The organism is Microcoleus sp. S36a_B3, assembly GCF_036700745.1.
Classification (GTDB): Bacteria; Cyanobacteriota; Cyanobacteriia; order Cyanobacteriales; family Microcoleaceae; genus Microcoleus.
Map to the genome: position 1 here is coordinate 57672 of NZ_JAUBPN010000021.1, position 46314 is coordinate 103985.

The following is a 46314-nucleotide window of genomic DNA, read 5'->3' on the forward strand; positions in this document are numbered from 1 at the left end:
ACGATCGCTCCTACGATCGCCCTGACGATCGCGATCGTTCATACGATCGTCAGGGCGATCGTAGAACCAGCACCAATCGCCCCACTCGCCCCTATCAAAATCAAAGCGACGACTGGGATGATGATGACGATTGGCTGTAATTAGTGGTTAGTCATTAGTCCCCAGTCATTAGTCCCTAGTTTGAAGCGGGGAAGCAGGATGACTAATGACTAATGACTAATAATTAATAACTAATGACTAATAACTAATGACTGATGACTAACTATGCAAAATTTTCGTAATTACTATCAAATACTCGGAGTTCCCAGAGACGCTACGGCTGATGAGATCAAAAAAGCCTATCGCCGACTGGCGAGACAGTTACACCCAGACGTGAATCCGGGTGACAAATTTGCTGAAGATAACTTTAAGGATATTAATGAAGCTTACGATATTCTTTCCGACATCGAAAAGCGAGCTCAATACGATCAGTTTAGTAAATTCTGGAAACAAAAAGGATTTCAAGGGAAACAAGGCGTAAAACTTCCCAACTTCAAAACTTGGGGAAATAACAAAGCTAGCCGCCAAAAACCAGCCGAAGATATCGATTTTAGCGATTACTCGGATTTTAATAAATTTCTCGATCAAGTGCTTGGAAGGCGACGGGAAGTGAGGATGGCGACGGCGAATGATGCACCGCGAGTTCCCGCCTCGGAACCCTGGAGTACGGCTTCTAAGAAAACAAGTTATGTTGCTAATTATCGGGAAGATAGAAGGGATTTTGACGATCGCGAAATGCGACGCGAAACTAGAGAAATAGAAGATCGCGAAATCAGAAGAGACATCGAGGCCAGGCTGACTCTGCCTTTGGAAAGAGCTTATTCCGGCGGTACCGAGCGCATTCGTTTGGATGACGGGCGGTGGATCGAGGTAAATATGCCTGGGGCGATGGTATCGGGCCAGCAAATTCGCCTGCGAAATCAAGGTATTGGCGGCGGCGATTTGTACTTGAAAATCACAGTTTCTCCCCATCCTTTTTTTAGCTTGGAAATGTCGGATATTTGCTGCCAATTGCTGCTGACACCCTGCGAAGCGGTGCTTGGTGGAGATGTGGAAGTGCCGACGCTGGATGGCCCTGTGAAGATGAAACTACCGCCGGGAGTAACGTCTGGAAAGCGGTTGCGGATGGCAAATAAAGGCTATCCGACTGGAAATGGCGATCGGGGCGATCAGCTAGTAGAAATTCAGGTGTTAATTCCCAAGGAAATTAGTGAAGAGGAACGGGAATTATACGAAAAATTGCGGCAGATTGAAACTTTTAAACCGCGTCAAGATTTGTCGGTTTAATTCTGTAGTGCGCGCAATGCGTACCTTAAAAATGACAATGGCTCGTTACCAGGCTCTGCCTGGTAATGCTTCTGGGGCGAGGAAGAGCCTCTGTTGACCTCGCTGCTTAGGGAAACAGAGGAGTGTGCGAGATGTTTAATTTATTTAATTTTTGTTCCTTGTACCATTTTTCTAAAGATGTGCTATGGATGAAGTCTTAGCCCCCCCGAACTCGCGGGGGGGGTTGGGGGGTAATATCTAGCGCTACTCGATCAAATTGGTATTACTACTAATTCTATTAAGCAATCCTCGATAACCTAAGTAAAATTACTGTTGCAATTATTTCTGAATTAGTCGAAAATTAACAACAAGTAATCCTAGATCCACTCCGACCAAGAAACCGGAATTTTTACTCAATCTGTCGGCTAAAACTGAATATTTAACCAAAAAATCCGGTTTCTGAACCCCCGTGCGTCCAGGATTAACTAAAGTAATTTTTCGACAATCAGGAGAAGTCTGCCGCCATGACTCAAATGCCGCCCCAATGCAACAATCTACAAGAGCAAGTTGACACTTTACTGCAACTACTGCGTCAAGAACCATCTTTGCGACAACAAGATATTACGGCGGTACAAGCGTCTCTAAAAAAGGCAATTTCTCCTGAATTTAAAATTGTGTTTGCGGGCGCTTTTAGTGCAGGAAAATCGATGTTGATTAATGCTTTGTTGGAGCGAGAATTGCTCTACAGTGCTGAAGGACACGCAACTGGTACTGAGTGTTACATCGCCTATGCTGAATCGGCCCAAAAAGAGCGCGTTGTTCTCACTTTTTTGAGCGAAGTTGAGATTAGGACTCAAGTTTATGCTCTGTGCGAGCAGTTGAATTTAACTACTGAAATCAATATTAATCACATAGATGTAGTAAAGATTTTATCTCAGGGATGTTTGATAATTATCGAAAAGGAAGGCGGAGAAAATAAATCGGAGCTAGCCAAACAAGCTAAGGCTTTGATACTGTTGCTAGAAGGTTTTGAAGCTAATCGCGAGCGCATCCAAACTGTCGATAACGCTACTTATTCGATGGAACAGTTTAACTTTTCCAATCTCAAGGAAGCTGCTAGTTATGCGCGGCGCGGTAGCAACAGTGCTGTGCTGAAGCGAGTTGAATATTATTGTTACCATCCGCTGCTGAAAGATGGTAATATTATTATCGATACGCCGGGAATTGATGCGCCTGTCAAACAGGATGCGGAATTGACCTACGATAAGATTGAAAGCCCGGATACTTCGGCGGTTGTTTGTGTCTTGAAGGCTGCGTCGTCTGGGGAAATGACGACGGAAGAGACGGAGTTGATGGAGAAAACGCGATCGAATCCGGGAATTCGCGATCGGCTGTTTTACATTTTCAACCGCATTGACGAAACTTGGTACAACACGCAACTGCGACAGCGCTTAGAAAATCTGATTAATTCCGACTTTCGCGACACTACCAGAGTCTATAAAACCAGCGGGTTGCTGGGATTTTACGGGAGTTTGATTAGAGGGACAACCGGGCGCGATCGCTTTGGTTTGGATACAATATTTGCCGAAAGTCGCGATCGCCTTGATGCAGACACAAATTCGGGTAACAACAGCGAAAATAGTCAAGACACACCGCAATTTGTCAACGAATTTAACCGCTACTGCGCCAATTCTGGTAAACTATCTGCTAGCCAATTTCGGATTTCAGTTAACAGCTACGAAACCCCAAATCAAAACTATGTGCGGATTCTTGCAGAACAAGGTCAACCGTTAATCCAGCAATTAATTCAAGATAGCGGCATCGAAGATTTTCGCACAGCCATCACCGATTATCTCACCAAAGAAAAGCGCCCGCAACTGTTCAAAAATCTCGCTGACGATTTAGAAGATTTGTGCATTCAACTGCGGAAACAATACCAAACAATCCAGCGGAGTTTGGACAGCCAGCCCCGCGAAATTGAAGCGATGAAAGCCCAAGAACTTTTGCGGTTAAATCAAGAATTGCAGCAAGTTGGACAAGATTTTCGGGAACATATCGCCAAAGAAATCAATGAAATGATTATGAACAAATGCGATATCTTTGACATTGATTTTCGACAACTGCAATCTAGGATGATCCGCCGCTTGGATGAATTGTTAGACGGATTTTCGGTAGAGGCGGCTTACGGACGCACTTTGATGACTCATCCCCGCAATGCTACAGCACCTTTAATTGCTGTTTTAGTGGAAGCGCTTTATTATTTAGCGAATCAGTTGGAAGATATTTTAGTAGAGGCTACTAAGTCACTGATTGATAATTATTTCCAGTATCTGAAAGACAGCGTTCGCAAGTCGGAATACTATCGATTGCTTTATCGGTTGTTGGGGAACGATGGGGGAATTGAACAGCAGTTAGAGGAGTTGTCGCAGCGGGTTTCTAATGCTTTGGTGAATGCGGCGGGCGTGGAGTGCGATCGCTACGTGCGAGAAAGTCCCCGTTTTTACGACGAAGGAACGTTTTCGATTTACCAATTCCGGGAAACATTACAGCAAACATCTCAAGGTTACGATTGCGAAAACATGGTGGACGCGCAACCGGCAATTCGGCAATTGTTGCGGCTAGATTTTGAGCCAAAAGTATCTAGAACTATTCGGCAAACTTTCCGCCAAACTGTCAACCAAACGCTGAAAGAGCATTTGTTACCGATGGCGGAACAGCAAGCTGATGATATTTTGCAGAAATACAGTCAAGCCCGCGATTATTTGGAACAAACTTTAGCACAGGAAGCTGAGGAGAAAATTGCCAAGAATCGGCGGCTGCAAGATGAGAATGAAGAGAAAATTCAAGAGTACGATCGGGCGGTTTCTGGGATTAATGATTGTTTGCGGGCGATGAAGTTGCACGAGCATTTGTTGCCTGTAATTGTAGAAAACAATAGCGTTGCGGTGGATTTTGAGTAATGTGCTATAATAGCCAGCAAAGAGCGACTTTAATTATATGAACATTCGCCAAAAACTTCTAACAATAATCGAGCAACTTCCAGATGATAAGTTGGCAATACTTCTCAACCTCGCGCTGTTTTTGACAACAGGGAAAGAATCTTTTCAACCGATGCTTGAATCTCAAGGTTATCAAGATTGGCTGAGTGCGGAAAATGACATTTATGACGAAATATTTGCCGATGAACTTACGGCGCGGTGATGTAGCGATCGGAATTACGGCGATTGGAAATCGCGGCTACACAGACAAAACCCGCCTGCGCGGGTTGAAAACATTTTTAGTCCGCGCAGGCGGACATTGTTTGTGTAGACGCGAATTCTATTCGCCCGGTTCTTGCCAAAAATAAGGCGATACCCGATAATCGTTAATAGAGTCTTTTGAAAAAATCAACCATCAATATGCAAGAACATATTTTTTTAGAAAATTACGGAAATGATGATGTTTATTCCTTTGGTTCTACGATGCTCAAAGTAGGTAAGTTTAGGTAAGTAATGGAATCAGCAACTAATTATCACCTAGAAGGTGCACTTACGGAGTTATTTAAAACTCAAGGATTACAAATAAATACCCGTAAATATAATCCGCAGCTTAGATGTAACGAGGAACAAAAATGGTTTGGTGACGGGATAGACTGTGAAGCCTTAAAAATAGGGGCTAAAGGTTGGCAAAAAGGTAAAGTTAAAATCAGAGTCACTATAGAGTTTTGTCCAGATGAACCAAAAGTTGAAGAAACACCAGAAAACAATCAATTAGAAATTAGCCCTCCAGAATCACCCCTTGACGATTTGCGCCGCCAACTACTAAACCCGGAAAATCAACCGCACAATTCATGACTAAAACCCCTAGAATTCGTATTCCACCCGAAGTCAGAAAATACGTATTTACTCGCAACAAATACCAGTGCCAAAGCTGCGGCCAAACCAAACTAGAAGCAGAACTGACGATCGATCATATCATCCCCCTAGGGCGCGGCGGCAGCAACGACATCAGCAACCTGCAAACCCTCTGCCGCCCCTGTAACCAAAGGAAAACCGACAAACTAGACCCGCGCTTTAAGCGACACTTTGACCTGTGATATCCTCCATAACATCCGCGTTAATCTGTGGTTAAAAACTCCTACCATCGATAATATCGATAAGGATCGTCCCCATTCTCAAAATCCGCCTTATAATCCCAGTGATAAAACTCCCGACTCGAACCGTTAAACACAGATCCATCCGCCTTAAAAGTCGCCCCTAAATTAGCCAAAATCTGAGCATTTGCCCGAGTTTGCCGCCAGCGAGTAAAACGCAAATAAGTCTTATCATCCGCATTCAAACTGTCCGGGTCAATCTGAGAAAAAATCGCCACACCCTTGCCAACTTTTACCCGACTTAACAAACCGTCAGCACCGATTTCTCCCCCAGACTTAATCAACCAAGTATCATAAAAAGAGCGCGATCGCAAATCTGAACTGCTAAGCCCCTTCACCTCATCCCAACCCGGAACCGCCAGCGAACCACCGAAATCCTTCGCCTGCTGCAAACCCACGCCCAACGCCGCCACAGGCACTTGACGCGGCAAGAAAAACGCCTTCCCGCCAGCATTCAAATAACCGCCCAAATCGGCATCTTTCAGATTCGCTTCGGCCCCCACAATTGCCAAACCCACATCCTCAGAAAGCGCATTAGCCCGCTGATAAAATACCCCCAAACTGTCCAGCTTTTGGGCATCCTTGTCTCCCCCAATTAAAACCACTTTATCCGGCTTTCCAAGCACCGGAGAAGTCATCCCGTAACTCATAATTTGTTGCACTAACTGCGCCGCCCCACCATCTACAGAATAATGATCTTCCAAATCCAACTCGTTTAAAATCAACCGCCCTTTTCCATAATCCAATTCCATCAGCGGCGAATAAGCTAAATCAAACTCAGATTCCAAAATTGGGCGCCAACCGCTGCGGTGTGGCTTCTCAATAGCAGCGCTGCTGACACCGCCGCGATTTCCCCAATGCCAGCCGTACCAAGGCATACGTGCCGGACTAATTTTTACGCCTGTTTCCATCATATCTGGATAGGCTTCAAGCAGCGTGCTTTCCCCAGTCCAATCGCGCAAATCTTCACCGTCTAAACCGATAACTGCAGGATGGTTGCTATCAACTGGATAAGCGCGGCGGCTGACGTGGGGGGCAACCCGGAAACCCATGTTTTCCAGCCATTCTGGCCCTTGGGGAAATACAATTGCTTTGCCGCCATTGCGTACAAAATTTTCTAAACTTCCAGGCAATTTTTCCCCGCTAGAAAACGCTTCCCTACCGATAATTAGTAGGGGCAATCCCCCCGTGGTTGCCTCTGCATTACCGTTCCACGGCACAAGCTGATGACCTAGCTGTTTTAACATTGCCGATGTTTTGCCGACTGGATCGAAAATTGCAACCTCATCTTTGATTTTGCTTCCATTGGTAAACACCCGGAAAGCGAATTTATCGGAATGCGGGCGATCGCCCACTCGCGCAGTCAAGCGAATTTCGCCGTCAGTCTTGCTGTAAACGGTATTTGGTAATTTTACATCAATTGGGAAGAATAGCGTGGCTGCTGGCTGAATAACTCCTTTCTTCTCGCCTTCTTTTACTTCGTTCCCTCCCACCAAAACCCGCCAATCAAATGCAAATTCTTGCGGTGTCCTGGTATCGTTAATTAACACTACTTGCTTGGCCATTTTCCCGCCCACAAAAAAGTTATGGTCTTTGGCAGTAAATACCGGATTAGCACCAGCTATCCAAGCCAAAGTCGAGCTATTATTATTCATAATTGCCTCGCCGCCCGGATGAATAGTGTAAGCTTCTGGCTGCAAGTAATTCAAATAATTATTCGAGACTTGCTTCAAATAAACTCCTCGCTGCCCCGCTTGAAATGCCCCCATATCCACCTTATTTCTGCCAGCATCAGAAAGTTCCCAACCGTGTCCGTCATTCCAAGGAATCATCCCTCCAGACATTCCAAAAGTCCGCCAACTCCGCCAAGTATTTGTGCTGAATAACTCCTGCAACTTTTGAAAAGCTGGTGCAAAATCTAAATCCTTGTTAAAGTGCCAGCTTTTATACTTTTGACCTTTGACAAATTGCTCGGGAATTTTAGCTTTATAAGCCGTACTTTCCAACTCATAAGCCTGGTTGCCCAAATAAATTGCCGCAAACTCAGTCATCCAAGGTTCGCTGAGAATGGCCTGACTAAAACCTTGGCGGTTTCGCATCATGGTGACGTGCAACGGTGTCCCAAATTCCACTACCATGTAGGGCATTTCTCCGGTTTTACTCCATTCGGAAATCCACTCTTCTCTCTCTTGCAGCGGAATCATATTTAAATAAGAATTCAGTGCATAAACATCGCCAAAGTTTGCTCCTTGGTGTACCATCACGGGTCTGGTAGGGTCGGCTGATTTAATAGCAGCTAAAGCATCATTGCCGAAGAGAGTCTTGATGGGCATGGGATCTCTGTCCCATTTCCTGAGAGTTCCTTCTATTTTGCTTTTGCCGATTTGGCGGGGATTTTGGTCTTCACTATTGCCAAAATAATTAGGACTTGTTGCCCACATTAATACTGATGGATGATTGCGGTAACGGCGCATTTCTGTCATCATTCGCGCTTTCCAGCGGTCTCTATATAGGGAGTTTTTCCACTTGCCGTTCCAAGCGATCGGACTAATATCTAAGGCCGGCACCATAATTGGAAAACCTTTGAGATCAGCTCTTTCTGATAACAGTTCTCGAAAGTGCCACCGACCCCGTTCGTCGTGATTCCAAGGCCAGGTTTCTACTATGTTAAAACCTGCTTTCATGTAGTTTTCAATTAATTTATCAGCAACTTCTACTATGCCGCTTTCCCAAGAACCATCTGAGTGCAAGATTGGGCGGAGGCGAAACTCTGTGCCGTTGAAGAAAAATTTGCGCCCTTCTATCCAAAATTCGCGGAAGCCGAAAGGTTGGTTGTATTGGGTGTCGATGCCGCTGCCTTTTACTTCTAATTGCAGGGTGTAAAGGTTGGGTTTTTCTAGATCCCAAATGCGGGGATTTTGCCAGTCCCACTGCACTTTTACTGTTTGAATTGGTTTGGCTTTGACGGTGGCGGTGCCTATAAATTTTTGTTCTACTTTGCCTTGTTCATCGAGCATTTGCGCGATTAGTTGAACTTGCCCATTTTGGGAAACGTCTTTGAGTTCTATATCTAATTTAACTTGCTTTTTTCGGGTGGATGTTTGGACGAATACGTCGCTGACTAGCGGGCCTGGGGGAACGCTGAGGAGTCGCACTTCGCCGATGATTCCCCGCGATTGTAGCTTAGATTTTGTTGTATAAATTTCTGTGGGACTCATAATCACGGCTTTGTCTTTTTCTTCGGAGACTGCCGCGACTAAAATAGATAGGGTGTTGTCACCTGGTTTGACTGCTTTGGTAATTTCAACAGTACCGTAAGGCCATTCGATTTGACCGCAGTTAATGCCGTTGACAAAGATTACTGCATCGGTGCTGACTCTGGCTAAGTCAATAAAAATTCGGCGGTTTTTCCAGTTGTCGGGAATGTTGGCTGTTTGTTGGTACCAAGCTTTTGATAGTTGTTCGCGGTTGAAGTTTTCCCAATCTTTGCCGCTGCCGCGAGTGATGATTCCGGGTACGGATTGGTTGTTTTCTTTTTGCCAGTCTCCAGGCACCCAGATAGAACCCCAACTTGGGGAGACGGGGGGGTTTTGGGTGTTGCCAACTGCGGGGACAAATTGCCACTTTCCGTTGAGATAGATTTGGGATCGTTTGTTGTCGATCGCCCGAATGGCCGCGATGGTAAGATTGGGAAAGCCGATCGACGATATCGCACTGTTACTGACCGAATTGGCATTTTGAAGCGCGTAACCCATGAATCCGAAGACGGTGGCGGCTGCGAAGAATAATCCGATAATTTTTGCCAGCTTGTGATTCACCTTAAGTTTCTCCCAGACATGGGTGGAGCAAATTTGTCCCTTCATTTATCATAAGCTGCAGCCTCCATAAATTGCTCGGTTCCGGCGACTGGGGAGAGGGAGAGGGGAGAGGGAGAGGGGAGAGGGGAGAGTGGGAGATGGGGAGATGGGGAGAGGGGGAGAGTGGGAGAGGGGGAGATGGGGAGAGTGGGAAAAAGATTCTATTTTGCTTCTGACTGTTAACTGTTGACTGATGACTGATGACTAATGACTGTTGACTGTTGACTGATGACTTCCATAAATCTGTCTCTGGGAAGATGGCACGGCGCGGACAAATCTGGTTTGGTATAGAAAAAACCCATAGTTAGTTTTAACACTCTTGTTTCACCCGCAGAAGAAATAGCACGATCGCGCGATCGCCACAGGTCAACAAAAAATGAGTTGGTTTCAGGTCTTGCCCTTGCCCATTAAATCCTACAGCCTTGCTACATTTAGCGCCGCCACGGCCTTACTGCTGACAACTCTGTTAGTCTTTGCATTTCAGGCAACTCCTGCAATATTACTTTTGGCCGTTGCAATGGTTAGCGCTTGGTATGTTGGCTTAAAGTCCTCTGAACAAGAACTTGAAATAGAACGCCAGATTATTAAAAAAGTAATTGACACTTCGGCTTGCTTGATTGTAGTTCTTGACAGCCAAGGACGGATTGTCCGGTTCAACCAAGCTTGTGAAAAAGCCACAGGCTACTCGGCAGCAGAAGTTGTGGATCAATATGTTTGGGATCTATTTTTAATTCTCGAAGAAATAGAACCTGTTCAAACAGTTTTTGCTAAACTCAACGCGGAAAATTATTACAGCGAATATCAAAATTATTGGCGGACTAAAAACGGCGACAGGCGCTTCATTTCTTGGTCTAATACAGTGATGGTCGATGGCGATGGTGTGGTAGAATATGCGATCGCCACTGGCATCGATATTACCGATCGCAAAACAGCAGAAATAGCCCTAGCTTCATCCTACACCCAGCTAGAAACCCGCGTCAAACAGCGGACGGCAGAACTGACAGTAGCTAAAGAAGCACTGCAAGCTCAAGAAGAACGATTTCGCTGCTTGAGTTCCTGTTCGCCGATGGGGATTTTCATGGCGGATTTTGAGGGGCGCTACACCTATGCAAACCCGCGCGCTCAGGCGATTTTTGGCTTGAGTTTGGCAGAACTTTTAGGAAACGGTTGGGAGAATTGCATTCACCCGGAAGACTGCGATCGCGTATTGGGCCGATGGCTGGATTATACTCGCAAAGGTGGGGAATATGCGATCGAATATCGCCTGGAAACAGCAGAGAAAATTGTCCGCTGGATTAACGTTTGTTCCTCGCCGATGTTCTCCGACTCCGGCGAACTCATCGGATACGTGGGCACGGTGCGAGATGTCACCGAAAGACAACAAGCGCAAGCAGCTTTGTCTAACAGCGAACAGCAACTGAGAACGCTGCTAGAAAATACGCCAGATATGATTATCCGCACGGACAAAGAACTGCGCTATATTTATGTTAATCAAGCAGTTGCCAGAAGCCAAGGAAAACCCGTTTCATTCTTCCTCGGCAAAACCAGTCAAGACTTAGGAATGCCGCCAGAACTGTGCCAGATGTGGGACGAAACCCTGCACAAAGTGTTAGAAACAGGCAGAGAAGAAATCATCGAATTTAAGGCGCACTCAACCGACGGTATCAGAAGCTATCAATCTCGCGTAGTTCCAGAATTTAACAAAGAGGGCGCAGCAGAATCAGTATTAATTGTCGCCCGCGATATCACAGAACTCAAACTTGCAGAAACTCAAAGATTGCAGTTAAAAATCGAGCTAGCAGCCAGGGAAAAAGCGGAAAAAGAACAGCAGCGGTCGGCATTTTTAGCAGAAGCTAGCAAAATGCTGACTGCGGCATTTGACGGGGAAACGGTGCTGCAAAATGTCGCAGAATTAGCAGTAAATTTGATCGCTGACGGGTGCTGCATTTATTTGACCGAAATCGGCTCAAAAGTGCGCCGCGCGGCTGTAGCTCACGCAGAGTCCTCTGCGGTTGATATTCTGAATAACTTGAAAATCCGCAGCCCGATCGCCTCTGATGCTGTTAACGGCTATCCGCTGGTAATTCGCACCGGAAAATCGGAACTAATTGTCGAAGTGGATGAAGAGATTTTAGCAGCAGCAGCCGAAGATACAGCAGAAATGAAAACATTGCGCTCGCTCAATATCGGCTCCCACGCTTGCGTACCGCTCTTAGCGCGCGGGCGGGTAATAGGTGCTATTACCTGCTTTACATCTAAATCTGGCAGTCGCTACAATTCCCAAGACATGGCAATGTTAGAAGATTTAGCATACCATGTCGCTTTTGCCCTAGACAATGCCAGACTTTATGCAGAAGCGCAACAAGCACTATCTCAAACAGCGCAATCGTTTGCCTTAATTGACTCGCTCCTAGAAGCATCTCCCCTGGCGATTTGCTTTGTCGATCGCGAAATGCGCTTCATCCACATCAATCAAGTTTTAGCAGAACTCAACGGTTTGTCCGCCGAACAGCATCTAGGTCAAGACTTCCGCCAATTGTTCCCAGAATCGGCGCACAAATTTGCACCAATAATTCAGCAAGTTCTCGACTCCGGCGAATCGGTTTTAAACGTAGAAATTAGCGGCGAAAATCTTGGAAAACTCGGAGAGTTTGGCTATTTGCTCGGCAACTACTACCCAGTCAAAAATGAAAGGGGAGAAATCATCGGTGCCGGCATAATTTTCGCAGATATTACCGCAGCAAAACAAACCGAAATAGCTTTAACAGAAAGCGAAACGCGGTTCCGCAGCGTGGTAGAATCTACCATGCTCGGCATCGGTTTCTGGGATGCGGAGGGTGAAGTTACAGACGCTAACGATGCCTTGCTGGAAATGATCGGATATACAAGGGAAGAGTTGGTTTCGGGACAGATCCGCTGGCTGGATATCACGCCTGCGGAATACACAGAACTCGATCGCGCTGCTGTAGCGCAAGTCGCAGCATCAGGAAGTTGCGAGCCTTATGAAAAAGAATTTATCCGCTCAGACGGCACGCGCCTCCCAATTTTAATCGGGGGCGGAAACTTGGAAGGATGCACAAACAAAGGATCGTTCTTCGTACTCGATATCACCGATCGCAAACAAGCTCAAAACCAGCTCCGAGAAAACGAAACACGCCTTCGCAACCAACTAGCAGAACTCGACTTAGTTTACAACACTACACCGGTCGGGATGTCCTTTGTCGATACCAATTTGCGCTACATCCGCATCAACAAATGCCTCGCTCAGATCAACGGCAGATCGATCGCCGATCACATCGGGCGCACCATCAGAGAAGCGATTCCCGAAATCGCCGATAAACTAGAGCCGATTTACCTGCAAGTGCTGGCGACGCAAACCCCCGTGCTCGACTTAGAAATTAAGGCCGAAACGCTGCAACAGCCGGGATTAGTGCGGGATTGGCTAGTCAGCTTTTATCCTGTAAGCGACGAATCGGGAACCCTGTTGGGAGTCAGCAGCGCGATCGCCGAAATCACCGATCGCAACCAAGCAAAACGGGTAATCCAGCAAAGCGAAGCTTTATTCCGGCGGCTGTTAAATTCCAATATTTTCGGAGTCGCGATCGGAGATTTTAGCGGCCGCATCGCCTACGCCAACGACTGCCTGCTCAACATGGTCGGCTACACCCGATCGGACGTGCTCTCAGGTCAAATGCGGTGGGACAGGATGACACCCCCCGAATACCTGCACCTCGACGCCTTGGCGGCCGGGGAACTGCGGGATTCGGGAGTCGCAACTCCTTTCAAGAAAGAGTACATCCGCAAAGACGGCAGCCGCGTGCCGATGCTGATGGGCGGGACGACTTTGTGCCCGGACAAGGGCGAACCAGAGACGATCGTCGCATTTTACATCGACTTGACCGAAACCTCCAGGGTGGAAGCGGAACTCAAAAACAATCAAGAACGGCTGCAAATCGCTCAGCAAGCAGGCAAAATCGGAACTTTTGAATGGAACGTCGAAACAGGGGAACTCGCGTGTACGCCGGAATTAGAGGCTTTGTACGGACTGCCGGTCGGCGGTTTCGACAGCAGCTATCAGAATTTGCTGGCAATGGTGCATCCAGACGATCGCGCTTTCACTCAACAGCAGTTGCAGGCGGCGGTGGCATCCGGGGAGGAATTAAACATTGAGTTCCGCATTTGCCGTCCCGACAGCAGCATCGGCTGGATTGCTTGCAGGGCTAAGGTGTTTCAGAACGAGATCGGTTTGTCCCAGCGGGCGATCGGGGTAAACGTCGATATCACCGATCGCAAACAAGCAGAAGCAGCGCGATCGCAAACCAACCAAACTTTGGAAGCCTTGATTCAAGCTTGTCCCCTAGGAATTACCGTTGTTAGCGCCGACGACGGCATTGTGAAAATGTGGAACCCAGCGGCAGAGAGGATTTTTGGCTGGTCAGAATCAGAGGCGAAAAATCAATTTTCGCCCTCCATTTCCCCAGACAAGCAGGAGGAATTCACGGCAAAATTGAAAAAAATTAGTCAAGGAAAGGCGATCGCGGGGATGGAAACCCAGCGCCAACGGAAAGACGGCACCACGATCGACATCGGTTTGTGGGCAACTCCAGTCCACGACGCTCAAGGCAATATAAATTGTATGTCGATCGTCGCCGACATCAGCGATCGCAAGCAAGTAGAGGCAGAACTCGCTCAGTTGCTCGATCGCGAACAAGCCGCGCGCGCGGAAGCAGAAGACATCAACCGCCTGAAAGACGAGTTTCTCGCCACGCTTTCCCACGAACTCCGCACGCCTTTAAATGTGATTCTGGGCTGGGCGCAGAGGCTGCGCGGCCTCCCCTACACTGAAGATGATTTAGCTAGCGGTTTGGAAGCGATCGAGCGTCAGTCGAGGGTGCAGGTGCAGCTAGTCGAAGATTTGCTCGACGTTTCCCGGATTATTCAAGGCAAACTGGCTCTGAAAGACGGCTGGTTCGTCATGACAAACGCGGTCGAAATTGCTCTGAGTTCAGTCATGTTCGTCGCCCAGGCTAAGTCTGTGACTGTTTCCTCGGAATTAGACCCTACAGTCAAATTGATGTGGGGCGACGCCCAGAGGTTGCAGCAGGTACTCTCGAATTTGCTGACTAACGCCGTCAAGTTTACGCCAGCGGGCGGAACCGTGAAACTGCGTTTGTCTGCGGTAGCTGTGGCTAATTCCCCATCGCCCAATTACCTGCAAATTACTGTCAGCGATACCGGCAAAGGCATTTCAGCAGAGTTTCTGCCCTACGTGTTCGATCGCTTCCGACAAGCAGACGGGTCGATTACCAGGGCTGACAGCGGTTTGGGACTGGGATTGGCGATCGTGCGACACTTGGTGGAACTCCACGGCGGCACTGTACGCGCCGAAAGTCCGGGTCAAGACAGGGGTGCGACATTCACCGTCATGCTGCCCCTCAAACAGCGGATCGGCCAGCAGCGGCAGTTGAGAGAGGAAAGGAAAGCCCCTCAAATCCGTCGGGGTATGTTAGCCGGTTTAAAAGTGTTGGTTGTTGACGACGAACCCGACAACCGGGAGTTTTTGATTGTGGCCTTGGAACAGTGCGGGGCGACGGCGACAGCGGCGGCTTCAGCACAAGAGGCGATCGAGCTTTTGCAGCAGTCGCCGCCCGATATTCTAGTCAGCGACATCGGGATGCCGGTTGAGGACGGCTACTCGCTGATCCGCAAAGTGCGATCGTCCCAATCTGACAAAATCAAGCGCTTGCCGGCGGTAGCGCTGACAGCCTATGCTAGCGAACAAGACCGCGCCAGGGCGATCGACGCAGGTTACGACGAACATTTAGCAAAGCCGATCGATCCTGCTCGATTCGCCTCAGTTTTAGCCAAATTAAACGTGCAAAAGTAGTGCAGGTTCGTAGACAGGACTTGAGTCAGCAGCTTTTTACGAACTCAATTCCGCACTGCGAACGAACTGTTTTTGTGACGTTTTACGAACTCCTATCAAATCGGTTAGCATCGGAATGATTCAGATATATATTCTCGGACTCTGTGTACTCTGCGTACTAATAAGGTTAAATCATTCCGATGCAAGCGGAAACGATATCATATCAAATCCTCTCTTCACCGGAATAGTAAATTAACTGTTGACTGTTGACTGTTAACTGTTAACATCATGTATGAATGCAACCGGAATTGATATCAATTCCTCACTACGAACCTTTTTTGTTACGATCGTAGACAGAACATGACAACGTACCCAAAATCAGCAACGCCCTTATTTTAAATCCAACAATCCGCTAGTTTTCAACTTGGGATTAAACCGGATTTCTTCAGTTACACCGCGAGCTTTGAGCAGCGATAAAATTTGATTTTCCACCCGGCGCGCTACATTTTTTAACAATTTATCTTTGGCAAGTTCATCAGCAATAATACCTTCATAATTTGCCACTTCTTGGGCTGTCATCACAGTTTTGGTGTCGATGGGATCGTTCCACTTGGCTGCATCGGCACCGTTACCCTGGGGCTGCGAGCCGTTTTCAGCAATCCAACTCGATCGGATGTTTTCGAGTATAGTGCGGTTTGGTCGATCGATAATTTGGACTTTCAGCCAGTAGCAATATTCGGTTTGGCGTACCAAATGCTGTTTCAGGCTGAGGTAAGTATCGCGAGAATAGCCGACAAATTGCAGAATTTGATCGCTATCAAAAATCGCATAAACGCCAATTTTTCCCTGGACAAAATCGGGCAATTTTCCCTCGGAGTCAATGTAGGGAATGAATTCTAAGCTAGCGAGAGGCTGAATGTCTTCTGTCATCCGATTTTAGATTTTAGATTTTAGATTTTAGATTAAACCACAAATTAACCGACCTTTACCTAATTCCTAAAAACGCGATAAACTGCACAGAGGCGGCTGGGTTTAAATATTTTGGCTTGAAACATGAAATTGGGCGGGACGTTGACGATCGCAAAATCCCTCGATTGGTGATACTGTTCAAATTCCGCAGGCATTCCCTTCGGCGTGTCGCTGCTGTAGGGCACTGGCTGAAAAAGTAACTCCGCAAACTCAAGGCGCGAACACTGTAATTGCAGCGCTATTTGTTGGAGAAAGCTTTCACCAGTCAACAAACCGAACAGTAGAGCTTTAGCATCCGGTTCGAGGACAAAACTGTTATCGTAGCTTTCAATAATCTTGAGACCCATTTTCTATATACTCCTGACAGACACCGGCGCATTCTGAATTTTACCCGACAGTGGCGATCGGCAAAAGGTCAGTTAAAATATCACAGTCTCGAATTTTTAATAAATAGCCCGGATTTATTTGCCGATCGCTTTTATCATGTCCATATCGAAAACGAATCATCTACCAGACAACGACTACAAGTCTATGCAGAAAATCGAAAACGCATCACTCCCAGCTTTGAGAATTTCCCTAAACCAGCCGGATTGGCTAGAATTGGCAGAATACGCCTCTATTGCCGGTTCAGCGATTGGCACGATTGCTGCGGGATTGTCGGGCCAAATTCTCTACGCGGCAGCCCCCTTAACCGCAGCGATATCGCTGAATATAGCCAATCGCCAGCGTTTTGAGCAACAAATGCAACAAAAGGCAAATTCTGCGATCGCGGAGGTACAGGCCGCAGCAGCAGGTCGATCGCAGCAAGTTCAGTTGCTACCTGGAGAACCAGCAGAACTTTACACGGCAGTATCCGACTTGAAACAAAAAATCCTCAGTTTGGAATCGAGTGCTATCAGCGACTTGCAAGCAGCCGTAGCATCCCTGGAACGAGCGCAGGCGCTACCTGCTGATTCTCAAGAGCTCTACACCATCCTGTCGGATTTGCGAGAAAACCTCCGCATCTTGGAAAATAGCGCCCTCAGAGAGGATGATTGGCAAAATGTCAACGTCCGATTTTTATTGATGGACGAAAAGTTAACTGAGGTGAGAACTATTACAGCTCAGTTGCAGGAGCGATCGAACGAAGTAGACTTCGATACAATCCAAGGTTCTCTCAAGCAATTGCAGGACTTGCTCGATCGACCGGCAATAGACGCAGGGGCAATGCAAACCGAGATCAAGCATTTGTACGAGCAAGTTTCCGAGTTGCAGCGGCAAAATCAAGAAATTGTCAAGCCTTATTTGCAGCGTCTGACTCGCGCCGTCAAAAAACTCAGTCAGTAGTCATTAGTCATTAGTCATTAGTCAGTAGTCAGTAGTCATTAGTCATTAGTTATTTGTTGGTTGTGGTTTTTTTCTAGGTTTTTTGTGAGTAGTTGGGGAACACAACCAATAACCAATTTCCCATTCCCTGCGCGGGCCGATGCCCAATTCCCAATTCCCAATTCCCAATTCCCAATTCCCCATTCCCAATTCCCCATTCCCCCATTCCCCCATTCCCCCATTACCCATGACTAAATATTTGCCAAGCTTGCCAGAAAACATAAATCGATAGAATTGCCAAGAGCGATCGAAAAGCTAAACTAACAATACGATCGGGCAATCTCGGCAAAAATCGCGTACTGATTTGCGCCCCCAACAAACCGCCGCCGCCAAGAATTAACCCCACATCCCACAAAACATTCCCGCGCGCCGCGTGTCCCGCCGTCGCCGAAATAGCAGTGATGACGATTACACCCAAGCTGGTTTGAATGGCAGTTTTAATGCTTTCTCCTAACAGCAAAATTTGCAGAGGAACCATAATCACGCCACCGCCTACCCCGAACAAACCCGCTAATAAACCCGCCGCACTGCCGGTAGCAATTTTAGCAAAAGTTGGATGGAATATAATATTTGAATTATTGGGTAATTCGTGATTGGTAATTGGTAATTGAGCATTTTCTTCTTGTCCCGCTTGTCCTCCCAGTTCCCCTTGTTCTAGTTCCGCTTTCTTCTTAGCTGTCAGACGCTTGCGAACTTCAATCAAATAAATATTTAACCACAGCAACAACCCAAAAGTAAGTAACAGCAAGTAAGGCGGAAATATCCCCGCCAAATAAGCACCGATTTGTGCTGTGATGACGGCTGGAAATCCGATGCCTGCGACTTGGCTCAAGCTGAGGTAGCCCATGCGCCAATTCTGGATGCTGCCAGAAATAGCTGTAATGACGATCGACAAACTGCTAGTAGCAACCGCTTGCACCGGAGCGTAATTGAGAGCCACCAACAAAGGCACGAGCACCGTACCGCCGCCGATACCCAAAAATCCAGCTAGAATTCCGGCAAAAATTCCCGCCGCACCCAACATCAATAATTCAGTGATAGTCATTAGTCATTAGTCATTAGTCAGTAGTCAGTAGTCAACAGTCAACAATCAACAGTCAACAATCAACAGTCAACAATCAACAGTCAACAGTCAACAATCAACAATCAAATTTTAAGAATCATTAGTCGTGCCATCGGGCATAATTGCCCGCCTCAAATCTGCATCGCGGAAGTTAGTTCGATTGAGATTAGCATCAATCAAAACCGCTTCCACCAAAACAGCCCCGCTAAAATTAGACCAGCACAGCTTGGCACGGTACAAATTAGCCCCGCTCAAATTAGCTCTTGCCAACGTTGACCAACTAACATTAGCAACTCTCAAATTAGCATTACTCAGATTAGCGTCGGTGAGATTAGCTCCAACCATAGTTACTTGGCGCAAATCTGCACCAGTCAGGTTGGCCCCGCTCACCATCGCCCCGCTGAGAATTGCCTGAGTCAGATTAGCTCTTTCTAAAAGCGACTCGCTGAGGATGGCATTTGTCAGGTTTACCGCTTTGAGAGTTGACCAACTCAAATTTGCCTTCATCAAATTAATGCGAATCATGCTAGCGTCGGTTAAGTTGGCCGCAAACAAATTCGCTTCGGTAAAGTTGGCTTCGGTCAAATTAGCTTCGGTCAAATTAGCCTTGGTCATGTTGACTTCTCTCGCCATTGATCCGCGCAGGTTGGCTCCCATCAGGTTAGCCCCGCTGAGATTGGCCCGGCTCAAATCGGTACCGATGAGATTTGCTTCGCTGAGGTTGGCTTCTGTCATGTCCACCCCTGCCAATTTCACCTCGCGCAAGTTCGCTCCCGTCAGGTTAGCGCCTTTAAGGTTTGCGTCTTGGAAATTCGATCTGGTAAAGTTAGCCTCGCTGAGGTTTACCCCTTTTAAGTCGGCCCCGACGAGGTTAATCTCTCGAAAATTTCTTTCTCCGGCCGCATATTGCCTCAGAATTCGATCGGCCTCCATGTCATTCGCCTCGCAATTTTTTTTAAACGTTAGAGTGATGGGTGTTACCACATCATCCCAGATAACCACGGTATTCACTCTGCACGCTGTAGTATCTGTAGAATTTTTCCCTTGCTTTCCGGACACTGCTGTGCCACTGCCTCCTAAAAGGTCTGACAAATATCAAAGCTTCTGAGAAAATCAACAATAGGGTAAAACTCTCGGCGCTCGGCACTGAGTCAGTCGATTTTAGATTTTAGATTTTAGATTTGCTCCACAGATTCATCTGGGAGCCGGAACTTTGGTCTAAAATTATGGGCTCACCACGACGATTATCGGAAACTTGTATTCGTTTTTGGGCGAGCTGGCAGTTGACAACTGACAACTGTCAACTGTCAACTGTCAACTGTCAACTGTCAACAGAGAAAGGAAACTTTAAAATGCCTGAAAATTTGAGAAGCCAAGCTGTGACTGGAGGCGTGCAGCGCGCGCCCAACCGAGCAATGCTGCGGGCAGTCGGTTTTGGTGACGACGATTTCACTAAGCCGATTGTGGGGATTGCCAACGGGTACAGCACGATTACGCCCTGCAATATGGGATTGAACGACCTCGCTTTGCGGGCTGTTGCGGGTGCAAGGGAAGCCGGCGCCATGCCACAGACATTCGGTACGATTACTATCAGCGACGGGATCTCGATGGGAACTCAAGGGATGAAATATTCTCTGGTGTCGAGAGATGTGATTGCGGATTCGATAGAAACTGTTTGCAACGGCCAAAGTATGGACGGGTTGCTGGCTGTCGGCGGTTGCGATAAAAATATGCCGGGGGCGATGATTGCGATCGCCCGCATGAACATTCCTGCTATTTTTGTTTACGGCGGCACGATCAAACCAGGACACCACAACGGACGCGATTTAACCGTTGTCAGCGCTTTTGAAGCAGTCGGTCAATTCAGCGCGGGCAAAATTGACGAAACAGAACTCAATGCAGTCGAACATAAAGCTTGTCCGGGCGCTGGTTCTTGCGGCGGGATGTTCACAGCAAATACGATGTCGAGCGCTTTTGAAGTGATGGGCATGAGTTTGCCTTATTCTTCGACAATGGCTGCTGAGGATGCCGAAAAAGCTGACAGCGCTGCCGAATCTGCAAAAGTTGTCGTGGAAGCTGTCCGCAAACAGTTGTTACCAAGCCAAATTTTGACGCGCAAGGCCTTTGAAAATGCGATCGCGGTAATCATGGCAATCGGCGGTTCGACCAATGCTGTGCTGCATTTATTAGCCATTTCCAATGCGATCGGCGTTGAGTTGTCCCTCGACGATTTTGAAACTATTCGAGCAAAAGTACCAGTGCTGTGCGACCTCAAACCCAGCGGCAAATACGTAGCAACCGATTTGCACAAAGCCGGCGGCATTCCTCAAGTAATGAAAATGCTGCTAGAAAAAGGTTTGCTGCACGGAGACGCGCTGACAATTACCGGCCAAACTGTTGCTGAAGTGTTAGCAGATATTCCAGCCGAACCCCGCACCGACCAAGATGTCATCCGCCCTTGGAACAACCCGCTTTACGCCCAAGGACATTTAGCAATTCTCAGAGGAAATCTGGCAACAGAAGGAGCCGTTGCTAAAATTACTGGCGTTAAAAAACCGCAAATTACCGGCCCGGCGCGGGTATTTGAATCTGAAGAAAATTGTTTGGATGCAATTTTAGCGGGCAAAATTCAAGCCGGCGATGTGATTATCATCCGCTACGAAGGGCCCAAAGGCGGGCCGGGAATGCGCGAAATGTTAGCACCAACTTCGGCAATTATTGGCGCAGGTTTGGGCGATTCCGTAGCATTAATTACTGACGGCCGCTTTTCTGGCGGAACTTACGGCATGGTTGTCGGTCACGTTGCACCGGAGGCACAAGTAGGAGGCACAATTGCTTTAGTAAAAGAGGGCGATTCGATTACGATTGATGCTAAGAATCGGTTGTTGCAGCTCAATGTTGCTGATGCAGAATTGGAGCAGCGCCGAGCAGCTTGGCAAGCTCCTAAACCTCGCTATACTAGGGGCGTTTTGGCTAAATACGCTAAATTGGTTTCTTCTAGCAGTCTTGGTGCTGTGACTGATTTGGGTTTGGGTTAATTTGGAGTTTTTGTAACCGCAGATGAAGGCAGATTAACGCAGATGAACGCAGATCGGATTTGATCTGCGTTCATCTGTGTCCATCCGGTGATATCTGCAGTTACAAAAATCCTAAATTAACTACGCTGATTCAAAAAGCGGCTAGCCATCGACATGGCGTCAGTAATATCTACGTCGCCGTCTCCATCGGCATCTAAAAACGTATTCAAAACGGGATTTTGGCCTTGGGCTGGATTATTTTGAGCGTTGCCGCCGGTTTGCAGCAAATTCAGCAGGATCGGCACTAAAACAGGTATCATTGCTTGCACTGTTGTGTTATTTAAACCGGTTCTTTGGGCGATGTCGGCGATGATTTGCGTTAGTTGACCGGCTCCAAACAAACTCTGTACTGCTTGCGGATTGGGGTTTGTGCCGCTAAATTGGTTGACAAGTTGTTGAGCTTGTGCTTCTCCCGACTGCGATCGCACGTCTTGTAATGCCGATCGCACGTATCCGCCCAAAACCGACATCGCCAACTGAGTCGTACCCGCATCCACGCCCTGGTTGCCGCTCAACTGCTCTACCGCACCGATAATGTTGCCCAACTGATTGGAACTTGCTTGTTGGTTAGGATTGTCGATCGCGTTCAAAATTTGGTCAAATAGTCCCATGATTTTCGTTCCTTGCTGTATTTGTTCCACTCTAGATTAACCGATCGCCAATTGCCAAATTCCCCATTACAGAACTTATATCAAGTTCGGGTAATTACTTATAATATCCGACCGAGACGGGTTGACTAAATTGTTGGTTTTAGGCAATTATTGACAGGTTAACCCAATTGCCAATAACTAATGACTGCTATAGCAATCTTAAATCATTTGAAAAATCCTACGCAAGCAAGATGCTTACACTAAAAATATTCGAGTCTAAATCGATTTTGCTGCTGATTTACGGCTGCCATAAATAATGATACCAAATCTAGGTAATATACCTCCTTTATGATTGAACCGCGAAGACGCAAAGAACGCGAAGAGAAGAGGAAACAGAAGAGTCAGAAGATAAAGGGGGTGGCAAACTCTGATTTGGTATGACTGCTGACTAATGACTACTAAGAGGGCGGGCACGCACCATCCACCGCCCCTACCAACTGACTACTGACTACTGACTACTGACTACTGACTATTGACTAATGACTACTGACTACTAATGTTTGATCGGTAGGGCGATCGCAAATTCCGTCCCCCTTCCCACCTCCGACCAACAGTTAATCGTCCCGCCGTGTTTCTTGACAATAATTTCGCGGCCGATTGCCAATCCCAAACCAGTACCTACACCCCTCGGTTTAGTCGTAAAGAACGTTTCAAACATTCTTTCTTGACTGGCCGCAGGTATCCCCGTACCGTTATCGGAAATTCGCACTACCACAGAGTCGTCGTCCAAGTATTCTGTAGTGATTGAAATTTTCGGCGAAAAACTAGATGTTTCTGCTTGCTTTGACTCAAAATTAGATTGTTTTTTCGCCTCTTCATAGCTAATTTTTTCAACTTTTGCTTTTTCTTCCACAGCATCTAGTGCATTGCTGATCAGGTTGACAAACACCTGGTAAAGCAAACCCATGTAGCCTTCAACTTTGGGAATCTCCCCGTAATTTCGCACCACTTCAACGCCCTGTTTGACCCGGCTGTTGAGAATCAGCAAACTGCTATCTATGCAGGCGTGTAAATCGACTGGCTGAGGCGCTGTATCGTCGAGGCGAGAAAAATCTTTCAAACTCAAGATAATGGCTTTGGCTCTTTCAGCACCCACTTGCATTGAGTTAAATATTTTCATCAAATCTTCTTGGATAAAATCGAGGTCTATGGCTTCTGCTGTGGCGGTGACTGCAGCAGGCGGGTTGGGTATTTCTGTTTCGTAAGTTTTGAGCAAATCTAAAATATCTTCAACGTAAGTTTTTGCCGGATCGATGTTGGCATAGATAAAATTGATTGGGTTGTTAACTTCGTGAGCAACACCGGCTAGCATCCTCCCCAAAGTTGCCATTTTCTCATTTTGAAGGATATGAATTTCTTGCTCAGATTTCAATTCTTCTAGCAAGTTATTTACTTTCTGAATCAGTTGGTTGAACGAAGCGGCTAATACTCCCACTTCATCGGTGCTGGTAACTGGTACTTGCAACTGAAAATTAGATTCTTCCGTGACTCGCTGCGCTATTTTGGTGACAGCGGCGAGGGGTTTGGCGATCGCCCTACTGGTAAAGCTCGCCAGCAGTGCTGCAATTACGATCGACAGTGCCATGCTACCAAAAATTATTTGCACCCGCAGCACCTGCGCTCGCAGCAGGGCTTCCCGTGCTGCATCTTCTTGCTCTTGGGCGCGATCGATAATTACTCCTAAATCATTAGTCGCTTTCTCTAATTTCAACCCAATTTTATTTCGCTCTAAATTCAACAGCAACTTGCGTTTCACACTTGTTTGAGCTAGCGAATTTGGCATTTTACTAATTTGAACGTTAACTGTTTCTAGCTGCTGAATGTAATTTGAAATAAGCGAATTATAACTTTTTATAAAAGCCTGTAAGCCTGCTGCCTGTTCCATCTCTTTCTGATTTTTAACTTCAGATAGCGACAACTTCAAAATGTAGATATTATTTTGTAGCTGTTGGTATTTGCTGTCAAAAATTTCGGGCTTTTCTATCCCGTAAATCAATCGCTGTTGGCTGTTTTGCGTCCGCAGCAAAGCCACCTGCAACTTATTTAAAAGCTGACTTTCTCGATCGATGTGTAGTTGATTGTTAGTTCTGCGATAGTAATGATTCCCCGCCAGCATCCCGATAGTCGTACCCCCAATCGCAACACAAAGAGCCAATGCGTAGCCGCGGCTGATTTTGTCGCTAATACTGAGGTTTCCGAAGGAGCGGGCTATGTGAGCAAAATAATTAAGCTTTAGTAGGTGGCTCTGTTTGATTTTATACTGGAAAGATGTAGGAAGTTCTTGTGAAGCCTGTTTGTGATGTTTGAGCTGCATAGATGCGAACCTGTGAATAATTCACGCACTGAGAATTAAGTCTAACTTAATTCGCGGATCATTAGAAAGTAGGGCATCGATAATTAATGTGATAATTTTTGTTAATGAGGACGCTCTTACCCTGTCTGAGAAACCGGGATCGTTTAAGTTTTGTATTTGAGCGTGCGAGCGTCCCCGCTGGCGTATTGTTACTCGCGAGCGTCCCCGCTCGCACTATAATAAAAAAAATGCTTTTTGCAAAACCCAGATGCTCCCGAGAAACCTGGTTTCGGGTTTCCGTTGTCAGAGCTTCTAGGACGCACTTATACTATTTTATATTTTAGAATAATTGGGAATAACCAGGGCTAAAAACGGAGATATAGCTTTTCTGTGCTCTCCTATGAGGTACTATGCAGCATAGGGCATAGAGCATAGGGCATACCTCACTTTTTTGATAACCGCTATAAGCCCCAGACATGAATCGTGGAGAGCCCAAAGTTAAAGTTCCCAGACTCATCTTTCCACTAAATCTAAAATCTACAATTTAAAATCGATTGACTAATTTGGTAAGGTTTGGATCGCGGACTCGATCAGTTGGATTCAAAGAATGGAAGTGGTATTTCGTTAAGAAACCGTGTTTCTACGTAACTCAATGCGATATTTATTTTTTTGATAAAGAAGTGTGGCTTGAGGGGCTATCGAATAAATCACAGATTAAATCATTAGGTGTTCGGGCGGGTGAACGCACCAAGAAACAGCCTGCATCCGCTACAATTGCAGCTTTAGGCGCGCATTTGTCCGCCTGCACTCCGCTAGCACTCAAACCCGCTTGCATTCTGCTGACAGCACAAGCACAATCGGGATTTGCAGACTAAGCAGTGCGATCGGGCACTCGATCGGTTCCGAATTATCATCACAATGTAAGAATCAAAGTATAACCCTTTTATTTGCCGCCCCCTCATGCCTTTGCCGCGCCTGTTAACCTTAATTGCTGCTTTCTGCCTCACCCTGGGGCTGATTATTGGCCTGATAAGTTCCTTGACAGGGCTTTACAGTCAAGTTGCGCTGTCTGCTTCTCCGTTGCTGGCTAATTTGCTGATTTTCCTAATAATTATACTTTTGGGAACGCTAATTTTTGCGCTGTTTTATTATTTTAAGCTGCTGCAACGTCCGGGAAAAGTTAAGGGAAAACGGGCGATTAATCCGAAGGTTCCTGTGGTCAAAAGTGAGGCTGCTTCGGAAAATCTTCAAGCAATTAGGCAGCAAGTCGATCGCATTCAAGATGAAGTAGCGCGGCAAGCTTTGCTGTTGAGAGCCCGCGAAATTGAAGCTAACATGGCACGCGGCAATGTTCGGATCGTGGTTTTCGGCACCGGTTCTGCGGGGAAAACTTCGGCTGTCAATGCGTTGGTGGGGCGGATGGCGGGAGAGGTGGGCGCGCCGATGGGAACTACGGAAGTTGGAGAAACTTACACTCTTTCATTGAAAGGAATCGATCGCGAATTAGCAATTACTGATACCCCAGGCATCTTGGAAGCGGGAGTTGCGGGGACTTACAGAGAGGAATTGGCGCGTCAGTTGGCGGCCCGGGCCGATTTGATCTTATTTGTTTTGGACGGCGATTTGCGTAAATCTGAGTACGAACCGCTGCGGACTTTGGCAGAAATTGGCAAAAGGTCGATCGTGGTTTTTAATAAAGTTGACCTTTATCCCGACAGCGACAGAGACGAAATTCTCGATCGACTGCGGCTGCGAGTCAAAGGTTTTGTATCAGCAATGGATGTAGTTGCTATTAGCGCCAACCCGCAAAAAGTTGTACTAGAAAGCGGCACAATATTTCAACCAGACCCGGATATGATGCCATTAATTCGGCGCATCGCAGCAATTTTGCGAGCCGAAGGCGAAGACTTAATTGCCGACAATATTTTGTTGCAATCTCAGCACTTGGGAGACCAAGCGCGCAAGTTAATTGACGCTCAAAGACGGCGCGCCGCTGATAAAGTAGTAGAGCGATTTCAGTGGATCGGAGCCGGAGTAATTGCCGTCACGCCTTTGCCGGTTGTGGATTTGTTAGCGACAGCAGCAGTTAACGCTCAAATGGTAGTAGAAATTGCCAAGATTTACGGCTGCGAATTAAATATCGATCGCGCCAAAGAATTGGCATTGTCTCTGGCAAAAACTCTAGCAAGTTTGGGAATAGTAGAAGGCGTAATTCAAGTAGTTTCAAGGGCGCTGCAATTAAGCGTAGCTGGGTTTGTGCTCGGCAAAGCAATTCAAGCAGTCAGCGCCGCTTATTTAACCAGAATAGCCGGCAAAAGTTTTATTGAATATTTCCGACACGACCAAGATTGGGGCGACGGCGGCATCGCCGAAGTTGTGCAAAGGCAGTTTCAGTTAAACCGCAAAGACGAGTTTGTCAAAGCATTTGTCAAAGATGCGATCGCCCGCGTCGTCGAACCTCTCAATATTTATCAGCAACCAGAACCGGAACCAGAATTAGAAATGCCAGCAGAAGTGGAACCAGAACTATTGTATAAGCAGCAAGGCGACGATTGGGAAACCAACAGCAACAAGCGCCAAGATGACTGGTAAAACGTAAATCCTGCAGGGGCGGGTTCACCAACAATCTTTGATTCAGACAAACAATCTACATCAACCCGCCCCCACCACGCGACAGAATTAGATCCCGCGTGCGGAATGCGAGTCCGATCTATAATGCAGTATTAATTTAACTTAAGATTTGTTTGAATTTAGAATTTATGCCCTGGTGCGTCGAAATCGGGTTTATTCACGAAAACATTTGATTGCAGCAGGTCAAAAAGAGCAAAGATAATTAATTTCTGAGGGCGGGAGTACACCGTCTATTTAAATTTATCCTAATTTTTAATGTACGGGGAAAGCTTTGGTTAAAACTTTATATTTCGGGAAAATTTGATCGCCCTCCGCGTAGATTTATCGGCAAGTTGATGCACTGCTAGCGGCCAGTTTTAAAACTAAAAAGCACCCACCATTCCGACGGCTGCTGCAATTTGTACTACACTCAAAGACGAGGGGGACAGTTGACAGCGGTATTTTCCCCTAATTTTTGACTGTAGCCAGATTCAAAAGTGCGATCGACCTCGCGGGAGATTGAGAAATCAACGTGATTTTTTAATCAGATGTTCTGGGAGTCTCTGGTGCCGCATTTTATTAAGAAATTTTACAATAATTTTACACGTTGGGGAGAATCCGGGGGGTTCAAGTCAAACTGTGCAATTAGCGATCGGATCGAACCGAATTTTGATAAGATTTAAGGTTGATAAAAAATTTGCTATTGTCCGTCGGAGTAAAAACAATGAGCGATCGACCAATCATTCTCGGTATTGTCGGAGACAGCGCAGCGGGAAAAACCACCCTGACACGGGGAATTGCCCAAGTATTGGGGCCAGAAAATGTCACGATAATTTGCACGGACGACTATCATAGGTACGACAGAAAGCAGCGGGCAGAAATCGGGATTACAGCACTGCATCCTGACTGCAATTATCTAGACATCATGCAGCAGCACCTGGGCCTGTTGCGTACCGGACAAGCAATTCTTAAACCTATTTACAACCACGACTCAGGTACATTCGATCCGCCGGAATACATCCAGCCCAATAAATTTGTAATAGTTGAAGGTTTGCTTGGTTACTCAACTCGTGCAATCCGCGATGCTTACGATGTAAAAGTGTATCTCGCTCCCCCAGAAGAGTTGCGAACTCAGTGGAAAGTTAAGCGCGATACTATGAAGCGCGGTTATACTGAAGAACAGGTGCTTGCAGAAATGCAAAAGCGGGAAAATGATTCAGAAGATTTTATTCGTCCCCAGCGTAAGTTTGCCGATGTTGTAGTTAGTTTTTACCTACCCGAAGAGGACAACGCAGTAAATTTGAATGTCCGTTTAGTGCTCAGACCGACAATTCCTCACCCGGATTTTACTGAAATTTTAGCTCAAGGTAGCGATAGCTTTAAACCTGCCATTCGTTTGGGACTCGATCGCGATATGGGCAAACCGGTTGACGTGTTGGAAGTAGACTCCCACGCTACTAACGAACAAGTAAACGAACTGGAAAAGATTTTGTGCAACGAAATGCCGCACCTGCGGGGTTTTTGCAGCGCCCAAGGCAACCCGGAAATTGGCAAACTAATCGGGACAACTGGTGAAGTTCTGCAAAGTTACCCGCTAGCTTTGACGCAGTTGCTAGTTTCATATCACATGATGAAAGCAATCCATTTGTATTAGTTAGTTGGTGGTTGGTTAGTTGTTATTTGTTAGTTGTTATTTTTTTGCTAGTTAGTTCTAATTCCGAATTACCAATTACCACTAACTACTGCCAACTAACTACTGCCAACTAACTACTGCCAACTAACTAATGACTCATGTACTAACAAATTCAGATTAAAAGTCGCTAATTGCTGAAGCTGCATTGAGAATGGCAATTGACTTTGAGGTGCGGGTAACATTTCGCCTCGGAAGTCGAGGAGGGTAACGAGTAGCAGGTAGGCAACTGCTAAGACTATAGAAATCACGCCGGTGATAATAGCAATAATTTTTGAACGTTCCATATTCAGTAAAAATCAATGGCAGGTAGTATTAGTTTAACATTAAAAAGAGCAATTCAGTAAATCCACCTAATTCAATAAAATACGGGCTATTAAAAAGCTTGTTGTGTGTGCCTTCTTCTTCCTTCTTCCTTCTGCCTTCTGCCTTCTGCCTTCTGCCTTCTGCCTTCTTCCTTCTGCCTTCTTCCTTCTTCCTTCTTCCTTCTTCGTGATGACTGATGACTCTCTGTAATGCAATAGAATATAATCAGATACTGCTTATTTAGATGACGAAAATGGAACCTCTTATAGATGCGCCAACTTCCACCGAGATGCCCGGAGCTACCCCAGTGGTGGAAATATTTAATCTGGGGAAGTTCTACCGTACCGGCTTCTGGATGAACGAAAAAATAGAATCGCTCAAAAGTTGCACTCTGACTGTCTCTGAGGGGGAAACTTTCGGGTTGTTAGGGCAGAATGGAGCGGGGAAAACTACGCTGCTGAAGGCTTTGCTGGGGATAGTGCGGCCGACTTCTGGCAGGGGGCTGCTGTTGGGGAGGCCTTTGGGCGATCGCAACGTGAAGCGGCGCGTCGGCTATTTGCCAGAAAATCCCTACTTTTACGATTATCTCACGGGCTGGGAATTCTTGCAATTTGCGGCGGGCTTGTTTGAAATTCCCCGCTCGATTCAGCGGCAGCGAATTCCGCATTTGTTGGACTTAGTTGGGCTATCTCAATCGGCGGCAATCAAAAAACAGTTGCGCCAGTATTCTAAGGGAATGCTGCAACGGATCGGCATGGCTCAAGCTTTGATTAACAATCCAGATGTGGTATTTTTGGATGAGCCGATGTCTGGTTTAGATCCGATGGGGCGCTATCAGATGCGGGAGATAATTTTATCGCTAAAAAATCAAGGAAAAACGATTTTTTTTAATTCACACGTACTGTCGGATGTGGAGAAGATTTGCGATCGGGTGGCAATTTTGGCTCGCGGTGAGTTAATCTGCATTGGTGCGATCGACGAACTTCTGGGAAATACTAAAACTTACCGGGTTGAAGGTAGGGGCGGCCACTTGAATATCCTCAAAAAATGGATACCGGATATGGAAGTTGATAATGATTTGTGGTACGGGCATTTGCAGGGCGAGCCGAAGGAGTTTATTTCTAGTCTGAGCGCGACGGGAGGGCAGCTAATTGGGATGAATTTGGCTAAGCCTTCTTTGGAAGAGTTTTTTATGCAGCAACTGCAAGAAAGAGGCATTTATTCAAGCAGTTGAAGTTGATAAATTGGCGGGTGAAACCGGGCGGTTGAAACCGCGGCTACACATACAAAGTCCGCCTTCGCGGACTAAGAAAACGGGCAATATGCCCGTTCCACAAGAGTTTAATTTTCTTGTGGGGAGTAGGGGTTGGGCATCTTGCCCGCCTCTGAAAGGCTAATATTTTTTACTTCCTTTAACAAGGGCAACTGTAGATTTGCACACACCAACTCTGCACAATTCCACTGCCGCAAATACTCATATACTTCAGAAATAATCGCATTTGCTGCATCTAAATCTTGTGCTTGAGAGGCATGATAGTGCGCTCTGATTAAGGGCTGAATATCCTCGATATCTTGCCATTCCGATTCTGGTTTCAGGGGAATACTCATATAATAATTATAAGCTTGGTTGTGGGCGGTACAGATTAAGGATTGTCGAGGATTGTGAAATGATTTCTCTGGCTGTCAGCTAGGTTGGACGGTGCATCTGGTGACGGTGCATCTGGTGACGGTGCATCTGGCGGGCGATCGGGCATACAGCTTATCTGCTCTTGGGAGAAATGTAAAGTTTTGTAACAAAATAGGGCGCTCTGCATAAAAAGCAGAGGAAGGCCCTGATAGATATTTAGGAAAGCTTGCTAGGCGGGCTTTGCTGGTTTTGACGCAACTATATTTTTGAGGAGATGGGATTATGACGAATATTAGCTTAGGGCCGACGATTGATGGAAGTTTGAGCACCACTGATCCTCAAAACCCTCAAAGATTAGGTATAGCGAGAAATCCTGTTGACGGAATTTGGCTACAAGTTAAAAACTTTATTAGGCGTTGATTTTACTGCTCTAAGAGTTTTGCTTCAGTTAAACAATTGGTGGAGATTTTCTTCAAGTATCAACTTTTTAATTCTCCTGACTTCAAAAAGTATGATGCTTTTGCCAAACTGATTTAGAGTCGCTATGTTCACCCAAGTAATAGTTAGATGCAAAAAAAAGTTTCTTCAAGCAAGCTTTTTTGCTGCAAAATTACTGAGTTTAATCTAAACAATTTTAAGCTCAATTAAAGCAACTGAAAAAGTAGCAAGCCCATAATTTCCCATTTTCCAAATAGCTAAAGGTAGATCATGTCACACAAAATCTCTGAAACTCCAAAAGCGATCGCATTTATCGATACTGCTGTCCCTAATTGGAAGACTCTAGTTGACGGCGTTACCCCTGGAACAGAAGTAATCCTGCTGGATTCTAACCGCAACGGGGTAGAACAAATTGCTCAAAAACTGCGGGGCGGTAACTTCTGTGCAGTTCACGTTGTATCCCACGGCGCTGTCGGTTCTCTGCAACTTGGCAATACGGTGTTGACTTTGGATACATTGAGCGATTCCACTCCAAGCAATATCATAAACGAAAAAAACCGGGGTGTAGTGTCTCTTTCCCCCTCCCGAAATTGCGACTTTGTGATGTGGGTAAAGGAATGGGCAAAGGGGCTGACAAGTAATGCTGAGATTCTTCTGTATGGCTGCAACGTAGCAAAGGGAGATTTGGGTGCTGCTTTCGCACAGCGGTTGAGTCAGCTAACAGGGGCTAATGTGGCAGCTTCTACGAGTCTGACTGGTAGTGCTCAGAAAGGCGGCGACTGGGAATTGGGGTATACAACTGGTGCGATGGAGGCATCTTTGGCGTTTGGACCACAGGTGCAAGAGGCTTACCAAGGAATTTTGGCGATTAAAGTCACTTACGATGCACTATTTCCTGCACAAGCAAAAAATGCGTTTGATTACGCAGTTAATATCTGGAATCGGCTAGTTGACACATCAAAAGCAGACGTAGAAGTTAAGGCTACTTGGTCATCATCCTTGGGTTCAGGTTCAGGAACTCTTGGTAACACCTCTTCGACGGATGCTCAAAACTTTACTGGTGCTCCGTTACCAAATATCAGATATCCGTTCCCGCTGGCAAATCAGTTAGCTAGCAAGGACGTTAATGGTGCGACAAATCCAGACGTTGAAGTGCAGATGAATAGCTTAACCGACTGGTATTTTGGTACTGATGCTAAACCAGTATCTACACAGTTCGATTTTTCCACAGTTGCCTTGCACGAACTCGGTCACGCACTGGGGTTTATTGAAACTTCTTTTTTGGATACTTCCAACCAAGGAAGGTACCTAAACGGTACTCCCAACATCATGGATACTTTCAGGGAGAATATTGCTGGCGAGCGTCTTTACCCTACTTATCCATCCCCTTCTATTGCGTTAGGCGCTCAATTAACTAACGGCAATGGTTTCTTTGGGGGTGCAAATGCGATCGCAGCCAATGGTGGCAACCGCCCCCGACTTACCGCATCCTCTATCGATCTTGATTTTAAGCACTTAGAAGATTCTATTTATCCATTCGGGGACCCCAATACCTTGATGATACCTGCAAGACGTCCAGGAGAAGCCGTCCATACTCCCGGTCCAATTGGCCTTGGGGTACTTCAAGATTTGGGTTGGAAATTGAACGCTGAGTTAGGGGTGAATGTGACTGTAGACAATGCCACACCGAAAGAAGGAGATACCGTCACCTATACCGTCACCGCTAAAAACTCTCCCCTTCACACTTTCAATAGTGTTACTTTGGGTGGCAATGCTAGTAACGTCAAGCTGACGAGCTTGTTGCCAACAGACCTCACCCTCACAGGAAATACCCCCAGCCAAGGCACTTACGACCCTACTACTGGTATCTGGAACTTAACCAACTTAGCTGTTAATGGCACTGCGACCCTTAGCCTCAAAGCCACAGTAAATTCTGGTAGTACCGGAAAAACTATCTCTAACAACGTCGCGGTTACTTCGGACAACAATGACCCTGATGCCACCAACAATAGCAGCAAGGTTGACATCAGTGTAGGATCATCAACGGCAACTCCAACGCCAACGCCGACTCCAACGCCAACTCCAACACCAACGCCAACTCCGACACCAACGCCAACTCCGACTCCGACTCCAACGCCAACTCCGACTCCGACTCCAACGCCAATTCCAATTCCAACTCCAACTCCAACTCCAACGCCAACTCCGACACCAACGCCAACTCCAACTCCAACTCCAACTCCAACGGGAACACCAACTCCAACGCCAATTCCAATTCCAACTCCAACTCCAACTCCAATTCCAACTCCAACGGGAACACCAACTCCGACACCAACTCCAACTCCAACTCCGACACCAACAACTCCAACTCCAACAACTCCGACTCCGACTCCAACTCCAACAGCTCCGACTCCAACAACTCCAACTCCAACACCGACACCTGCACCGTTAGTATCCATCTTTTCACCCAAACCTAATGCCACAGACGGCGGCGAACCGACGGGACTGCCACAAAATCTTAGCGGGCCTGGATTTTACTTCTTCACAGACAATGCTGATACTGTTATACCGCCAGAGGCGATGGGCAAAGGAATCGTAGCCCTATCGGGAAATGACTCTTTAACAGGTACGAATAACGATGAAATCTTCAGTGGTAATCAAGGTGCTGATACACTTAACGGACTGGGTGGTAATGACATTTTGTTGGGCGGAAAAGGCTCTGATAGCATTGATGGCGGTGCTGGTAACGACTTTCTCAGCGGCAATAATGACAATGACAGCCTAATAGGAGGAGATGGCAATGATGTTATACGGGGCGGCAAGGGAAATGATACTCTCAATGGCGGTGCTGGCGACGATATACTCATAGGCGATCGCGGCCAAGACATTCTCACAGGCGGTGATGGCAATGATGCTTTCTTCTTAGCCGTAGATGAAGATTCAACTCCGATTAATCAAACAGATGTGATTGCGGACTTCCGCCCTGGAGATTCAATTGGTTTGAGCGAAGGACTCACATTTTCTGCTCTGACTTTTGAGCGTGTGAATTTGCAGCTTGACGGCGCGGCACCTGTGGCTTCTACGGCTATCAAAGCGGGTGATAATTATTTGGGTATAGTCTCTGGGGTAGCTCAAGATGCCCTGAATGCTAGCGTTTTCTTCAAAGTCTAGATCGATCGCACGGACTGGATCGAGGCATCTGTGCAATTGGGTTCGGCAGCCAGGGCTGGGGTTTCTAGCTATCCTACATGGGTAATTGGTGGTCGGACCCATAACGGTATGATGTCTATTCAACAACTAGCCAACATAAGAATAAGTATTGCAGGACTTGTGCGATCCGACTAAGAAACCGGGTTTTTACCGAATCTTTGGGCTTCGGCGAATTGTTTTCGCAAAAACCCGGTTTCTGGGCCCTATGCGTAAGTCATAATACAGATAAATCGCGTTTTTATCTATCCCGATCCATTGCGTTTATCTGCAGTTGCTAAAAAGAGCGATCGCCCTTTACGACAAAAAGAGCGATCGCCCTTTGCCATTTCTCACAAAAACTCAACACGCCCAACCATTTCGTCAGGCGTGTACACTTCATAAATCAAAACCAGAGCTTCAATGATTTGTCCGATCGAACGAGTCCCTTGCTTACAATAAGCAATACCTGGATGCTCGCTGCTAAGACTAGCAATCGTTAAAAAATCATCATCGTGAGTCATAATCACCCGCTTTTGTTCGCAGATAAATGCTAACTGCGATTCATCAGTCTGAGCAAGCAATCCCGCCTCAATAGTGGTTGTAACATCAATTAATCGTCTACGCAACTCTCGCGCCACAGCCGATTTAACATTCTCATCTAAATGAAAGCGGATGCGTTCACTCACATCTAATTTCCCTCAGCTTTTCCTGCAAACGAGAAGGTGGGTTCTGACGCTTCAACTCTTCAACAAAAGCATCTGATTCAGCAGTGCGGCGGTCAATTTCTCCTCGATTATCGTAATAGTAAGTCATGGCCGCATGAACCGAAGCCGGCGACAAATTATAGTCCCTAGCGATTTCTTCGATCGACTCTCCCATATTAAGATACATTTGGGCGATATGTGCTACAGAAATTCGATGACCTGCAATGCGTGGTTTACCACCAAGCACTCCCGGTGTAATTTCAATATACTTTGTGATGACTGATTGCTTAGACATAAAGCGTCAAAGGCTCCTAATTGATAATATTTAAAGATATTTAATTTTAGCAAAAACAGACGAAGTGTGCCCTTTCATCCATCCGCATTCACCTGCGGTTAAGAAATAACCACCATCACTGCGCCAATATTTCCCTAACTCTTTCCCGAAACAAACGCACCGCCGCCCTTTGTCCAATACTTTTACTTTGCTCTATCAAACCCGGAATTTCTGCGATCGGCAAAAACGGAAAAGCCAAACTGTTCTCCCTCTCTTCGTAATTCCCCTCAACCAATTGATAAACTACAAGACATTGGTTGCGATATCTCCAAATTTCAGGCACGCCCAGAGCAGCATAGATTGAAAACTTATTCAAAGAAGAACTCGTGTAGTCTGATTCTACTACTAAATCCGGTGGCGGATCTACCTGCAAATCGATACTTTTACCTCTAACTACAGATTCATTTTGAACGTAAAAGCAGCTATCCGGTTCAATCGCACGAGTTAAATCTTCCCGTTCCAAAGTAAGAGCACCGAGCTTTCTTACCTCGATATCTAGTGCGTCTGCGAAAGCTTCCACAAAGCTTTCAATCATTCCCTTGGGTTCTTCATGTTCTGTGAGTGGCATTCTGATTTCTAAAACCCCTTCAGCATAAGCAATTCTCCACGCTCTACCGTCGCCGACATCAGACATTATCGCTTTAAATGTTTGCCATTTAATGCCTGTCAAAGTAATTAATTTTTCCTCGCTACTTTGCTGAGGAGGAGTCAATGTGGTTGTTACCATAGGAGGTACGATTAGTTAAATTTTGATTGATTTTAGCATAATCTTCTAACATCTGGGTTCATCCCCGTTCATCTGCCTTCATCTGCGGTTGCTAAAAAGTGCGATCGCCCTTGACGACAAAAAGTGCGATCGCCCTTAACGACAAAAAGTGCGATCGCCCATTTTCAATTACTAACCAGAAATCACCTGATTCAGCAAATGAGCCTGAGAACCCTCCAGCCGAGGGCCGTGAATCTGCACCACCAGAGAAGCCAAATAATTGCCCCAACGAGCCGCTTTTGTAGCACTCAAACCATTAGTAAGCCCAAACAAAACACCGCCGGCAAAAGCATCACCAGCACCCACAGTATCGATCGCCTTTACGGGAAATCCAGCCACATCCACAATCTGTTTATTTTCCACCACCATGCAGCCTTTGTCCCCATTTGTGATCAAAGCCAAATCCGAAATTTCGCTCATCTTCCGGGCGCATTCTTCTAAAGATTCCTCCTTAAAAAAGCTACGAACTTCATCAGCATTGCAAAAAATCACATCGCAATATTCCGAAACCACCTTGTGAAAATCATCGGAAAATCGATCGACCAAAAAGCCATCCGAAAAAGTAAAAGCTACCTTCACGCCCAGACGCTTAGACTGTTCCATCGTCTCAATACTAGCCTTTCTCGGATCGGGAGCATCCCAAAGATAACCCTCAACATAACTGTACTTGCAGTGAGACAGGCGATCGACATCAATATCAGTCGCCGCCAGAGTAGTAGAAACCCCCAAATTCGTACACAGAGTGCGTTCCGCATCCGGCGTAGTCAACACGACACAAGTACCCGTAGGCCCGTTAGACTCAGCAGGATGCACATTAAAATCAATCCCCGCCTCCAGCAAATCTTGCCGGTAAAATTCCCCGTTAGTATCCTTAGCAACCTTCCCAGAATAATAGCCTTTACCGCCGCTCTGAGCCAAACCAATCATCGTATTTGCCGCAGAACCCCCCGATCGCATTTGCAGCGAAACCTGCTCCAAATCGTGCAAAATCCCCCCCTGCGTTGCCGAATCCATCAGCGTCATCCCACCGCGATTCAGCCCGTGCTTGAGGACAAATTCATCTTCCACCAATGCTAAGATGTCTACAAGGGCATTGCCCACGCCAAACACATCCACAGAACCGGAATTTTGATTATTTTCTGTCATTGTTACTTTTTGGTTTACACTAACTATCAACTCTATAATAAATCGGATAAAAGTCAACATCCAAAATTCAAAATTAAAAATCATAAATCCAAAAAATTAAACCCACAATCCACAAATCACAAATTTCTAATCCACAATCTAAAATCTAAGATCTAAAATCCACAATCTAAAATCTAAAATTTAAAATCGATATGTCTTACCTCCCACCTCTGATTCAGCAAATGTTGCAGCCGGGGTTTTACCCGCACAGTGTCACAGAACCGGTGCAGCTAATTCAAACTCATGCTTCCTTTGTTTTGCTAACCGGAGATTATACTTACAAAATCAAAAAGCCAGTCAACTTTGGCTTTATGGACTATTCCACTTTAGAGAAAAGACAGCATTTTTGCACCCAAGAATTGCTGATGAACCGGCGCACAGCACCGGAAATTTATCTCGAAGTTTTGTCAATTGTTCAAAGGGGCGATTTGTTTAAATTTGTAAGCGATTCAGCGGAGATAACTCCGGCAGAAGTGGCTGTAGAATACGCGCTGAAAATGCGGGAATTTCCTCAAAATTCGCTGTTTCTCAGTTTGTTGGAGCGCGGACAGTTGACCGAACAACTTATGGCAGAGTTAGGGCGGGAAGTTGCCAAGTTTCACAGCACGGCAATTACTAATAGCTACATTCGCACATTTGGCGAAGTCAGTCAGATTCGCACAGCAATAGATAACAACTATCTGATTTCCCAAAAATATATCGGCGGGCCGCAGACTCAGACTCAATATCAAGAGACTAAAGATTATACTGATGCGTTTTTTGCGAAAAATCCAGAATTATTCGAGCGGCGGATTGCCAACAATAAAATTCGCGAGTGTCACGGAGATTTGCACTTGCGAAATATAGCATTGTGGCAAGATAAAATATTGCTGTTCGACTGCATTGAATTTAACGAGCCTTTTCGTTTTGTTGACGTGATGTACGATGTCGCTTTTACGGTGATGGATTTGGAATCGCGGGGGCGCAGAGATTTAGGCAATGTTTTTCTCAATACTTACATCGAACAAACAGGCGATTGGGAAGGACTGCAAGTGCTGCCGCTGTATTTAAGCCGTCAAGCTTATGTCAGAGCAAAAGTCACTTCGTTAATGTTGGACGATGCCTCGGTTTCAACTGCCCAAAAAGCCGAGATTTCACAGACAGCAGCTAATTACTATAAACAGGCTTGGCAATACACAAAACCGCGTCGGGGAAAGTTAACTTTGATGTCTGGTTTGTCTGGTTCTGGGAAGAGTACGGTGGCTCGATATTTGGCTCACCGCACTGGGGCAATTCAGATTCGTTCCGATGCTGTTCGCAAACATTTAGGCGGAATTTCTTTAAATGAACGCGGCGGGCAAGATTTGTATTCGGATGAAATGACGGCGCAGACTTATGGTAGATTGTTAGAGTTGGGGATAATTCTGGCCGACCGAGGTTGGAATGTGATTTTAGATGCTAAGTTCGATCGCCAAAAATTGAGAAGCGATGCGATTAATCTGGCTCAATCCCACGGCTTGTCCTGGCAAATCATTTACTGCACCGCACCAATTGCTGTATTGCGAGAACGGCTGCAACAGCGCCGGGGCGATATTGCCGACGCGACAGCAGAACTATTGAGCTCGCAGCAAGCAGAAGCAGAAGCTTTTACAGAAATTGAGCAAATTTCTGTAAACATTATAGATACCGCGCAAGATTTAGAGGTACAATTAAACTTGATTTGTGGGGAGTAGTTGCAGCGCGATCGCCCTTGCCAATCTTACCTATCTGCTAATATTGTCAATATCTTTCTGTACTATTACAAACACAACTTGCAGCTCATGCCAAAATTTACCGGAGACTCCAAAGGGTTTAGCCCCGCGCTGATATGGTTTGTGTTATTTACCGTTGGGTTTCGCTTAGTCGGATGTACCCTGCCGGTGAGTCTCGGCCTTGGTGTCCTCGGCGGGGTAGCAGCAGGTTTAACTGTCGCTTGGTGGCACAACGAATTACTACTCAACCCCAATACAGGTTCTAAGGATAAAACCTCGGACGCTATACTCAATAAAGAAGTAGTGGAAACGGGCGGCAATAGATATATCAAAAGCTCCCGGCGCGAAGCTACTTCACTGTTTGATTGGCTGTCGAAAACAGAAGACCGCCGCTAGCACATAAAAAAGTTTTTAGTATTGAGTTTTGAGCTTTAAGTTAAAGCGTTCAAAATTCGGCGTTGCTAAAGTTGAGTATGAATTAACATTTGTCACGCTTGATCCAAAGACAGACTATGAAGCGCTTTTAATTATTTGTTGAATGTTTGTATTTTTATCTAAGTTGCTGCCGCTGTTTATTTATCCTTTGGGGTTGAGTTGCTTGTTAATGATGGCGGCTTTAATCGCGCTTTGGAAGCGTCCCAAATGGGCAGCACCGCTAATGGCTGGGGCACTAATTATTTTACTGCTCGGAAGTAGCGGTTGGGTGTCAAAATCCTTAGTTCGATCGCTCGAATGGCAAAATTTACCCACCGCCGAACTCCCCCAAGCATCCGCGATAATCGTCTTGGGCGGCGGTGTCAAAGCAGCTTTACCTCCCCGCCCTTGGGTAGAATTGGGGGAAGCGGGCGATCGAATTATCTACGCTTCCCGACTTTACCGTCAAGGCAAAGCTCCCCTGTTAGTGCTCAGCGGCGGTAGAGTAGACTGGAAAGGCGGGGGTTCTCCAGAATCGGCAGACATGGCAGAAATTGCTCAAACAATGGGCGTACCGTCATCAGCAATTCTGCAAGACCCCGATTCGCACAACACTTATCAAAATGCCGTCAACGTGCGGCAAATCTTAGATGATAAAGGCATAAAAGGGTCGGTTTTGCTAGTGACATCGGCGATGCACATGACTCGATCGCTCTTAATTTTTCAGCGTCTGGGAATAAAAGTAATTGCGGCACCAACAGACTTTCAGATAACGCAGCAGAATATCGCAGAATCTCAAAATAGCTGGCAAGCAGTCGCACTGGATTTATTGCCAGATACCTATTATCTAAATCAGTCTAATAAAGCTTTGAAAGAATACATCGGCTTAATTGTTTATCGCCTGCGCGGATGGCTTTAACAGAATTTTAGATCTGAAATTTTTGATTTTAGATTGAATAATTTAAAGTAATGCAATTGATAATTTAATTGATAGGGAAACCGCCGATTGAGGCAGATGCAACACAGATGCAACGCAGATAATTTTAAGATTGTTTGGGACTATTAGATGAGTTTGAATAATTGGTATAAAATCTAAAATCTCACAATTCTCTGATTTATTGTGTTAGCTTAAAGTCATTACAGCCAATATTTGCCACAGTCGCCCCCAAACAATCATGTTGCCCCACGAGTTGCAAAACGTTGTCCCAGAATCGACCCCAGCAGCCGAAATTTTCCAACAGAAGCAAATTGTTCGCGAGTTTTACGCCGAAATTAAGTACCGCGAAGAACTCGAACGTCACTGTCAGTGGTACTACGCTACAGCCAAGCAGCATCAGCAGGAATTGCAGAAAATGCAGGGAGATTTTAACATTTTCGGTTGGTTCTGTCGCCGACGATCGCAAAATTAAGAATGCAACAAAAAAGAGGGTTTGCAGTAAGGACTTTAGTCCTGCCGACTGACTAAAAGCCAGAGAAACAACAGAAGTCTTCACTACAAATTCTCTTATGGTTATATTATCGGATTGGATATTAGTTGCCAACAGCAATGCAGCTTTAGAATATCTCCAAACCCTTATCTCATCAGTCATTCCCAATCTAAAATTTACAATCTAAAATCTAAAATGGTATGAGATTGCCTTTGGGCTCCGGCGCTGTTTTTGAGAGTGCTAGACTTCCGAAGATATTAATTCGACTTCATCTTCTTTGAAGTGAGCTCGAAATTTTTTGTCAAACTGAACTAAAACAGGCCAATTGGCACTGACTGGTCTGCCGTGCCATTCGTGAACGATCGCCACGACTTCTCCTTCCATACCCTTAATCTCAAATGGTTGACTGCGATTTTGAGGGTGGTGGTAGACAACAACAGAGTTTTTAACGCAAACGCGATCGCCAACTTTCATAAATTTAAAATTAGTGTTCTCTCTACAAAACTCTACAAACCGTGCAAGTGCAGAACACCTGTACGGTTTGGGTACAGTCTTTTTATCTTCCCACACAACTAGAGCGAAAACTTAAATAAAGTTAGCGGTTGTCTGTGGGTACTTCGATCGCCAGTCGCGAACCGAGGACGGCTTCAGTGCCGATCGACTCTGGATTGAAGCCCTGTCGCCCGATCGGCATTTAATACCATTGTTGGCGGGGATCGTTGCCAATTCTTCAATCTGCAATGCCCCAATCTCAAATCTAAAAAGGTATTAACTGGTTCAACCAACACTCAACATCAACCGCCAGAGTTTGACCCAACTCCAGCAACTGCCGAATCGAAGACAGCTCCCAGCCGCCGTCTGAACGGGCGATATCCAAGGCAACGACATCCACCTTGTTTTCCTCCTGTGCCACAGCTTGCCGTTGCAGGCAGCCCAAACACAGAGGCACTATTTGACTGTAGAGAGAATCGAAATACAGTTCTTGCGATTTGTCCAAACACAAACCCAAACTCAGCCGATCGCCCACAGCAATCAAACGGTCGATCGTGCCGATCTCAAGTTCTAGCTCAACAGGGGAGCGTTCCCGATCGCCCGTTGCAGCTTGCAGCAGCGCGTCAAGAGTGCGCCAAACCAGCTTTTCCAAAATTTCCTTAACTTCGGGAACCTTCAACCGACAGCGGAGGTGGCCGGCTTCAGTGGCGATCGCCTCAATTTCCGCCAACAGCGACTCCGCGTCCTCGGTTTCCAGTTCCAAAGCCTTCGCCGCCGTCAAACAGCGGTGTCCCAAAGCCACCTCAGCAGCCACCTGCAACTCTACCGGCACCGGCAACTCGTCGCGGTGGAAAGCCATCATCACCCCGTAATTTTCCCGGTAAACCTGAGTGTAAAGCTGATCCAAGCGAGTCAAATTTTCCTGACTCAGCAACTGCACGATCCGGTGGCGTTCCTCAGCGAACAAATCCCGCAAGCTAAACGACTGATCCCCAAACAACCGCACCATTTCCAGAATCGCGTGGGCCGCCGAAGCTTCTTGCAGAACTCCAAACAACCGGTCTTTCAGCATCGTGTAAGACCGGCGGCTGCCAAAAGGCTGAATGCAGCAGTGGAAGTCCCAGCCCCCGAGGTGGAACGCAGCAAACACAAAAACCTCTGTTTCCCTCGTAATTTCCGAGGTTAACTGCAATTGACCCACAGCCAGAGTCATCGAGCCCATGCGCTGAATTTGGAAATCTTCTTGCTGGGCCTGATAGCAGTAAACTCGCTGTTGGCGGGGATATTTGGCAAACAGAGAACTAATGGCGTAGTGGGCTGCTACTTGTCTGAGGCTAACTTGGGCAGTTGTTACCTGTTGGCGGTAAACTTCGGCCCCTGTTTTGAAACAGTCAACGTTGCTAGGAATCAGGGCCAGCCGATCGATAAAATCCTGTTCTAGCTGTACGCCCGTAACTTCCCCCGCCAATTCCAGCGCCCGGGCCGCGTAGCGCAAAATTTGCACGCCTTCGGGGCGAGATATTTCCTCAAAAAACCAGCCGCAGCTAGTAAACATTAACAAAGTGTGGCGCTGCATTTCCAGCAACCGTAGCGCGTCCACCTGTTCGGCTGCATCAAGTTCGCGAAGTTGATGGCGATCGAGGAAACTCTCAACGTTAGCCGGCGATCGATCGCGAATCACATCAATATATTCATCTCTGGCCTTCCACGGATCGCGAAACAGCTTGCGCCCCGCTTCCTCATAAATCGGAATCAATCGATCGCGCAGCCAATTTAAAGTATCCCGCAAAGGCCTGCGCCACAGGAGATGCCACCCGCCACCGCCACCGCAGCCACAATCATCTTGCCAGCGATCGACCCCGTGAGAGCAACTCCAAGCCGTCACCGGTTTGAGTTCCACTTCCCAAGTGCTCGGATTTTGACTTAAGTAATGAGCAAAATTCGTCACTGTCCAGCCGCGCTGGGGAAACTCTTCTGTGAAGGCGTAGGCGAGGCATTTTTCGGTACTGTTTTTGTGATGGCCGAAAGTTTCGCCGTCTGTCGCCACGGAGATTAATTGGGCCGGTCGGTGGTCTCCCCGCACTGCTTGGCCCAAGCGCCCCGCCAAGTGGTTGCTGCTGCTGAGAACGTCATTGAAGCCCATATCCCGCGAGATCGGGCCGTCGTAGAAAAAGATATCGATGTAGGGACTGTTGGGCGTTGGGGCTGCCGAAGGCTGGCCGTCTCTGCGGCCCAAGGAGTGAGAACTCAGCGGCGAAAGTTGGAGGTCAGCCATCAACCGTATTTCCGGCTTTAAATAGCAGCGGTAGGGACGAGTCGGATCGATTTGACCGCCGCCTACTTCGTGCCATTCGCCATCAGCTTCTGCCCCTGCTGCTTGGTTTTGCCCGATTAGCGGGCGGCAGCGTTCGGCTTGGGAGGGGGCTAAGACAATGAAGCGGATGCCTTGGGCCACTAAAGCTTCGAGGGTGGCGTAGTCTACGGCGGTTTCGGCGAGCCACATTCCTTCGGGATCGCGATCGAATCTGGATCGAAAATCTGCGATTCCCCAGCGAATTTGGGTATATTTGTCTCGCTCGTTCGCCAGTGGCATGATGATGTGATTGTATACTTGGGCGATCGCGTTACCGTGACCGGACAGGCGCTGACAGCTTTTGCGATCGGCTTCCAGAATCCGCTGGTAAACTTCCGAATCGTAGCGTTCCAGCCAACTCATCAACGTCGGGCCGATGTTGAAGCTGAGATATTCGTAGTTGTTGACGATCCCTGCGACTTCTCCTCGGTCGTTGAGTATGCGCGCAAAGGCGTTGGGGCGGTAGCACTCGCGATCGATGCGTTCGTTCCAGTCGTGGGAGGGTTCGGCGCTGGCTTGGCGTTCGATCGCATCCAGGTAAGGGTTTTCTCGGGGCGGTTGGTAAAAGTGACCGTGAACCGTCACGCACACTCCTGTTGCTGTCGCCGTGCTGCTTTGGGTTGGGGCCGTTACCCCTGGCGCAGACACTGGGATCGCGTCGGACTGAGTTGTAGAAATCGAAACCATGCGATCGAATCCTCAAGTAGTTAATGACAATAAAATCAGCCTCATTAGTAACTGAAACCTTACGCAGCAAGCGTTTGGGCTAGGCATCAGTTGCGGCTGAGTTTGGGCAGACAATTATTTGATACATTTGTAGTATTGCGAGCAAAGCATTCGTTCCAAGATGCAGAGCGTCGATCCCTGGGTTTTTCTGTGCTTTGCTGTTGAAAGAGTTAAAAAAGGTAATTTTTCCAGCTTTTTGGCACTTTCCACTCATTTCGGGTTTGTGCTTGCAGGGGCTGCTTGTTGAGATTTTGATTTACATTGCTGGATTTTAAAGTCTTATTCATTAAATAGCAAGTTTTCCCCGGAAAAATTTTATCTTTGGCGATCGAGCCAGGGATGGCAATTGTGCGGGTAAATTTAATCTAATGGCGAAACTCTTCACCAGGGAACGCTTTGGCTGGGGGATGTGCTGCACCGGATTGCTGTACTGTGTCTGTAGCAAAATGGTTGATTGAGTTTATTGGTGAAATGTTCCTGTGCACCCGCCACCAGTAACTTATCGAAGTCAACAGATAGCCTTGATGCGATCGTGTGCATTGAAATTTTCAAATCTCGCCTCGACTTGATGCAGACTTCTGAAATACCCTGGATGCAAAACCCTTCAAATTGTACCAGATCGGCTTCGGCCCCGGCAGAATAACAATCCCTAGCTTCCGTAGTGAATCATTTCTACTGGAATCTTGACTACCGAGTTCGCTGGAAATGACAATAATCGGCCCCCAATTCTTAATCAGCATTAATCGCAAATACTTTCGAGAAAGTCGCACTCCGCTGATGACGTTGATTTGCAGAAAATTTATCCATTCATCATCGATCCCCTCAAATGCTTATCCATAAATTCCCCGATTGTTGACCAAAATTTCTACCTCTGGAAGTCGTACTATGACCACCCAACGTATCGTCATTGAACGCCTCAATCAGAAAATGAAAATTTTTAGGATTCTTTAACAATACTTCGGACAGTTTTGGAAGAGGGACGCGAGGCTCGCCGAGCTACAAAAGTTATTGGAATCTGAATCAAAAATCAAAAAAAAGGCAATTTTTAGGTTAAGCTCAAAAAACACACGAACTTAAAAAACTGCCTCATGAATATTCTTGAATCTATTTTACAACAAATGCCAGGTATTGAGTCTTGCCTCAAAAGAAGTTTATGGTGATTTTATTTTCCACCATATTGCTTGTTTATGGCAAGGTTAATTTTACCAATCTGAGTCATTATAGCTGTTTGAGTGAAAAAACCTATCGTCGCCACTTTTTCAAAAGCTTTGATTTTCCCGCATTTAATAAATTATTTCTCAATAAAGCCTTAGATCATCAGCGAACACTTATTGCCGTTATCGATTGTTCTTTTATCCCTAAAAGTGGCAAAAAAACTGAAGGCAAAGCTAGTTTTTATAATGGTGTAGCTGGCAGATCTGAAGAGGGATTAGAAATTTCTGTAATTTCTGTGGTCGAAGTTGAAACTCATTTATCTTATCGCCTAAGTGTACAACAAACGCCCTTGCGTCCGACCACAGAACTACCGAAAAATTCCCTAACTGCTAAAGTCAAAAATAATTCAAAAAAACTTGGCAAAAAACAGAAGTTATTAAGCTTAACGCCTGAAATAACAAGAGTCGATGACTATGCTCAACATTTAAAAAAAAACTCGTTCTTTGTTGCCAGATTATGTCCGTTACTTGGTAGCTGATGGTTATTATTGTCGCTTAAAATTCTGGAATGCTGTACGGGATGCAGATTTAAATT

The 46314-nt window shown here is 46.4% G+C and carries 35 protein-coding genes (1 of these 35 cut by a window edge); 18 read left to right on the forward strand and 17 right to left on the reverse strand.

Translation table 11 applies throughout. The annotated features are described in order from the left end of the window. The 6 genes from dnaK to QUA01_RS20525 all read left to right on the forward strand — a co-directional run. Positions 1–140, forward strand: partial view of a molecular chaperone DnaK gene (dnaK, locus tag QUA01_RS20500; RefSeq protein ID WP_333092333.1) — the 3' portion only. 1981 nt of this gene lie to the left of the window's left edge; only the last 140 of its 2121 coding nucleotides appear in the window; its start codon lies off the left edge, out of view; it ends in the stop codon at positions 138–140. Positions 141–264: 124 nt separating this feature from the next. After that, a complete protein-coding gene (locus QUA01_RS20505; RefSeq protein WP_333092332.1) occupies positions 265–1326 on the forward strand; it encodes a DnaJ C-terminal domain-containing protein in 1062 nt (353 codons plus the stop codon). Between the two features lie 503 nt (positions 1327–1829). Next, on the forward strand, positions 1830–4265 hold the full coding sequence (locus QUA01_RS20510; protein ID WP_333092330.1) for a dynamin family protein: 2436 nt from the start codon (positions 1830–1832) through the stop codon (positions 4263–4265). Between the two features lie 37 nt (positions 4266–4302). Then, positions 4303–4506, forward strand: coding sequence for a hypothetical protein (locus tag QUA01_RS20515; RefSeq protein WP_333092329.1), 204 nt, complete (start codon positions 4303–4305; stop codon positions 4504–4506). Between the two features lie 290 nt (positions 4507–4796). Then, positions 4797–5138 (forward strand): KGK domain-containing protein, encoded by a 342-nt coding sequence (locus QUA01_RS20520; RefSeq protein WP_333092328.1) that lies wholly within the window; start codon positions 4797–4799, stop codon positions 5136–5138. Further along, positions 5135–5380, forward strand: coding sequence for an HNH endonuclease (locus tag QUA01_RS20525; RefSeq protein WP_193972755.1), 246 nt, complete (start codon positions 5135–5137; stop codon positions 5378–5380). The genes QUA01_RS20520 and QUA01_RS20525 overlap by 4 nt, the downstream gene beginning before the upstream one ends. 41 nt (positions 5381–5421) lie before the next feature. Here QUA01_RS20525 and QUA01_RS20530 read toward each other — a convergent pair whose 3' ends face one another. Further along, the gene (locus tag QUA01_RS20530) at positions 5422–9300 is read right to left on the reverse strand and encodes a sugar-binding domain-containing protein (RefSeq protein WP_333092327.1); all 3879 of its coding nucleotides are present in this window, start codon (positions 9298–9300) and stop codon (positions 5422–5424) included. Positions 9301–9670: 370 nt separating this feature from the next. Between QUA01_RS20530 and QUA01_RS20535 the strand changes: the two genes are divergently transcribed. Continuing rightward, positions 9671–15181, forward strand: coding sequence for a PAS domain S-box protein (locus tag QUA01_RS20535; RefSeq protein WP_333092326.1), 5511 nt, complete (start codon positions 9671–9673; stop codon positions 15179–15181). A gap of 369 nt (positions 15182–15550) precedes the next feature. Here the strand turns inward: QUA01_RS20535 and QUA01_RS20540 are convergent, their stop codons facing one another. Together QUA01_RS20540 and QUA01_RS20545 are read right to left on the reverse strand one after the other, a co-directional pair. After that, positions 15551–16090, reverse strand: coding sequence for a GIY-YIG nuclease family protein (locus QUA01_RS20540; protein WP_333092325.1), 540 nt, complete (start codon positions 16088–16090; stop codon positions 15551–15553). 59 nt (positions 16091–16149) lie between these two features. Beyond that, positions 16150–16476 (reverse strand): hypothetical protein, encoded by a 327-nt coding sequence (locus QUA01_RS20545; RefSeq protein WP_333092324.1) that lies wholly within the window; start codon positions 16474–16476, stop codon positions 16150–16152. 136 nt (positions 16477–16612) lie between these two features. On the opposite strand from QUA01_RS20545, the gene QUA01_RS20550 reads away from it, so the two are divergent. Next, the gene (locus QUA01_RS20550) at positions 16613–17455 is read left to right on the forward strand and encodes a hypothetical protein (protein ID WP_333092323.1); all 843 of its coding nucleotides are present in this window, start codon (positions 16613–16615) and stop codon (positions 17453–17455) included. 45 nt (positions 17456–17500) lie between these two features. Here QUA01_RS20550 and QUA01_RS20555 read toward each other — a convergent pair whose 3' ends face one another. From QUA01_RS20555 to QUA01_RS20565, 3 genes are all read right to left on the reverse strand, one after another. Next, positions 17501–17683, reverse strand: coding sequence for a hypothetical protein (locus QUA01_RS20555; RefSeq protein WP_333092321.1), 183 nt, complete (start codon positions 17681–17683; stop codon positions 17501–17503). Then, positions 17676–18539, reverse strand: coding sequence for a sulfite exporter TauE/SafE family protein (locus QUA01_RS20560; RefSeq protein ID WP_333092320.1), 864 nt, complete (start codon positions 18537–18539; stop codon positions 17676–17678). The genes QUA01_RS20555 and QUA01_RS20560 overlap by 8 nt, the downstream gene beginning before the upstream one ends. A 108-nt stretch (positions 18540–18647) precedes the next feature. After that, on the reverse strand, positions 18648–19490 hold the full coding sequence (locus tag QUA01_RS20565; protein ID WP_333092378.1) for a pentapeptide repeat-containing protein: 843 nt from the start codon (positions 19488–19490) through the stop codon (positions 18648–18650). Between the two features lie 419 nt (positions 19491–19909). On the opposite strand from QUA01_RS20565, the gene ilvD reads away from it, so the two are divergent. Further along, positions 19910–21595, forward strand: a complete 1686-nt coding sequence (gene ilvD, locus QUA01_RS20570) for a dihydroxy-acid dehydratase (RefSeq protein ID WP_333092319.1) — start codon at positions 19910–19912, stop codon at positions 21593–21595. Positions 21596–21711: 116 nt separating this feature from the next. Here the strand turns inward: ilvD and QUA01_RS20575 are convergent, their stop codons facing one another. Continuing rightward, positions 21712–22245 carry a hypothetical protein gene (locus QUA01_RS20575; RefSeq protein ID WP_333092377.1) on the reverse strand — a complete coding sequence of 178 codons (534 nt, stop codon included), beginning with the start codon at positions 22243–22245 and terminating at the stop codon, positions 21712–21714. A 532-nt stretch (positions 22246–22777) separates the two neighbouring features. After that, positions 22778–24598 carry a sensor histidine kinase gene (locus QUA01_RS20580; protein WP_333092318.1) on the reverse strand — a complete coding sequence of 607 codons (1821 nt, stop codon included), beginning with the start codon at positions 24596–24598 and terminating at the stop codon, positions 22778–22780. 939 nt (positions 24599–25537) lie between these two features. Here QUA01_RS20580 and QUA01_RS20585 point away from each other — a divergent pair. Beyond that, a complete protein-coding gene (locus QUA01_RS20585; RefSeq protein ID WP_333092317.1) occupies positions 25538–27169 on the forward strand; it encodes a YcjF family protein in 1632 nt (543 codons plus the stop codon). Between the two features lie 742 nt (positions 27170–27911). Further along, the gene (locus tag QUA01_RS20590) at positions 27912–28841 is read left to right on the forward strand and encodes a phosphoribulokinase (RefSeq protein ID WP_333092316.1); all 930 of its coding nucleotides are present in this window, start codon (positions 27912–27914) and stop codon (positions 28839–28841) included. 113 nt (positions 28842–28954) lie between these two features. Here QUA01_RS20590 and QUA01_RS20595 read toward each other — a convergent pair whose 3' ends face one another. Then, positions 28955–29164 (reverse strand): hypothetical protein, encoded by a 210-nt coding sequence (locus tag QUA01_RS20595; RefSeq protein WP_333092315.1) that lies wholly within the window; start codon positions 29162–29164, stop codon positions 28955–28957. 66 nt (positions 29165–29230) lie between these two features. Then, positions 29231–29398 (reverse strand): hypothetical protein, encoded by a 168-nt coding sequence (locus tag QUA01_RS20600; protein WP_333092314.1) that lies wholly within the window; start codon positions 29396–29398, stop codon positions 29231–29233. Positions 29399–29436: 38 nt separating this feature from the next. Here QUA01_RS20600 and QUA01_RS20605 point away from each other — a divergent pair, with 38 nt between their 5' ends. Then, positions 29437–30417 (forward strand): ABC transporter ATP-binding protein, encoded by a 981-nt coding sequence (locus QUA01_RS20605; protein WP_442921575.1) that lies wholly within the window; start codon positions 29437–29439, stop codon positions 30415–30417. Positions 30418–30524: 107 nt separating this feature from the next. On the opposite strand, the gene QUA01_RS20610 is transcribed toward QUA01_RS20605, so the two are convergent. After that, positions 30525–30791 (reverse strand): hypothetical protein, encoded by a 267-nt coding sequence (locus tag QUA01_RS20610; protein ID WP_333092313.1) that lies wholly within the window; start codon positions 30789–30791, stop codon positions 30525–30527. Positions 30792–31518: 727 nt separating this feature from the next. Here QUA01_RS20610 and QUA01_RS20615 point away from each other — a divergent pair. Next, positions 31519–34416, forward strand: coding sequence for a DUF4347 domain-containing protein (locus tag QUA01_RS20615; protein WP_333092312.1), 2898 nt, complete (start codon positions 31519–31521; stop codon positions 34414–34416). 368 nt (positions 34417–34784) lie between these two features. Here the strand turns inward: QUA01_RS20615 and QUA01_RS20620 are convergent, their stop codons facing one another. The 4 genes from QUA01_RS20620 to QUA01_RS20635 all read right to left on the reverse strand — a co-directional run bounded on the left by QUA01_RS20620 (position 34785) and on the right by QUA01_RS20635 (position 37384). After that, positions 34785–35120, reverse strand: coding sequence for a DUF5615 family PIN-like protein (locus QUA01_RS20620; protein ID WP_333092311.1), 336 nt, complete (start codon positions 35118–35120; stop codon positions 34785–34787). Then, positions 35113–35433: a DUF433 domain-containing protein gene (locus QUA01_RS20625; protein ID WP_333092310.1), complete on the reverse strand. Its 321-nt coding sequence runs from the start codon at positions 35431–35433 to the stop codon at positions 35113–35115. The genes QUA01_RS20620 and QUA01_RS20625 overlap by 8 nt, the downstream gene beginning before the upstream one ends. Positions 35434–35548: 115 nt before the next feature. Then, positions 35549–36199, reverse strand: a complete 651-nt coding sequence (locus QUA01_RS20630; RefSeq protein WP_333092309.1) for a Uma2 family endonuclease — start codon at positions 36197–36199, stop codon at positions 35549–35551. A gap of 171 nt (positions 36200–36370) precedes the next feature. Further along, on the reverse strand, positions 36371–37384 hold the full coding sequence (locus QUA01_RS20635; RefSeq protein ID WP_333092308.1) for an adenosine kinase: 1014 nt from the start codon (positions 37382–37384) through the stop codon (positions 36371–36373). Positions 37385–37575: 191 nt separating this feature from the next. On the opposite strand from QUA01_RS20635, the gene QUA01_RS20640 reads away from it, so the two are divergent. From QUA01_RS20640 to QUA01_RS20655, 4 genes are all read left to right on the forward strand, one after another. Then, positions 37576–39135 carry a bifunctional aminoglycoside phosphotransferase/ATP-binding protein gene (locus QUA01_RS20640; RefSeq protein ID WP_333092307.1) on the forward strand — a complete coding sequence of 520 codons (1560 nt, stop codon included), beginning with the start codon at positions 37576–37578 and terminating at the stop codon, positions 39133–39135. An 87-nt stretch (positions 39136–39222) separates the two neighbouring features. Then, positions 39223–39549 (forward strand): hypothetical protein, encoded by a 327-nt coding sequence (locus QUA01_RS20645; protein WP_194070975.1) that lies wholly within the window; start codon positions 39223–39225, stop codon positions 39547–39549. Between the two features lie 142 nt (positions 39550–39691). Further along, positions 39692–40486: a YdcF family protein gene (locus QUA01_RS20650; RefSeq protein ID WP_333092306.1), complete on the forward strand. Its 795-nt coding sequence runs from the start codon at positions 39692–39694 to the stop codon at positions 40484–40486. A 256-nt stretch (positions 40487–40742) separates the two neighbouring features. Continuing rightward, a complete protein-coding gene (locus QUA01_RS20655; protein ID WP_333092305.1) occupies positions 40743–40976 on the forward strand; it encodes a hypothetical protein in 234 nt (77 codons plus the stop codon). A gap of 258 nt (positions 40977–41234) precedes the next feature. Here QUA01_RS20655 and QUA01_RS20660 read toward each other — a convergent pair whose 3' ends face one another. Both QUA01_RS20660 and QUA01_RS20665 read right to left on the reverse strand, forming a co-directional pair. Continuing rightward, complete coding sequence (locus QUA01_RS20660; protein WP_194010886.1) at positions 41235–41468, reverse strand: ferredoxin-thioredoxin reductase variable chain; 234 nt, start codon at positions 41466–41468, stop codon at positions 41235–41237. Between the two features lie 283 nt (positions 41469–41751). After that, positions 41752–44526 (reverse strand): DUF3536 domain-containing protein, encoded by a 2775-nt coding sequence (locus QUA01_RS20665; protein WP_333092304.1) that lies wholly within the window; start codon positions 44524–44526, stop codon positions 41752–41754. Positions 44527–45718: 1192 nt separating this feature from the next. On the opposite strand from QUA01_RS20665, the gene QUA01_RS20670 reads away from it, so the two are divergent. Then, complete coding sequence (locus QUA01_RS20670) at positions 45719–46258, forward strand: hypothetical protein (protein ID WP_333092303.1); 540 nt, start codon at positions 45719–45721, stop codon at positions 46256–46258. Positions 46259–46314 lie beyond the last annotated feature (56 nt).

Bases quoted from the DNA above. Each gene is read 5' to 3' on its own strand.
- QUA01_RS20505 (WP_333092332.1), top strand. From the start codon at position 265: ATGCAAAATTTTCGTAATTACTATCAAATACTCGGAGTTCCCAGAGAC.
- QUA01_RS20510 (WP_333092330.1), top strand. From the start codon at position 1,830: ATGACTCAAATGCCGCCCCAATGCAACAATCTACAAGAGCAAGTTGAC.
- QUA01_RS20515 (WP_333092329.1), top strand. From the start codon at position 4,303: ATGAACATTCGCCAAAAACTTCTAACAATAATCGAGCAACTTCCAGAT.
- QUA01_RS20520 (WP_333092328.1), top strand. From the start codon at position 4,797: ATGGAATCAGCAACTAATTATCACCTAGAAGGTGCACTTACGGAGTTA.
- QUA01_RS20525 (WP_193972755.1), top strand. From the start codon at position 5,135: ATGACTAAAACCCCTAGAATTCGTATTCCACCCGAAGTCAGAAAATAC.
- QUA01_RS20530 (WP_333092327.1), bottom strand. From the start codon at position 9,300: ATGAAGGGACAAATTTGCTCCACCCATGTCTGGGAGAAACTTAAGGTG.
- QUA01_RS20535 (WP_333092326.1), top strand. From the start codon at position 9,671: ATGAGTTGGTTTCAGGTCTTGCCCTTGCCCATTAAATCCTACAGCCTT.
- QUA01_RS20540 (WP_333092325.1), bottom strand. From the start codon at position 16,090: ATGACAGAAGACATTCAGCCTCTCGCTAGCTTAGAATTCATTCCCTAC.
- QUA01_RS20545 (WP_333092324.1), bottom strand. From the start codon at position 16,476: ATGGGTCTCAAGATTATTGAAAGCTACGATAACAGTTTTGTCCTCGAA.
- QUA01_RS20550 (WP_333092323.1), top strand. From the start codon at position 16,613: ATGTCCATATCGAAAACGAATCATCTACCAGACAACGACTACAAGTCT.
- QUA01_RS20555 (WP_333092321.1), bottom strand. From the start codon at position 17,683: ATGGGTAATGGGGGAATGGGGGAATGGGGGAATGGGGAATTGGGAATG.
- QUA01_RS20560 (WP_333092320.1), bottom strand. From the start codon at position 18,539: ATGACTATCACTGAATTATTGATGTTGGGTGCGGCGGGAATTTTTGCC.
- QUA01_RS20565 (WP_333092378.1), bottom strand. From the start codon at position 19,490: ATGGAGGCCGATCGAATTCTGAGGCAATATGCGGCCGGAGAAAGAAAT.
- ilvD (WP_333092319.1), top strand. From the start codon at position 19,910: ATGCCTGAAAATTTGAGAAGCCAAGCTGTGACTGGAGGCGTGCAGCGC.
- QUA01_RS20575 (WP_333092377.1), bottom strand. From the start codon at position 22,245: ATGGGACTATTTGACCAAATTTTGAACGCGATCGACAATCCTAACCAA.
- QUA01_RS20580 (WP_333092318.1), bottom strand. From the start codon at position 24,598: ATGCAGCTCAAACATCACAAACAGGCTTCACAAGAACTTCCTACATCT.
- QUA01_RS20585 (WP_333092317.1), top strand. From the start codon at position 25,538: ATGCCTTTGCCGCGCCTGTTAACCTTAATTGCTGCTTTCTGCCTCACC.
- QUA01_RS20590 (WP_333092316.1), top strand. From the start codon at position 27,912: ATGAGCGATCGACCAATCATTCTCGGTATTGTCGGAGACAGCGCAGCG.
- QUA01_RS20595 (WP_333092315.1), bottom strand. From the start codon at position 29,164: ATGGAACGTTCAAAAATTATTGCTATTATCACCGGCGTGATTTCTATA.
- QUA01_RS20605 (WP_442921575.1), top strand. From the start codon at position 29,437: ATGGAACCTCTTATAGATGCGCCAACTTCCACCGAGATGCCCGGAGCT.
- QUA01_RS20610 (WP_333092313.1), bottom strand. From the start codon at position 30,791: ATGAGTATTCCCCTGAAACCAGAATCGGAATGGCAAGATATCGAGGAT.
- QUA01_RS20615 (WP_333092312.1), top strand. From the start codon at position 31,519: ATGTCACACAAAATCTCTGAAACTCCAAAAGCGATCGCATTTATCGAT.
- QUA01_RS20625 (WP_333092310.1), bottom strand. From the start codon at position 35,433: ATGTCTAAGCAATCAGTCATCACAAAGTATATTGAAATTACACCGGGA.
- QUA01_RS20630 (WP_333092309.1), bottom strand. From the start codon at position 36,199: ATGGTAACAACCACATTGACTCCTCCTCAGCAAAGTAGCGAGGAAAAA.
- QUA01_RS20635 (WP_333092308.1), bottom strand. From the start codon at position 37,384: ATGACAGAAAATAATCAAAATTCCGGTTCTGTGGATGTGTTTGGCGTG.
- QUA01_RS20640 (WP_333092307.1), top strand. From the start codon at position 37,576: ATGTCTTACCTCCCACCTCTGATTCAGCAAATGTTGCAGCCGGGGTTT.
- QUA01_RS20645 (WP_194070975.1), top strand. From the start codon at position 39,223: ATGCCAAAATTTACCGGAGACTCCAAAGGGTTTAGCCCCGCGCTGATA.
- QUA01_RS20650 (WP_333092306.1), top strand. From the start codon at position 39,692: ATGTTTGTATTTTTATCTAAGTTGCTGCCGCTGTTTATTTATCCTTTG.
- QUA01_RS20655 (WP_333092305.1), top strand. From the start codon at position 40,743: ATGTTGCCCCACGAGTTGCAAAACGTTGTCCCAGAATCGACCCCAGCA.
- QUA01_RS20660 (WP_194010886.1), bottom strand. From the start codon at position 41,468: ATGAAAGTTGGCGATCGCGTTTGCGTTAAAAACTCTGTTGTTGTCTAC.
- QUA01_RS20665 (WP_333092304.1), bottom strand. From the start codon at position 44,526: ATGGTTTCGATTTCTACAACTCAGTCCGACGCGATCCCAGTGTCTGCG.
- QUA01_RS20670 (WP_333092303.1), top strand. From the start codon at position 45,719: ATGGTGATTTTATTTTCCACCATATTGCTTGTTTATGGCAAGGTTAAT.